Genomic DNA, 57000 nt, shown 5'->3' on the forward strand with positions numbered 1-57000 from the left:
CGCCAGAATGCCCCCGAAGGGGCTGCCCGCTCAAGGCGCTGCAAGCGCTATCGGATCAAGAGCAACCGCAGTAGCCTCTTCAGCAGGTCAAGACTCAACCTCCATCAACCCCGGCGTAGGCTTGCTGAACCCCGCCGTCAGCCACATCAGGTACAACCCGCCACACACCAGCCAAGCCACCCCGGCCAGTATCACCACCGTGCTCAACAGCGACAGCAGGTACAGGTTCACCCCAATCGCCAGCAGCGGAAACACCACGAACCCCACCCCACTCAACCGCTGCCTGCGCCGCTCGCGCCGGTAGTACGCAATCACGCAGACATTCACCGCCGCAAACGCCAGGAACGCGCCGAAGTTGATCAGTGAAGCGGCCGAGCTCACATCCGCGCCGATCCCGATCAACCCCAGCCCGGCAATCAGCAGCAGGTTGAACACCGGCGTGCGAGCCCTGCCTTGCAGCTTGGCGAAATAACGCGGCGGCAGCACGCCTTCGCGGCCCATGAAGTACAGCAAGCGGCTGGCGCTGACCTGCACCGCCAGGCACGAGGCGAAGCCGGCGACGATACCGCCGAGGTTGACGAAGTCGGCGAAGAACTGCCCGCCCACCTCGATCGACAGCGCGTAGGTCGCGGTCTCTGGGTCGGCGAACTGGCCGCCGGGGTGGCTCAGTTGCATCAGGTAGGCCACCGCCGTGAACAGCAGCCCGCCCAGGCTGATCACCAGCAGCACCGCCCGGGGGATGTCGCGCTTGGGCTGCTCGGCCTCCTCGGCCAGGGTGGTCACAGCGTCGAAACCGAGGAACGAATAAGCGGCGATGGCCGCAGCGGCGGTGAGGCCCGTGAGGGTGCTGTGCTCGTTCCACACGGCGTGGGTGAAGCCGACCTGGGGCTGGCCGGCCAGGTAGCGCAGGCAGTAGCCGAGGAACAGCAGCACCAGGGCCACGCTCAGGACCGTGAGCACTTTGTTCAGGCGGTCGGTCAGGGCCATGCCGCTGACGGTCACCGCCGTGGTCAGGCCGATGTTGATCAGCAACCAGCCCCAGGTGGGCACTTGCGGGAACTGGGCGTTGAGGAACACCGACTGCAATAGCCAGGCAACCATCGGCATGAACAGGTAGGCCAGCAGCACCCCCCAGCCGACCACGAAGCCACAACCGGGGCCGAGCAGGCGCTTGGCGTAGTAGTAGGCCGAGCCGGACACCGGGAACAGACGCGACAGTTTGGCGTAGCTCAAGGCCGACAGCAGCATGGCGCCAGTGGCCAGCAGGAAGGCGCTGGGGGCGATGCCGTCGCTGCGTTCGGAGATCACGCCGAAGATCACCATGGCCAGGCTCGGGCACATGTAGGCCAGGCCGAAGACGGTCAGCGAGGTCAGGGAGAGTTTTGCGGGAGTGGCATCAGGCATGGCTGGCCTCCTGGCGCGCAGGGGCGATGCCACGGGCCGGGCCGTGGGCGAAATGAGCCATGGGTCATCCTCTTGTGATTGTTCTAGGAAATTGCCCAGCCGGTCTGACTGCATGGGGGCGCAGGGACGGCGTGCACAGCAAGTAACTCGGGGGATGGCACCGGCTTTGCCGGTGATCGCGGGGCAAGCCCGCTCCTACAGGGTGCAGGGCCAGTATGCGGATCCCCGTGCGGATTCCTATAACGTCGAATGATTAACCCGGGGGTAATGGCGTAGGGGAATCACGGCGCCGGTTGCAGGCTGGCAAGGTCTTCGCCGGCCAAAAACAGCAGCGAGAACAGCTCGGTCTGGGAGTTCACATCCAGCTTGCGGTACACGTTGCGGCGATGGACCTTCACCGTCTCGGCCGACAGCTTGAGCTTGATGGCCGTCTCCTTGTTGGAGTGCCCCGACAGGATCAGCCGTACCACGTCCAGCTCCCGCGCCGTCAGCACCGACTCCAGCTGCCGACGTGCCTCGTCACGCCCCTGGGCCAGGCCCAGCGCGGGCTTGGCCGGTGCGCATGCAGGCAGTTGCTCGAAGTGCAGGCGCTGGCGCATCAGGCCGATCAGCCAGGGGCGCGCCAGCTCCAGCTGGGCGATGGCCTGGGTATCGAAGCGTGAGCGCCCGCCCAGCGACAGGCACAGCGTGCGCCCGTCCCCCAGAGCCAGGTTGAACTGCACCTCGTCGGCGACCACATTGTGGGTGAAGTACAGGCGGTAGTAATCGGTCTGCTGGAACTGCTCCGGGGCCACGTCGGCCAGGCGCACCAGGCCCGTATGCGATTGCTCGCGGCTGCTGATGTAGAACGGGTCGAGCAGGTACAGGCCGTTGGCGTACTCGCTCACCAGCGGATCGGTGCCCTCGCGCAGGTAAGGGCTCTGGTCGAAGATCAGCGGCTTGTCGTGGCTGAACAGCAGCGCCACCCAGGTGTCGACCTCGACGAAATCGCCCAGCAAGGTGGCCAGGGTGCGCCAGAAGCTCGGCCGGTCGAGGTGCTCGATGCAGTGGGCCACGCCCTGGTGCCACGAAAGATCCTGCAGGCTCATGCCCATGCCCTACCCCCGGGTTAACCCGTCGAAGTGATTGTTTTACCGGTGATTATTTTCATACTTGCAGCACCCTTCGCAAATGTCACCCGCCCGCGGAAGGGTCGGGCCCAGTGAGATGGATTGCCCATGAAGATCGAAGTGGTACAGACGACAACCCGCGACGGCGACACCGCCCACAACCTGCGCGGCATTCTGGAAGCCCTGGCCCAATGCGCGCCGGACACCGACATCCTGCTGTTTCCCGAGTCGCACCTGACCGGTTTTCTCACGGCGGACGACGTCGGCATGCTGGCCGAAGCCATCGATGGCGAAGCGGTCCAGGCGGTGGTCGCGGCGGTGCGCCAGCGCAATGTCGCGGTGGTGCTGGGGTTATACGAGAACGCTGATGGCACCTTCTACAACACCACCCTGTTCATCGCCCCCGAGGGCATCCTGCTCACCTACCGCAAGACCCACTTGTGGGTGCCGGAGCACGGTATCGTGGTGCCGGGCGACCGCTTCGCCACCGTCGAATGGCGCGGCGTGCGCCTGGGCTTGCTGATCTGCTACGACAGTGAGTTCCCCGAGACGGCACGGGCGCTCAAAGCGCTGGGCGCGCAGCTGATGCTGATCACCGATGGCCTGGCCGAGCCGGAGGACCATGTACACCGGGTATCGGTGATGGCCCGGGCGATGGAGAACCAGGTGTTCGCCGTGGTCGCCAACCGCGTGGGCGACGGGCCGGATGGCTGTGTGTTCGTCGGCGCCAGCCTGGCGGTGGACCCGTACGGCCGCACGCTGTTCGAGGCCGGCCGCGGCGAGTCGCGCCATGGCGTGACCCTCGACCTGTCACTGATCGACCAGGCCCGGGCCTTCCACGACTACAGCGCCAACCAGCGCATCACCCTGCCCGGTGAGCCTGTCGAGCATGCCAATGGAGTGCGCGAGCTGATCATCGGCAACACAGACAACCGCTGACCTGCGGTTGATCAGGATCGTTCTGCAAAAAACTCACCAGCACTTGCATACCCGGGCGCAAGTGCCTGGCTTCCCGCGCCCAATCGGCTGCCACCGGCAGCCAGCACCGGCTCTTGTCGTCGAACTGCTCATCAGGGTCCCAGGGGAACTGCACCTTGACCCTGGCCAACTGCCTGGGCTGCTCTTCCACGGCGATGACCACGGCCGTCTGGTTGCCGGGCACCCGGGGTTTGCTGTGTACCACAGGCGGCCGGTAGAGCACGCCCCACGGCAATACTGCCTGGCCATCGGCAAACACCAGCACGTGTCCCTGGGCGCTGTGCTGGAAACAGAAGCGAATGCCTTCTTCCTCGCACAGGCGCTGGATGAAGTGCAGGTCGGTTTCATCGTACTGGGTGCAGTAGTCGCGCGTGGGGTAGCTGGCGCTCAACTCGAAGCGATAGGCATCCCCCACGATTCCGTGCTCTTCCAGGATCAGGGCGACGATCTCGGGCACTGAAAACTGTTGGTAGATCCGTTGGTTGATGCGGTGGCGCAGATAGGACAGATGCGGCACCAGGGTCAGTCGATAACGTGTCGAGCATCGCCCTTGCCGCGCAATGTGATAGATCCGCCCGTGAATGCCCTTGCCTCGGCTGTCGAAGCTGAAATACGCCTCGCGGTCGAGGAAGCGCTCAAGCGCCAAACCGGGCTGATCGCAGGCCAGGTCCAGGTTATAGAAGTAGGGCCTGTTGGCCACCTCTTCACCGGAGTAGCCGAGCACCTGGAAATCATGCTCCATGCCTTCGATGGTCAAACTCAAGTGGGTCTTATGGGCTGGGCTGAACATCCGCTGTTCTCCTCCGGCATAAGAGTGGGATAAGGCGCGCGAACCCACCGCCCCGCCTGGCCGAGCAATCAGCCGTGGGACGATGGTTCAATCGGCGCTTGAATCGGCAGGCCGCAGCCTGCCTGGGTCAACGTGCTGCCCGATACACTCCGGCAGCGGGCAGTTGGCGACACGTCAACTCAGGTCACACACCACTTTTCACCTTGGTCCAGACCCGCGTGCGGATCCGCTCCAGCTTCAACGGCAACGGCTCGAGCGGGATCAGCGTGGCAATGGTCTTTTTGTCGGGGTAGATCCACGGGTTGTCCCGCAGCGCCTGTTCGACGAACTGGGTGGCGTCCTTGTTGGCGTTGGGGTACAGAGTATGGTTGGAGGTCTTGGCGATCACTTCCGGGCGCATCATGTAGTTGATGAACGCCATGCCTGCCTTGGGATGCGGCGCGTCCTTGAGCAGCACCAGATTCTCCGACCACACCAGCGCGCCTTCGCGCGGCAGGCTGTAGGTGATGCGCCGTCCGGTGTTGTTCTTCTCGTTGAGCGCCTGCGCGGCCAGGGCGCCATTGGCCCAGCCCACTACCGCGCAGATGTTGCCATCGGCCATGTCGGCGTCGATGCGCGAAGAATCGAAGTACAGCACGTACGGACGAATTTTCAGCAACAGCTCCTGCGCCTTCTGGTAATCCGCCGGGTTGCTGCTGTTGCTGGGTAGGCCCAGGTAGTTCAAGGCAATCGAGATGATCTCGCTGGGCGAGTCGAGCATGGCCACGCCACAGGACTTCAGCTTGCTGATGTTCTCTTCCTTGAAGATCAGGTCCCAGCTGTCCACCGGCGCCTGGTCGCCCAGTGCCGCCTTGACCTTGTCGACGTCATAGCCGATGCCGGTGGTGCCCCACAGGTAAGGCACGGCGTAGCGATTGCCGGGGTCGTTGACCGCCAGCTGGGCGAGGATATCGGGATCGATGTGCGACAGGTTGCCCAGTTGTTCTCGATCCAGCGGTTGCAGCACGCCGGCCTGGATCAGGCTGGGCAGCACATTGGAGGTGGCCACCACCACGTCATAGCCCGTGCGCCCGGCCATCACCTTGCTCTGCATGATGTCGGCGCTGTCGAAGGCGTCCATGTGCACGCGGGTGCCGGTTTCCTGCTCGAAGGCCTTGGGGGTCTCTGGCGCCAGCAGCCCGAACCAGTTGTACAGGTGCACCCCGGGCTGGGCGGCGAAGGCCGAGGTGCTGATGGCCGCGCCGAGCAGCGAAGCCGCGAAGAGGGTTCGCAAACGTGATTTTCTCATGCAACATCCTTATCGAAACGGTGTATCTTCCGGCCCGTCCTGAGCCCAGACAGCGACTATACCGGGCATGCCCGGATAGTAAATACCCAAGAATACTTAGCCCTGACCCGCGAATCCCTAACCCAAAAGGGGTAGAAAATGCCGTTCGACCTACATGGACTGGCCTGGCACCGATCGATCGGCAAGCTGATCCTGCAGCTGGATCGCCCCGCGTTCTGGAGCTCGCTGGTGCGGGTCTTGAACGCCTACGTGCCGATCGACAACTGGGTGGTGTTGATTTTCAGCAACCAGCAAGTGGAAGTGGTGAGTTTTCCCGAAGTGGCCGATGCCCAGGAAGTCGACGCGCTGCTGCATCGCTACGTGACCGGGCTGTACCTGCTGGATCCGTTCTATATTGCCAACCGCGAACAACCACAGAGCGGCTTCTTCCACCTGCTGGACATTGCCCCGGAATATTTCCTCGAAACCGAGTACTACCACCAGTATTTCGCCCAGTACATTTCCACGGACGAGGCGCAGTACAACGTGCAACTCGATGCCGACAGGACGCTGTGCATCTCCATTGGCAGCAAGACGCGCTTCAGCCAGGAGCAGATCACCATGCTCGACCTGATCAAGCCCTGGGTGACCGCGCTCATGCAGCAGCGCATGAACTTTGAAATCGACGTCGAGAAAAACCACGGTGAACCACCGCCCTGGCAGGAGACACTGGCTCAGCTGGGCGCACAGCTCACCACCCGCGAAAGCGATGTACTGCGCTTGTTGCTCAGTGGTTTTTCCAACAAGGAAATCGCCGGCAAGCTGTCGCTGTCCACGGAAACCATCAAGGTCCACCGGCGCAACCTCTACGCCAAGCTGAACATCAAGTCGCAATCCGAGCTGTTCGCCCGCTTCTTCATGGCGAAGCAGGAAGCGCACACCGCCAGTTGATGTCAGCGTTTGCCCAGCAAGGCCTGGCGCTCGCGCCAGATTTCCTGCACGAACGGGTCGGTGACTCCGTATAGCCCATGCCCGCGGCGGATGATCAGGTTGGCGGCCAGCAGGTCATTGGCCACGGGCTGTACCTCCTCCACGCGCACCTCGCGCCCGACGAATTTCGAATATTCCGCCGCCGCTTCGCTGGAAAACACCCCGCGCGTCTCACCATCGACCGAGGCAATACGAGCAAAGATCGCCTGGGCCAGCACGCCCAGTTCCTCGACCTTCATCAATTCCAGGTCTGCCGCCGCCGAACGCAGGGTGGCCGCGATCACCGGCAGCACCACGTCCGCGCCGGAGCTCAGGCTTGGCGAATGGACCAACTGGCGCAGGGCACGGATGAATTCCTCGGGCCGACTGCCCAAGGTGCTGAACGCCTTGCTGGCCACCGCCAGCGACGGCAGGTTATCCAGGCCGTCGGCCGCAAGCCGTTGCAGCCAGAACGCGACATAGTCCTCGCCCAACACCGGGTAGGCCACGTTGGTCGCACCGGCAAACGCCTGGTTACGCCGGGCCGTCAGCTCGTTGACCATCGCCCGGTGCGAGCCGGTGCCAATGAACAGGAAATGCCCAGCCGTGGCTGGCCGGGGGTTGATGGCATCACGCGCTGCCTTGAGCGCCAGCATCATCTGTTGGCCGTCTTCGGTGGTGATGGCGTGCTGCACTTCGTCGACGATCAGCACCACGTTGGCCTTGGCCTGGTCCACCACCTCGCCCAGCGCCTGGGCCAGCGTCACGCCGCCCGCCTCGCCCAGGGTGTCGAGGTTGAAGCCGAACTTGAAGCCAGCCATCTCCACCTCGGCGCCACGCAGGGCCCGCAGCCGCTGCATGAACGACGAGGCCGGTGTCTGCAGCTCGTGCAGGGCCTTGCGCACGGCGGCGAGCACCAGCCTCACCGGGCTGGTCTGGGTGTCGCTCCACAGATCGACGTAGATCACCAGCGCGCCCTTGGCTTCCAACGCAGGGATCAGGTCGTTCTTGAGGAAGGTGGTCTTGCCCGTACGCCGCAGGCCAGACAGGAACAACCCAGAGCGCAGGCCGATATCCAGCGCCGACGGCTCAAGCAGCTGCCGGGCCATGTCAGCGGCCAGTTCAGGGCGCAGGAAGATATCGGCCATTGGATTATCCTGAATTATTGAATGGCCATAATTATTGGCCTGGAATAATTCCCTGTAAAGCTGCGACTGGCACATCACCGCGCTGAGCGCTCAGACTCCTGTACACACTTGCACGATGATCCACCCCGCCAACCCGAGCAGACACAGAACACCCACGCCATAACTCAGGGTGCGCCACGGTTGCAGTTGCGCCAGGTAGGTCACTGTATGCAACACCCTGGCCAGGGTGAACATCCCGCCTACCCCTGCCATCAACGCGGCGGGCGCCTCGAGCGCAACCGCGAGCCCACCCAATGTCATGAACAAGGGAATGTTCTCCAGGTCGTTACGCCACGCCTGCATGACCCGCAGCACTTCTGGCCGCTCTTGTTGCTGCGCAGGGCGCTTGAACACCGCCGCATCCTCCGGGTTCATGAACGCCAGGTGGCGCAGCCGGTAATAACCTTGGTAGCAGGAGATCGCCAGCATCTTCAGGCACAGCACCACCACCAGGCTGGCATAGACCGCCAGGACCGCGCTCATGCTGCAGGCCTCGACATGCTGCCCTTGATCACGATGTACAACAGTGGCCCTATCGACACGAACACCAGCGTCAGCAGCAGATAGGGCAGCACGCCACGCAAGCTCTCCCCGCGCGAAAGGTGGTCATTCAGCATCCAGAGGCATGCCAGCGCCGCCATGATGTACAGGTCGATAACGACCTGCGCCGTGTCGGGTCGTGCCAACAGCTCCACCCCGAAGGCGATGAGCGACTGTTCTGCGCTTGCCAGGGTCCAGCCGGTGTACAGCGCGAAAACGACCAGCACCAACAACGCCGGCCATCTGCCAGACAAGGGGCGTGGCGGCAGTTGCTGCGTCGGGCAGGGTGCAGGACGCGTGTTGCTGCTTGCAGGGTCGTGCGGGCCATTGCTCATCGTGCGCTCCTTGGCTGATTCGTCCCACACGGTAGTGATAGAGTCTTCCCCGCCTCAATGACCTCACAGGTCATGAAAACCGCACGCAGCGCTGGAGCGCCCAGGGAAACTACGCCTCCCGCGCTGAATGGACAGCCCAAGCCCATCGGCGCTATGGTTGCCGCGCCACTATCCCCTCTATGCCAATCGCAACGTACAGGGAGCAGCACGCATGTGGGTACTCGGCAAAGGACAAAAACCGTTCCTTGAGCTTCTGCGCAACTTGTCCATTCAGTTCATCATCGCCGGTTTCATTGCCCTGCTGTCACACAAGGCCGGACAGGCCTTCGACACGCACAGAGGTGGCGATGGATGGGCGCTGGTATTTGTCCTGTTGGTGTTGAGCGTAATCCTCGTATTGGCCGTCATTGCCAACCTGAAGCCGTTCTTCACCGCGTTCATTCACGATGAAGCCGCCGGCTTTCACGCATACAAGAAAAACTTGCCGGACCTGCCGCGCAGCGCACGGTACAGGCGTTGCGCCCTGTTCCTCGTCAGGCATTGCAAGCTTGCCCTTTTCGAATCCGTGTTACTCGTGCTGGGGATCTATCTTGCGTCACTCGTCGGGCTTTTCGTGGCCATCAACAGTGCCGCCAACGCCTTGGGCAAGTGAACATCAGCCGGTGTCGAAACATGAACCCTCTACCCTGCCCGTCCACCGCCAGCGCCGGTGATCATCTGCGCCGTTTGCGGCGCCAGGCCGGGCTCAGCCAGCTCGATCTGGGGCTGCTGGCCGGGGTGTCGCAACGCCATTTGAGCTGCGTGGAAACCGGCCGCGCCAAGGCCAGCCCGAGCACCCTGCACGCGCTGCTCAGCGCCCTGGATGTGCCGCTTGAGCACTGCAACAGCGTGTTCCTCGCCGCCGGCTATGCGCCGCGCTACGGCGCCAGCGCAGCGGATGCCCCAGCGCTGAAGATGGTGCATGACGCGCTCGGCCACCTGCTGCAAGCGAACAACCCGGCGCCGGCCATCGTGATCGACAGCCATTGGGACATCACCGCCGCCAATACCAGCGCCGGATTGCTGTTCGCCATGGCCGGCGTGCCGCTGGACAACGCGCAGGGCCTCAACCTGTTGGACACCCTGCTGCGGCCCGACGGGCTGGGCAGCCACCTGATCAACGCCGCCGAGATACGCGCCATCGCCTGGCAACGGGCGGCCCGAGAAGCGCTGGACAACCCCGCCCTGGCGCAACGTCTGGAAAAACTGCCAGCCCCGCCCGCCCTGGAGCCAGGCGCGCCGCACTCACCGCTGGTGCTGACCCAGGTACGCACAGCCGCAGGCGAGTTGCGCTTCCTGTCCACCTTCACCACCTTCGGCATGCCGCAAGACATCACCGTGGCCTCGCTGCGCATCGAGCATCTGATCCCGGCGGACAGTGCAACCTGGCAGGCCATGACCAGCGCATACGAAGCCTGGATGACCAGCGATTCCACGCAAGTGAACCCGCGCCTTTCGCGGTAGAATCCGCCCTTCGCAACGCACCAGGGATGCCACCGTTGACGCTCAAGCTTTCGACCCCGCTGTTCTTCTGCCTCACCCTCTGCGGCACGCTGCAGGCAGCCCCCAATGCAGAGGCCGAAGCGGCCTTCCAACGCGCGGTGCTGGCGGCCGAGGCCAACGCCCAATGGGCAGAGCGCCTGATCGACCAGGAGCAGAAAGGCCAGCTCGACAAGCAGATCACCACCGAGGCGCTTCGCGACATCGGGCAAAAGCACGATGCCGTCGAACATGATTTGCGCCAGGCCAGCGACGGTGGGCATGCCGTGGCCAGCTACTTGCTGGCGAACCTGCAGGAACGCAGCAAGCTCTGGGTGTCCGGGCAGTACACGGCCCGCCACGAGCAAGCCTGCGCCCTGTACCAACGCGCCGCCGAGCAAGGGCTGGTGGCCGCCGCCGTGGCCGTACTGCGAGACTGCGATAGCGCGTCACAGCGCTTCCTGTTCGATGACCCGACCCTGCAGCGCCAGCGCGAGCAACTGCGGACCACCCTCGAACACACCGACCCCTATGCCGAGCACTATCCGTTGCCTGCGCTGAAGTCCTTGTGCTTCAAGGAGATGAAAATGGTCGCGCCCGACCCTGGGCGGCCCCTGACCACCCTCGCCCAGGCCTTCGAGCCGGTACAGCTGGATCTGCGACAGTACCGCGCCGACGGCTATTACCTGCTCGCCGCCAAGGGCGACCCTGAGCAACCGGAGGTTGGCCGCGGGCATTTCACGCAACTGCGCGCACTGGCCCCGGATTGCCTGGACCCCATTGGGTTGGCGTACATGTATGACGCCCAGAGGCAAAAGACCCAATGAAGCCAGAGCGTGCCGGCCCCAAATTGTAGGAGCCAGGCTTGTAGTACATTGCTGCTCGCACCGGTTTGGCCCTGCCAACCCGGGCCGCGCGATCAAAACGTGACGCCCCGCCAATCAGCCATGAGGCCAAGCATGAAGGAACATGACTACAGCGTTACCGTGAACTGGGTCGGCAATACCGGCCAAGGAACCGCCAGCTATACCGCCTACACCCGCGATTTCACCGTGCAGATGCCAGGCAAGCACGATCTGCTTGGCTCCGCCGACCCGGCGTTTCGCGGCGATCCCAAGCGCTGGAACCCCGAGGACATGCTGCTGGCCTCGCTCTCGGCCTGTCACAAGTTGTGGTACCTGCACCTGTGCGCGGTGAACAAAGTGAAGGTGCTGGAGTACGTCGACCAGGCGCAAGGACGAATGGTCGAAGGTGATGACCTGCGCAAGGGGCATTTCACCCAGGTGGTACTGCGACCGCAGATCGTGATCAGCCGCGATTCGGATAGCGCCCTGGCCATGCGCCTGCATGACGAGGCGCACCATGAGTGCTTCATCGCCAACTCAGTGAATTTCCCGGTGACCTGCGAGGCCGTCATCACTCACCAGGGGTGACTTCAGCTTGCCGTCGCCAAGGCCTTCTCCATCACCCGCGCCTGCTCGCGCAATACCTGGCAAAACGGCTCCACCACCACCGAGGCTGGGCGGTGCTCGGGCCGGATCAGCATCACCCGGTACGGCACCGACAGGCTCAGGCGGCGCATGGCCAAGCCACCCTGCTCCGCCTCGAGCCCACTGAGCGGGTTGATGATCGCCACCCCCAGCCCCTGGCGAACCATGGCGCATACCGATGCCGCGCTGGTGGTCTCGATCACCGTGCGGCGGTTCACCCCGGCCGCGCGAAAGTGCTGGTCGAGCTGTTGCCGATAGGTGTCCAGGCTGGCCAGGTTGATGAAGTCGACCTCGTGGAAATCACCTAGCGTCAGCACCGGCCTGGCTCGCAGCGGATGCCCTTGGGGCAGCACGCAGACCATGTCGGCGCTGAACAGCAGCTCGCCTACCGCGCCCCGCGGCACCTGCTCGACTTCGGTCAAGCCCAGGTCGTGCTGCTGGGCCACCAGCGATTCCTCCAACAACGGCGACTCCTGCGCGGTGATGCTCACGCTGACGCCACGGTGTTGCTGGTGGAAGCGCTGGCAAGCCTTGGGCAGCAGGGTTTGCGAGAACAGCGGCAGGCAAGTGATGGCCAGCCGGCCCTGCTCGAAGTTGCGGATGGCCTGGGCGAACCGGTCGATGCGCTCGAGGCCGACAAAGGCGCGCTCGACTTCCTCGATCAGCAACAGGGCCTGGGCGGTCGGCGCCAGGCGCCCCCCCTCGCGCTCGAACAGGGTCAGGCCGGTGACCTGCTCCATGCGCGCCAGCTCGCGACTGACCGTGGGTTGTGAGGTGAACAGCAGGCGCGCGGCACCGGTGACGCTGCCGGCGGCCATGATGGCGCGGAACACTTCGATGTGACGGACGGAAAGCTTCATGGGTGTACACAGCCAGAGGTATCGATGCTAATGCATATCAAATATGAATAGACTGAATAAAAATAGCTATTTTTGTGAATCAATCAACTCATTCAAGATCGGTGTATCCATTACAAGGAACACCACCATGAGCACCCCTTCCACCCTGCTGGCCCACGCAGTCCGCCAACATGGCTCGCCACTCTGGGCCTACGACGCACAGACCATCGGCCAACGCATCGATCAGCTCAAGCAGCACTTCGACACCGTACGCTTCGCGCAAAAGGCCAACCCCAACCTGCATGTGCTGCGCCTGATCCGCGAGCGCGGCCTGGTGCTCGACGCGGTATCCCTGGGGGAAATGGAGCGTGCCTTCGCCGCCGGGGCTTCGGTGGGGGGTGAACCGGCTGGCGTGGTGCTGACCTGCGATGTGCTGGACCAGCCAACCCTGGCGCGGGTGGTCGAGACCGGCATCGAAGTCAACGCCGGTTCCATCGACATGCTCCGTCAGTTGGGCGAGCGCTCCCCTGGCCATCGCGTGTGGCTGCGCATCAACCCCGGTTTCGGCCACGGCCACAGCCGCAAGACCAACACCGGTGGCGAAAACAGCAAGCATGGTATCTGGCACGCGCAACTGCCCGAAGCACTGGCCTGCGTGAAACAGTACGGCCTGCACCTGGTGGGCGTGCACATGCATATCGGCTCCGGGGTGGACTACCAGCACCTGGAGCAAGTGGCCAGCGCCATGGTCGAACTGATCGGCCAACTGGGCATGGACATCGAGGCGTTCTCCATCGGTGGCGGGCTGTCCACGCCATACCGCGACGGCGACCAGCCGGTGGACCTGCAACGCTATGCCCGCACCTGGGCGGTGGCGCGCAGCGAAATCGAGGCGATGCTCGGCCACCCCGTGCGCATGGAAATCGAGCCGGGGCGCTACCTGGTGGCGGAGTCCGGTTACCTGGTAGCCGAGGTGCGGGCGGTCAAGCAGATGGGCGACAAGCACTACATGCTGGTCGACGCCGGCTTCAACGACCTGATGCGCCCGGCGATGTATGGCGCCTATCACCACATGAGCCTGTTCGATGCCGTGGGCCGGCCGGTGAGCCGCCCGCTGCAAGCCACCGTGGTGGCCGGGCCGCTGTGCGAATCCGGGGATGTGTTTACCCAGAACGACCAGGAGCTGACCCCGCAGCAACTGCCCCAGGCCAAGGTCGGCGACCTGCTGGTGATCCACGACGCCGGGGCCTATGGCGCCTCGATGTCGTCGAACTACAACAGCCGACCGCTGCTGCCTGAGTTCCTGATCGAGCAGGACAACCTGCGGATGATCCGCCGCCGCCAGAGCGTGCAGGAGCTGCTGGCCCTGGAGCTGGACCTGTAAACATCCGCTTGCGGGCTAATCCTGTGGGAGCAACTGTCTTGCTCAATGTCTAGAATCTGGCGCGATCCGTATGGGAGCGGGCTTGCCCGCGACACTGCGGCGCCTGCTTCGCGGGCAAGCCCGCTCCCACAGGGGGGACAGTTCTCGGCGTGATCTCCCTCATGGAGTTGCGCCGTGATTTCAGGCCGGGGTCACCAGACGGTACCCCACGCCCGCCTCGGTAATGATGAACCGAGGCGCGGTCGGGTCATCCCCCAGCTTCTGCCGCAAATGCCCCACCACGATCCGCAGGTAATGGGTGTCGTCGACATGGGTCGGCCCCCAGATGTCCTTGAGCAGTTGCTGCTGGGTGATCACCCGCCCCGGGTGCCCGGCCAGTTGCGCCAGCAGCGCATACTCCTTGCGGGTCAGCGCCACCTCGACGCCGTCCAGGGTCACCTTGCGAAAGGCAAAATCCACCACCAGCGCCCCGAAGCTCGCGGTCGCGGCCACCCCGCCCGCCTGCGGCGCCTGGCGCAACAAGGCCCGCACCCGGGCTAGAAACTCCTGGATACCGAACGGTTTGGTCACGTAGTCGTTGGCCCCGCCATCGAGCGCATCGACCTTCTGCACCTCGCTGGCACGCACCGACAGCACCATCACCGGCACCGTGCTCCATTCGCGCAACTCACGCAACACCTGCTGGCCGTCCATGTCCGGCAGGCCGAGGTCGAGCACCACCAGGTCGGGCTTGCCCAGCGCCGCCTGGGCCAGGCCCTCGCCGCCGGTGGCGGCCTCGAGCACCTTGTAGCCCTGGGATGCCAGGCTGATGCGCAGGAACTTGCGGATCTGCGGCTCGTCGTCGATGACCAGCAGGGTGGCGGCTTGGCTCATGGGGCTTCACTTTCGGTCGCGGGTTGGGTGGGCAGCGGCAAGCATAGAGTGATGCAGGTGCCCTGGCCATCGATGCCGTCGCCCACCAGGATGCGCCCGCCATGGGCGCCGATCATGCCCTGGCAGATGGCCAGGCCCAGGCCGGTACCCTGCCCGCCGCGGTCACCCCGGGCAGCGGTGTAGAACATGTCGAAGATCTTCTCGCGCTCCTCCAGCGGAATGCCAGGGCCCTGGTCGCTGACGGCAAAGCACAATTGCTGGTCGCGCACCTGCACCTGCAACACCAGGCGCCCTTGCGCGGGCGAGAAGCGCGCGGCGTTTTCCAGCACATTGACCAGCGCCTGCTCGATCAACGCGGCATGGACGAACAGCAGCGGCAGTTCGCCGGGGACCTCGGTATGCACCCGCAGCGGCGCCAGCACCACACGCAGACGGTTCAACGCGCTACCGACGATATCGCCGGGCGCCACCCAGTCACGGGCGAGCTTGAGGCTGCCGTGGCCAAGGCGGGTCATGTCCAGCAGGTTCTGGATGTAGCGGTCCAGGCGCTCGGCTTCGTCACGGGTGCCTTCGAGCAACTCGCGCCGGTCATCCAGGGGGATCGCCTCGCCCAACGCCAGCAGGCTGTCGATACTGCCGCGCATCGCCGTCAACGGCGTGCGCAGGTCGTGGGACACCGAGGCCAGCAAAGCACTGCGCAGTTGCTCGGTTTCACCGTGCAGGCGCGCAGCCTCCAACTGCTCGCCAAGGCGGGCACGGGCCAGGGCCTGGGCCAGGGGTTGCGCCAGGGCCATCAGCAGACGCCGGCGCTGGGCGGTCAGCGGCTCGCCGCTACGCGGGCGCACGCCGAGCAACGCCAGGGGCTGGTCGTCCACCGCCAGCGGCCACCACCACCAGCGGCCATGGGGCAAGGTATCGCTGCCAAAACCGGCGGCCTGGCCGTGCTGCCAGGCCCATTCGGCGGCGGCGCGCTCGTTGTCGGTAAAGGCCGGGGCGCCGCCGCTGGCCACTTGCAGCAGGCCATCGGCGCTGCGTTCGAGCAGGCATGCCTGTACGTCCTGCCAGCCATCCAGGTGCTGGCCGGCGGCGCTGAACACCGCCTGGCGATCGGTGGCCACGGTCAACCGGCGCGACAAATCGAGCAACTGGTTGGTCTGCGCCTGGGTTTCACGCAGCGCCTGCAACTGACGGCGCTGGCGCGCGGCGAGGTTGCCGGTAAGCGCGGCCATCAGCAGGAAAAACACCAAGGTCAGCACGTCTTCTTCGCGCTGGATGCTGAACGAGAAGTTCGGCGGGATGAACAGGAAGTCGTAGGTCAGGAACGACAGCGCCGCGCAGGCCAGCGCCGGGCCCAGGCTGCTACGCACCGCCACCAGCAGCACGGCGGCGAGGAACACCAGCGAAATATTGGGCAACGCCAGCACGCTGGACACCGCCCACGCCAAGCCGGCGGCCAACAGCGTGGCCAGCAGCGCCAGCAAGTAGTGGCGCCACACCCACACACGCTTGACCGCCGCCCGCGGCGTGGGTGGCTGGGCGTCGCGATCCAGCACGTTGATTTCCAGGCCATGGCTTTCGCGCAGCAGGCGGGCTGCCACGCCGGCCCCGAAGAAGCGCCGACGCAGCAGGTCGCGGGACTGGCCCACCAGCACCAGGCTGGCGCGGCGCTCGCTGGCGTGCTGGATCAAGGTCCGCGCCACCTCGCCGGCACGCAGCAACACCACTTCGCCCCCCAGGCGCTCAGCCAATTGCTGGGCAGCTTGCAGGCGATGGCGGGCAGCCTCGTCACGCAGACGGCCATTGTCGACATGCACCACGCTCCAGGGCAGATGACGGCGCTGGGCGACGCGACAGGCATGCCGCACCAGCCGCTCAGCCTGCTCGTCGCCATCGATGCCCACCAGCAGCCGGCCACGCAGGGCCGGGGCTTCCTGACCGCGTTGGCGGTAGCCGCTGGCAAGGTCGGCGTCCACCTGGGCGGCGGCGGTGTGCATGGCCAGTTCGCGCAGGGCGGTGAGGTTGGTCTGGGAGAAGAACGCGTCGATAGCGGCGCGGGCCTGCTCGGGTACGTAGACCTTGCCTTCGCGCAGGCGTTCGAGCAGCTCGCGTGGCGGCAGGTCGATCAGCACCAGCTCGAAGGCCTCCTGCAACACCCAGTCCGGCAGGGTTTCGCGCACCTGCACGCCGGTGATGTCGCGCACCTTGTCGTTGAGGCTTTCCAGGTGCTGGACGTTGACCGTGGTGTACACGTCGATGCCGGCGGCGAGCAGTTCCTGCACATCCTGCCAGCGCTTGGCGTGGCGGCTGCCGGGGGCGTTGCTGTGCGCCAGTTCGTCCACCAGCACCAACGGCGGCGCAGCCTTGAGCAGGCCGTCGAGGTCCATTTCCTCGAGCAGCACGCCGCGGTACTCACTGCGCAGCAAGGGTTGCTGGAGCAGGCCGCCGAGCAGGGCCTCGGTTTCGGCGCGGCCGTGGGTCTCGACCACCCCGGCCACCACCTGCACGCCCTGGCGCTGCTGGGCGTGGGCGGCCTGGAGCATGGCGAAGGTCTTGCCGACCCCGGGCGCGGCGCCGAGGAACACCTTGAGCCGGCCCCGGCCTTCGCGGGGCAAACCGGCCAACAGGGCGTCGGCGCGGGTGGAATCACTCATGTTTCATCCTTTTTTTGCCTCATTACGCGGTCGATGTAGGAGCGGCCTCGTGCCGCGAAAGGGCCGCGCAGCGGCCCCAGCGATTGTTGCATCGCCGCACTGCGCGGCCCTTTCGCGGCACGAGGCCGCTCCTACAGGGGTCAATGCACGGCCACAGGCGCCAGACGCTCCAGCGCCTGGTTCAGCGCCAGCACGTTGACCACCGGCGGCCCGACCAATGGGCGCAGGGTGGCGTCATTCACCAGCACTTGCAAGCGCTCCTCTGGCACCTGCCGTGCCGCCGCCACACGCGGCAGCTGGTAGGCGACTGCCTCGGGCGACAGGTGCGGGTCCAGCCCGCTGCCCGAAGTGGTCAGCAGCGCCAACGGCACCGGTCCCTGCTGTGCCTGGTACTGCGTTGCGGCATCGGCCTTGACCCGCTCGGCCAACGCCGGATTGCTTGGCGCCAGGTTGCTCGCGCTGCTGGCCACGGTGGCGTAGTCACCGGCCGAAGGCCGCGACTGGAACCAGGCATCGCCCTTGAACACCTGGGCGATTAGCGCCGAACCACGCACCTGGCCGCGCTCGTCGCGCACCAGGCTGCCATTGGCCTGCTCGGGGAAGGCGACCTGGGCGATGCCGGTCACCGCCAGGGGGTACAACGCGCCGGTGACCAGGGTCATCAGCAGGACCAGGCTCAGGGCCGGGCGTAGGTATGCGGTCATGTTCGTCTCTCCTTCAGACCAGGTGCAGGGCATTGAGCACAACGTCGATCAGCTTGATCCCGGCGAACGGCACGATGATCCCGCCCAGGCCGTAGATCAGCAGGTTGCGCCGCAGCAGGTGGGCGGCACTGGCGGCCTGCACCCGTACCCCGCGCAGTGCCAGCGGAATCAGCACGATGATGATCAGCGCGTTGAACACGATGGCCGAGAGGATCGCGCTCTGCGGGCTGGCCAGGTGCATCAGGTTGAGCACGCCCAATTGCGGGTAGATGGCGGCGAACAGCGCCGGCAGGATGGCAAAGTACTTGGCCACGTCGTTGGCGATGGAGAAAGTGGTCAGTGCACCCCGGGTCACCAGCAGTTCCTTGCCCACCTGCACCACATCCAGCAGCTTGGTCGGGTCGCTGTCCAAGTCGACCATGTTGGCCGCTTCACGGGCGGCCTGGGTACCGTCGTTCATGGCCATGCCGACGTCGGCCTGGGCCAGCGCCGGGGCGTCGTTGGCGCCATCGCCGCACATGGCCACCAGGCGGCCGTCGTTCTGCTCCTGGCGGATACGCGCCAGCTTCTTCTCCGGGGTGGCTTCGGCAAGCACGTCGTCGACGCCAGCCTCGGCGGCGATGGCGGCGGCGGTCAACGGGTTATCGCCGGTGACCATCACGGTGCGGATGCCCAACTTGCGCAGTTCGGCAAAACGCTCGCGGATACCGGGCTTGACCACGTCCTTGAGGTGGATCACGCCCAGCAGGCGCTTGTCCACGCACACCAGCAAAGGGGTCCCGCCACTCTGGGCGATGCGCTCCACCTCACGGGCCAGCGCGGTGGGCAGCTCCAGGCGTTGCAGGCCGCAGAACGCCAGCACCGCATCAACGGCGCCCTTGCGGTAGCGGCGCTGCTGGAAGTCGATGCCCGACAGCCGTGTCTCGGCGCTGAAGGCAATGGCCTGGTACTGGTTGGCCGAAGGTTCGTCGAAGTCGTGCAACTGGCGCAGATACTCGACAATCGACTTGCCCTCGGCGGTATCGTCGGCCAGCGAGGCGAGCAAGGCGCCCGCCCCCAGCTCCTTGGCGGTCACCCCCGAAGCGGCGTGCAGGGCGCTGCAACGGCGGTTGCCGAAGGTGATGGTGCCGGTCTTGTCGAGCATCAGCGTGTGCACATCCCCCGCCGCCTCCACCGCACGGCCGGAACGGGCGATCACGTTGAGCCGCACCAGGCGATCCATGCCGGCGATGCCGATGGCCGACAGCAGCCCGCCGATGGTGGTCGGGATCAGGGTAACCAGCAGCGCGGCAAGAAAGATCAGCGGTAGCTCGCCACCGGCGAAGCGGGCGAACGGCTGCAAGGTGACCACCACGATCAGGAAGATCAGGGTCAGGCCGATCAGCAGGATGTCCAGGGCGATCTCGTTGGGCGTCTTCTGCCGCTTGGCGCCCTCGACCAGGGCGATCATGCGGTCCAGGGTCGATTCGCCGGGGTTGCTGGTGATGCGGATCAGCAGCCAGTCGGAGACCAGCCGGGTGTTGCCGGTGACGGCCGAGCGATCGCCGCCGGACTCACGGATCACCGGCGCGGACTCACCGGTGATGGCCGCCTCGTTGACCGCGGCGATGCCTTCGAGCACCTCGCCGTCGCCGGGGATCATTTCACCGGCCACCACCCGCACCACATCGTCCTTGCGCAACTGCGTGGCGGTCACGGTCTCGAAACTACCATCGGCCTTGCGCCTTTGGGCCGTCAGGCCCTGGCTGCCGGCCTTGAGGCTGTCGGCGCGGGCCTTGCCGCGACCTTCGGCCAGGGCTTCGGCGAAGTTGGCGAACAACACGGTGAACCACAGCCATACGGCGATCTGCACCGCCACGGCCGTGCTCACGCCGCTGCCGGGGGCGAAGCACAGCACGGTGGTCAGCGCGGCGGTCAAGGCCACCACCAGCATCACCGGCGTGCGCTTGAGCTGGCGCGGGTCGAGCTTGACGAAAGCCTGCACCAGCGCCGGCCGCCACAAGGCGGCGAAGCGGGTCTGGTCCTTGGCGCTGTGCGGCGCCTTCACTTCTGGAATGGGCATGTTCATGGTGTGCTCCTCAGAAACCCAGGCTCAGGTGTTCGGCAATCGGCCCCAAGGCCAGGGTCGGCAGGAAAGTCAGGCCACCGACCAACAGAATCGTCACCAGCAACAGCGTGGTGAACAGCGGGCCATGGGTGGGGAAGCTGTTCAGGCCCTGCGGCGCGCTTTTCTTCGCCGCCAGGCTGCCGGCCAGGGCCAGCACCGGCAGGATGTAGCCGAAGCGGCCGATGAGCATGGCCAGGGCGATCATCACGTTGTGGTAAGGGGTGTTGGCGCCGAAGCCGGCGAAGGCCGAGCCGTTGTTGGCGGTGCCGGAGGTGTAGGCGTACAGCAGTTGGCTGAAACCATGGGCGCCAGGGTTGCTCACGGCGCCGGCAGGCCCCGGCAGGCTGGCGGCGATGGCACCGAGCACCAGCACGCCGACCGGCATCACCAGCAGGGTCGCCACCAGCAGTTGCACCTCACGGGCCTGCAGCTTCTTGCCCAGATACTCTGGCGTGCGGCCAATCATCAGCCCGGCGAGGAACACCGCGATCAGCACGAACAGCAACATGCCGTAGAGGCCAGCGCCGACGCCGCCGAAGATCACCTCGCCGACCATCATGTTGACCATCGCCACCATGCCCGTGAGCGGATTGAGGCTGTCGTGCATCGCGTTGACCGAACCGTTGGAGGCGGCGGTGGTGGTCACCGTCCACAGCACCGAACCCGTGGTGCCGAAGCGGCTCTCCTTGCCTTCCAGTGGCGCGGCCTGCTGCACCTGGGCGCTTTCCAGCGCCGGGTTGGGCTGCTGCTCCGACCACAGTGCGGTGCCGCCGCCGATCAGGAACAGTGCCAGCATGCAGGCGATGATCGCGCGGCTCTGGCGCAGGTCCTTGACGTAGTGGCCAAAGGTGAACACCAGCGCCACCGGGATCAGGATGATCGAGGCCACCTCGAACAGGTTGCTCCAGGCGCTGGGGTTCTCGAACGGGTGCGCCGAGTTGACGCCGAAGAAACCACCACCGTTGGTGCCCAATTGCTTGATGGCGATCTGGCTCGCGGCCGGGCCCAGCGGAATGGTCTGCTCGGCGCCTTGCAGGGTGATGGCGTGGGCATAGTCGGCGAAGGTCTGTGGCACGCCCTGCCACACCAGCAACAACGCCAGCAGCAGGCACAGCGGCAGCAGGCCATAGAGGGTGGCGCGGGTCAGGTCGACCCAGAAGTTGCCGAGCACGTGGGTCGAACGCCGGGCGATGCCACGGCAAAGCGCCACCAGCACCGCCAGGCCGGTGGCGGCGCTGACGAAGTTCTGCACGGTCAGGCCAAGCATCTGGCTCAGGTAGCTGACCGACGCTTCGCCGCTATAGGACTGCCAGTTGGTATTGGTCATGAAACTGACCGCGGTATTGAAGGCCAGCGACCATTCCTGGCCCGGCAGGTGCTGCGGGTTCAGCGGCAGGCTGCCTTGCAACTGCAGCACGCCGAACAGCAGCAGGAAGCCAGCGAGGTTGAAGGCCAGCAAGGCCAGGGTGTACTGCTTCCAGTTGTGTTCCTGGTCAGCGTCCACCCCGGCCAGGCGATAGCAACCTCGCTCCAGCGGGCCGAGGACTGGCGACAGCCAGGTACGCTGGCCCTCCATGACCTTGAAGTAGAAGCGCCCAAGCCAAGGCGCCGGCAACAGCACGATGGCGAAGAACGCCAACAGCAACAGGTAGTCGTAACTGTGCATGGCCGCCCCTTAGCCGCGATCGGCGCGCAGCAGCGCCACCAACAGGTAAACCGCCAACGCCACCGCCAAGAGCAGTGACAGCCCGTCGAGCATGTACATGTGCAATCTCCCCTAGTTGCGGCGTGAGGGCCGCTTTGGGGAAATTGTCCGAGGGAGGGGCGTAAAGGGGCGAGATCAGGGGTGGGGTCAGGGCATAAAGAAAGCGTAAAGATCTGGCATCAACGGCTGTCTGTACCGGCCTCTTCGCGGGCAAGCCCGCTCCCACAGGTAGAGCGCTGTTCCTGTGGGAGCGGGCTTGCCCGCGAAGAGGCCGGTACAGGTGACAAAGAACTACCTCAAGATTGCGGCGTTTGCTGCGCCGAATTGCGGCTCCAGTCCAGCAGCAGGCTGTATCCCACCGCCAACAGGGTCGGCCCGATGAACAGCCCGATGAAGCCGAACGCGATCAGGCCGCCGAACACCCCCAGCAGCACGATCACCAGCGGCAGGTTGCCACCCCGGCTGATCAGGTACGGCTTGAGCACGTTGTCCACGCCACTGATGACGAAAGTGCCCCAGATCCCCAGGAACACCGCCATGCCATAGTCGCCCTTCGACACCAACCAGGCCGTGGCCGGTATCCAGGCCAGCGGCGGCCCCATGGGGATCAGGCTGAGCATGAAGGTCACCAGGCCGAGCACAATGGCCCCCGGCACCCCTGCGATGAGGAAACCGATCAGCGCCAGTAGCGCTTGCGCGGCGGCGGTACCGATCACGCCGTTGACCACCCGCTGCACAGTACCGGCGACCAGATCGACGTAGTACTCGGCGCGCTCACCCACCAGCCGGTGCAGCAGCCGGTGCACGAATGCCGCCAGGCGTGGACCATCGCGGTAGAAGAAGAACACGAACACCAGGCTGAGCGTGAGCTCCAGCACGCCACTGCCGATCTGCGCGCTGCGCGCCAGCAACCAGTTGCCCACCTGGCCGAGATACGGCTTGGCCGAGGCCAGCAGGGCCGCACCTTGCTGGTCGAGGGACTGCCACCAGCTGACCAGGCGCTCACCGACGAATGGAATGCTGCCCACCCAGGCTGGCGCATCGGGCAAGCCATCGACCTGCACGTCACGCACGAAGGCGGTGGCATCGCGGATATGGTCGGCCAGATTGAAGCCCAGCCACACCAACGGCAAGGCCACTAGCAGAATCCACACCGTGGTCAGCAGGCTCGCCGCCAGGGTCTCACGGCCACCGAGCAGGCGGGTCAGCAGGCGCATCAGCGGCCAGCTGGCGAACGCCAGGATGGCGCCCCACAGCAAGGCCGAGATGAACGGTGCCATCACCCACAGCGCGGCGCCCAGCAGCGTCAACAGCAGGATCTGGATCAACAGGCGGTCATTGTTGGCCATGGTGGCGCTCACTCAACGGATCAGTTCCAGGTGCAGGCCATCGGTCGGGGCGCTGCCCACTTCAAGCCGGTTGTTGCGCACGCCGGCCTTGACCAACTGCTCGCGCCAGGCCTCGGCGCCCTTGCCGCTGAGGCTCGCGCGCAGGGTGCTGTCGAGGTTGAGGCTGCGCGCCAGCAAGGTTGCCCAGGTGGCCTGGGGTTCGGCCAGGTCAGGGTAGTCGAGCTTGCCGGTGTCGCGCAGTTCGCGCAGTACCGTGGCGGCGGTCGGCAGCAATTCCCCCAATGGGCTGGCGGCGACGAACTCCTCGACATGCAGGTAAGCGCGGCGGTTGCCGCGGGTCACGCTGTACAGTGCCACCAAGGTGTCGGCCTCTTCGGCCGAGCGGCGCAGCAGGATGAACGCCTGCTGCTCGTCACCGCCATTGAGCCGGGCATTAGCGAACACATCGTTGGCCCACAGGCTGGCTTCGCCGCAATCGCGGCCCTGGCACCAGAACAGTGGATAGCCGCCTTCTTCTTGCAGTGCCTCGCGGGCGCTGGTGAAGGCTTCGCGAGCGCTGCGCTCGACCGGCAGTTCATAGGTAACCGAGCTGACCTGGCCGCGGCTCTCGACCTTGTCCTCGACCCGCAGGCGGCCGCTGATCTTGCGCAGCGGGCCCATGGGGTAGACCCGCTCCTGCTCCACGGCAGGACGCTGGTCGACCACCTTGGCGTCGAGCGGTACCGGCAGGCTGCCGGCCCAGAGCAAGGGGCTGGCGATGGCGAGGCAGGCGGCGATGGCGCCGCGAACGAACACAGGTGCGCTCATCGGCCGCCCTCGCATAGGGCGGGGCGTGGCGCATGGATGTCTGGCATGTACATGGTTGTCTCCCTTTCAACCCGCCAAGCCTCGACACTTGTCCGGTGCAAGTCAAGGAATGCCAAAGAAGCGATTGAAACAGTCTGCGACAAGGGCCGCGCCCTCGGCGTCGTTCAGGTGCAGGTGATGCCCCCCCGGCAGGGTCACCTGCTCGAAGGGTAGCTGCTCCAGCAGCGCCGTGTGGCGCGCGAGCATGCCGTCGGCGGCCACCACCAGGCAAGTCGGGCAGGCGATGCGCTTGACGAAGGCCATGGCCTGGTCCGGGTGCAGGCGGCTTGGCGAGGGCAAGGTCAGGCGGCTGTCGCTGCGCCAGCTGTAGCCGCCGGGCACCGGCATCAGGCCACGCTGGGCCAGCAATTCGGCGGCTTCGCGGCTGACCGCGACCATGCCTTTCATGCGCGCCTCGACGCCCGCTTCCAGGGTCGCGTACACCGACTTGCGCTTGCCGTCCAGGCGCAGCTGCGCCTGCAGCGCCAGGCCCAGGCGCTCGGCGGCGTCCTGCTCGCTGAGCGTGGGCGGTACCACTCCGTCGATCAGCGCGAGGTGGCTGATCCGATCGGGCAAGGCACCGGCCAGTTGCACCGAGATGATCGCCCCCAGCGAATGGCCGAGCAGGCCGAAACGCTGCCAGCCCAGTTGCTCGGCCACCCGCAGCACGTCGTGGGCATAGTCGGCCAGGGCGTAGCCGGCCCCCACCGGGCGATGCGCGGAATAACCGTGCCCTGCCAGGTCCAGGGCGACGATGCGCAAGCCTTTTAGGCGCGGCGCCAGGCGAGCGAAGCTGTTGGCGTTGTCCAGCCAGCCATGCAGGGCGATCACCGGCAGGCCGTCGGCCGGCCCGAACAGGTGCGCGGCCAGCTCGATATGGCCAAGCGCCAGGCGGACTTCCTCGACCTGCGCGCTCATGCCTGGCTCCAGCGTGTAAACAGCTCACGGATCAGGCTGGCAGTCTCGCCTGGCCGCTCCAGCGGGAACATGTGCCCGCCCGGCAGGCTGTGGTATTCACCCTTGGGCATGCCGCGCACGGCCAGGGCATGGTGCTTGCGAATCACCCGGCTCTGGGCGCCGCGAACCATGGCCAGCGGCACCTGCAACTGGCTTGGCCGTGCCGGGCTGACATGGGGGATGCTGCGGAAGATGCTGATCTCGGTGGCCGGATCGAAGCGCAGGCGCAAGCCGTCCTCACCCGACTCAAGGCCATGCTCGAGGTAGGCCTCCAGGCAGTCCGGGTCGAAGTGGCGGAACAAGGTCTTGCCAGCGAAGTAACTGCGTGCGCTGTCGCGATCGGGAAACGCCTCGCGTCGACCCAGGGTGCGCCCGGCCGGGGTGATGCGGTCGATGAACCCCAGGCGCTTGGCGGCCTGGATCAGCCATTCGTCGGCGCGGGTCAGTACCGGTGAGTCGAGCATCACCACGCCCCGGTAGAACTCCGGGCGGCGCAATGCCGCGTGCAGGTGCAGCACCCCGCCCAGGGAATGGCCGACACCCCACACTGGCTCGTCCTGCTGTTCGAGGTGATGCAACAGCTCGTCCACCAGGCTCTGCCAGTTCTCGTTGACCGGAAAGCGCGGGTCATGGGCGTGCTGGGCCAGATGCTGTACCTGATAGTCCGGCGCCAGGGCAGAGAACAGCTTGCCATAGGTACCCGACGGGAAGCCGTTGGCATGGGCGAAGAAGATCGGCTGCGACATGGCGGCGGGTCCGGAGCGGGGATGTTGGCCCATTGTCGGCACTCGCCCGCTGCTCGGCAACGTCCGGAAAGGTCATCGACGAGGGCGTTCAGGTCATGCCAGTTCGTCGAAACTGACCAGCGAACGCCGCAGACACGCTTGCATGTAGGCCAGCTGGGCCTCCAGTGCTGCTCGGGCCAGGCGCTGATCCTTGCGGTCAAGTTGCAGTCGGCGCAGCGCCAGGCAACTGGTCTGCATCAGATGAGCGACACGCAGACAGGCATCCTGCAACCTGCGCAGGTCTTCAGGGGCCTGTTGCCGGGGGTTACCCTGCATCCTGGCCATCAATTGATACAGCTTGGCGTCCGCCGCTTCGCGTAGCAGGCTGTACTGGGCAAAGTCCAGCACGATGCCGTCCTGCACCTTGTCTAGCGTAGGCTTCAGATCCAGAGACCCCACCAACTCCAAGCGCCGACCATCCATGCCTTGCTCCCCGGCTCGCTGATGCACCTGTGCTGCTGGTGCAACACTAGCAATGGATCCAAACGGCCGACAACTGACAAAAATGCCAGTTGTCATTTTTGACAGGGCAGTAAAAACACCTCGCCTGAGCCGACCGGGTGGAGGTCGTGTCAGACGTGATGACTTCTCAGCACTACCTGCCCACCTAGTACTTCTTCCAGTTTTTCCATGTCAACTATTCGCACACACTCGGCTGACTCCTCCCACACCAAGGACTCAGCCATGGAACACCCTGCGCACACCCTTGCTACTCTCAAAGTAGCCAGTACGTCGAAACCTTTGACATTCCAGGTCAAGCGTCAGGCACAGGAACACTTCGTTGCGCCCACGGTTCTTGAGGCGGCCAATAACGGCAACGGGCCGCTGGACCCGAGCAAGGCAACGAGCGGCGCGACCGTGCGCGTCAAGTATGACCCCATGCAGACCAGCGACACCCTGGTGGTGACCTGGAGCGGGGTAAACCAGGCTGATAGCTGGAAAAGCAAATCGGAAAACGGCAGCACCTCGGGCCATGTTGATTTTACCGTGCCGGTGAGCGTGGTGGCGGCCAGCCAAGGCAAGACCATCGAAGTGGCCTATGCCGTGGTGCGCAATGGCCAGCCCAGCCAGTCACTGCCGCTGGCGCTGAAGGTCGGCGAACTGCCGCTGACAGAACTGCCCAAACCCATGGTGCCGGAGGCTGATCAACAGACCTACGTATTGGATTTGAACAGTTTTGAGGGTGATGCCAAAGTCACGGTCATACCCTGGAAGTTGATGGCTGAGAAGCAACGTTACTGGATCAAGGTGAAAGGTACGCTGGAAAATGACCTCACACATGAATTCGAGGTAGCCAGCGCAAAGTCCGTTACCTCAACAATGGTCAGCCGAGGCCTTGATGAACTGCTCACACGTCTTCAATTGGAAAAACTCAAGCATGACAGCCCGCTGGACATTTCAGTAAAGGTTACGTTTGACGGTAGCGTCAACGAATCAGACGCAGTGAGTTTCCCGGTTAACACCTATACATTGTTCAAGGGAATGAGTCTGTGTGAAGATTTTTCCGGCGCACCTAGCGGCATGAGGATCCCCCCTGCTACCAATATTCTTATCCCCCCAGCCTCTTTCATGGAAATTTATGTCATGGAAAGTCCTCCTTCGAACGTTCCAGCCAACGCCCGGATCGTTGCCGAGGGATCGGAACATCGACTGATGTGGACTCAGCACAGTGACGGCGCCTTTGGCTATACGATCTTGCGTATGCGACTCATACAACCAAAAAGTTTCACCCGCGCAAGCGAAATCACAATTGAATTCGGAACCATTACAGGAAGCGCCGATTTCCGAATCAAGTTAAGCGCCCACAATCATAATTCCCAAACGCCAATACCCAGCAACGCAAAAAATGTCACCCTTAACCTTTCGAAGGAGTCATCAGCTATGAATGTAATGCTCACATTTGAAGAAACGTACACCTCCAATTCAACTCACACCATACAAGTCAGGTCAGTATGTTGGCGCGAAATTTAAACACCCTCACGTTTGGCTCGAACTACTGCGCCCGGGCCTGGCTTACCAGGGCAAATCCGAAAAATGTCGAGAATACAACAGGCGAACGTTGGGATTCTGGATCCTGAATATCTTCACCGACGTTGATAGCCACTTTGGATTCTCCGATCTAATCAGCTCAGGCCGCCTAACCTGTGCTGATTTGATCGAAACGGCTTCATCGCTGAAAAATCAACTAGTTGTATAAACACCGTTCAAAGCCATCAGGCCAGCCACTAGTCCATCCCCTTCCAGCTCCGCCAAGCTGGCGGTACCCAGTGGCGCGGGGGGCTGAACATGACCCTGTTCGAGCAGCCCCACCAGCGGCCGATCTGCGCCAGGTATTGGCTGAGACTGTCGCCGAAACGGGGCAGTAAAAACACCTCGCCTGAGCCGACCGGGTGGAGGTCGTGTCAGACGTGATGACTTCTCAGCACTACCTGCCCACCTAGTACTTCTTCCAGTTTTTCCATGTCAACTATTCGCACACACTCGGCTGACTCCTCCCACACCAAGGACTCAGCCATGGAACACCCTGCGCACACCCTTGCTACTCTCAAAGTAGCCAGTACGTCGAAACCTTTGACATTCCAGGTCAAGCGTCAGGCACAGGAACACTTCGTTGCGCCCACGGTTCTTGAGGCGGCCAATAACGGCAACGGGCCGCTGGACCCGAGCAAGGCAACGAGCGGCGCGACCGTGCGCGTCAAGTATGACCCCATGCAGACCAGCGACACCCTGGTGGTGACCTGGAGCGGGGTAAACCAGGCTGATAGCTGGAAAAGCAAATCGGAAAACGGCAGCACCTCGGGCCATGTTGATTTTACCGTGCCGGTGAGCGTGGTGGCGGCCAGCCAAGGCAAGACCATCGAAGTGGCCTATGCCGTGGTGCGCAATGGCCAGCCCAGCCAGTCACTGCCGCTGGCGCTGAAGGTCGGCGAACTGCCGCTGACAGAACTGCCCAAACCCATGGTGCCGGAGGCTGATCAACAGACCTACGTATTGGATTTGAACAGTTTTGAGGGTGATGCCAAAGTCACGGTCATACCCTGGAAGTTGATGGCTGAGAAGCAACGTTACTGGATCAAGGTGAAAGGTACGCTGGAAAATGACCTCACACATGAATTCGAGGTAGCCAGCGCAAAGTCCGTTACCTCAACAATGGTCAGCCGAGGCCTTGATGAACTGCTCACACGTCTTCAATTGGAAAAACTCAAGCATGACAGCCCGCTGGACATTTCAGTAAAGGTTACGTTTGACGGTAGCGTCAACGAATCAGACGCAGTGAGTTTCCCGGTTAACACCTATACATTGTTCAAGGGAATGAGTCTGTGTGAAGATTTTTCCGGCGCACCTAGCGGCATGAGGATCCCCCCTGCTACCAATATTCTTATCCCCCCAGCCTCTTTCATGGAAATTTATGTCATGGAAAGTCCTCCTTCGAACGTTCCAGCCAACGCCCGGATCGTTGCCGAGGGATCGGAACATCGACTGATGTGGACTCAGCACAGTGACGGCGCCTTTGGCTATACGATCTTGCGTATGCGACTCATACAACCAAAAAGTTTCACCCGCGCAAGCGAAATCACAATTGAATTCGGAACCATTACAGGAAGCGCCGATTTCCGAATCAAGTTAAGCGCCCACAATCATAATTCCCAAACGCCAATACCCAGCAACGCAAAAAATGTCACCCTTAACCTTTCGAAGGAGTCATCAGCTATGAATGTAATGCTCACATTTGAAGAAACGTACACCTCCAATTCAACTCACACCATACAAGTCAGGTCAGTATGTTGGCGCGAAATTTAAACACCCTCACGTTTGGCTCGAACTACTGCGCCCGGGCCTGGCTTACCAGGGCAAATCCGAAAAATGTCGAGAATACAACAGGCGAACGTTGGGATTCTGGATCCTGAATATCTTCACCGACGTTGATAGCCACTTTGGATTCTCCGATCTAATCAGCTCAGGCCGCCTAACCTGTGCTGATTTGATCGAAACGGCTTCATCGCTGAAAAATCAACTAGTTGTATAAACACCGTTCAAAGCCATCAGGCCAGCCACTAGTCCATCCCCTTCCAGCTCCGCCAAGCTGGCGGTACCCAGTGGCGCGGGGGGCTGAACATGACCCTGTTCGAGCAGCCCCACCAGCGGCCGATCTGCGCCAGGTATTGGCTGAGACTGTCGCCGAAACGGGGCAGTAAAAACACCTCGCCTGAGCCGACCGGGTGGAGGTCGTGTCAGACGTGATGACTTCTCAGCACTACCTGCCCACCTAGTACTTCTTCCAGTTTTTCCATGTCAACTATTCGCACACACTCGGCTGACTCCTCCCACACCAAGGACTCAGCCATGGAACACCCTGCGCACACCCTTGCTACTCTCAAAGTAGCCAGTACGTCGAAACCTTTGACATTCCAGGTCAAGCGTCAGGCACAGGAACACTTCGTTGCGCCCACGGTTCTTGAGGCGGCCAATAACGGCAACGGGCCGCTGGACCCGAGCAAGGCAACGAGCGGCGCGACCGTGCGCGTCAAGTATGACCCCATGCAGACCAGCGACACCCTGGTGGTGACCTGGAGCGGGGTAAACCAGGCTGATAGCTGGAAAAGCAAATCGGAAAACGGCAGCACCTCGGGCCATGTTGATTTTACCGTGCCGGTGAGCGTGGTGGCGGCCAGCCAAGGCAAGACCATCGAAGTGGCCTATGCCGTGGTGCGCAATGGCCAGCCCAATCCTTCTGTTCCCTTGAAGCTGCTAGTGAGCACACTGGCGCAGCAAGAGCTGCCGACACCTGAAGTTCCGCAAGCCAAAGACGGGGTGCTGGACCTGACGGCATTCTCGGGGGCTGCCACGGTCAAGGTATTGAAAAGCACGGGGTCGGTATGGCCACTGTGGGCTGAGAAGCAAACCTATTGGATCGTGCTAGAAGGCACCCAGACGGATGGCAAGGAATATACATATTACTTAGCCAATAAGGAGGTGCTGAGCGAAGCGCAAGGAAGAGCCGGTTTGAACATCGAGCTGCCACGCACGCAACTTGAAAGGCTGAAACACAACAGCACGCTCACGGTGACGCTAAAAGTAGGCTATGACCCGAGCGGCATCGAAAACGATGCACGCGTATTTCCTGTAGCGGACTATACAGTCAGCAGCGTGGTCAAACTGTGTGAGGACTTCACAAGTGCCCCCATCGGTTCTAAATTCCCTGACGATGTCTGGACGAAAATTCCTTCAGGAACGAGCATCATGCCCTCCCCAGGGAGCGCCCCTCCTTATCCGGACGCTCAAATCGTTGACTATGGCGGCTCAAGCGCCTTGCGATACGTCCAAAGTTATTTTGCAAAGGGAGTTCTAAAAAGTAGCGCACACATGCAAATCACCATGGTTAAATCTCCACTAAAGCGCGCTTTAAAGGTAACCACAGTACTTAATTTCGTTACAGATAGTGGCCCAGACAGAAAAAAAACACTCAACATAGGTTACTCTCTAGATGGCAATCGCGAGGCCGCCTCTGCCTCCCTCGTTGAAGGACATAATGAAATTGCTTTAATTTTACCTATCGGCGCAAGCTATTGGGGTATAGGATTTCTTATAGAGACTACCGATCGCCCGGAAGGTTGGATTGATACCTCCTCAACCATCCACATCCTATCAATATGCTGTGAAGAGCAGTGAAAACGACCGACTGAACGTCCTCTGCCCCTCTTCTACAACGAAGACCTTCGAAACAATGCCGTCGGTCCGCCGACGGCATTACCTTCAGCAACTGCCTCAGCAAAAGGCATACCTGGCATTGCCAACAATCTCAGCAATGGCTCAGGCAGTCCCTCGGCACCACTGCCACCTCAGCAATGATCAAGGTGCGTGATACAGGCTGCACAGGCTCATCAACCCCGCCAACGGCCAGTCCCCTTCCAGTTCCGCCAGGCTGGCGGTACCCAATGGCGTAGGGTGCTGAACATGGCCCTGTTCGAGCAAGCCCACCAGCGAACCCACCAGCGGCTGATGGCTGACCAGCAGGACATGCTCCAACCCCAGTCGCTCAAGCTGCCCGATCACCTGCTGCACATTGCTCTCCGGCGTCAGCCAGGGCGCGGTGCGCACCGGCTCGGCAAAGCCAAGGGTGCCATGCACCAGGGCCGCCGTCTGCTGGGCGCGCACGTAGGGGCTGGCATAGATCGCCTGCAGCGGCTGGCCAAGCAGGTGCGCCGCACTGTGCAGCACCTGCTCGCGACCATGGGCGGTGAGGCGCCGTTCGGCGTCGGTATTGGCCCGCGGCTCGGCCTCGCCATGGCGCAGCACCCACACCTTCACAGCTTGGGCTCCTCGTCACGCACCGGGTGTGGCGCCGCGGCCACCACGTGCGGGGTTTCGCCTTCCGGGGCGCGAGGCGCCGGCCAGTCGGCGAACGGCCAGGGTTTCTGGTCGCTGTGGAAAGTGCCGAAGCGACCGATCTGCGCCAGGTATTGGCTGAGGCTGTCGCCGAAGTTCATCAGGCTGGCGCTTGGCGCGCCGTACACCAGGCGGTAGATCAGTTGCACCAGCACCAGGCCGCCCAGCAACAGCTGGGCCACATGCCAGACCAACAGGAACACCAGCATCCACACGACGCGCAGGATGATCGACTCACGCTGGGCGTGCTCGGGGGTATCGTTCATGGTGGCACTCCTTCAGTTGAAACCGCTGGTGGAAATAAAATCGACGTCGGTCTTGGGCTCGGCGCGCATCAGGTGCTCGATCACCTGGTTCAGCGTGCGGCCCTCGAACAGGATCGCGTGCAACCCGGCCACCAACGGCATGTACACCCCCACCTCCTGGGCCTTGGCCTTGAGCACCTTGAGCGTGTTGACGCCCTCGGCCACCTCGCCCAGGCGGCTGACCGCCTCATCCAGACTCAGGCCCTGGCCCAGGGCGTGGCCGACCTGGTAGTTACGGCTCTTGGGCGAGGAGCAGGTAACGATCAGGTCGCCGACCCCGGCCAGGCCAAGGAAGGTCATGGGGTTGGCGCCCTGGCTCACGGCGAAGCGGGTCATCTCGGCCAGGGCGCGGGTGATCAGCATGCTCTTGGTGTTCTCGCCCATGCCTAAGGCCACCGCCATGCCGGCGATGATGGCGTAGACGTTCTTCAGCGCGCCGCCCAGCTCGACGCCGAAACGGTCATTGCTGGCATAGACGCGGAAGGTGCGGCCATGCAGCACGGCCTGCACCTGCTGGCACAACACTTCGTCCTCGCTGGCAACCACGGTGGCGGTCAGCGCGTGCTCGGCGATCTCACGGGCCAGATTGGGGCCGGAGAGCACGCCGATCCGCGCCTGCGGGGCGATTTCTTCGAGAATCTGGCTCATCAGCTTGAAGGTGTGCGCTTCGATGCCCTTGGTCAGGCTGACCAGGCCTTTGCCGCGCAGCAGCTCGGCGTGGGGTGCCAGCACGCTGCGCAAGGCGCTGGACGGCAGGGCGACGAAGATCAGGGCGCTGCCCTGCAGGGTGGCGAGCAGGTCGTTGACCGGCTCGACGCCGTCGTGCAGGCGAATGCCCTTGAGATAGCGCGGGTTCTCGCGGTTGACGCGCATCGCCTCGGCTTGCGCCGGATCGCGCATCCACTGGCGCACGGGGTGGCCGTTTGCCGCCAGCAGGTTCGCCACGGCGGTGCCGAAGCTGCCGCCTCCCAGAACTGCAACAGGTTGCTGTTCAGTCATATCCAATCCGTTAACCAATAAAAGTAAGTGGCGACCGAGGCATTATACGGGGCGCATGCGACAGAACCAGTGCCTGCCCGGCGATGCGGCAATCTGCCGGGCGCGGATCACTGGCAAATACCGCACGGTCGGTTAACATGCCTGATTCATCTATGAAACAAGGCCTCCCGTGTTCCCCGGCACGCCCCCCTACCCGCGCCTGTTGCTGCTGACTGCCCTGCTGGGCGGCCCGGCCGTGGCCGACGATCTGTTCATCGACAACCAGGACCTACCCCAGGTTCTGACCGCCACGCGCCTGAAACAATCCCCGGCGGCGGTGCCCGGCAGCATGACCGTGCTCGACAGCGAGCTGATCCGCGCCAGCGGCGCCCGCGACATCCCCGAGCTGCTGCGCCTGGTGCCCGGCATGATGATCGGCTACGGCGCCGGCAACCAGCCGACGGTCAACTACCACGGCAGCAACGTCAACGACGCCCGGCGCATGCAGGTGCTGATCGATGGCCGCTCGGTGTACCGCGCGGGGCTGGCCACGGTGGACTGGAGCGATATCCCCGTGGCCCTGGAGGATATCGAGCGCATCGAGGTGTTCCGCGGCCCCAATACCGTCAGCTATGGCGCCAACGCGCTGATGGCGGTGGTCAATATCCTCACCCGCAACCCAGCCGACAGCCATGGCACCCGGCTCAAGCTGACCCGTGGCCAGGACGGCATCAACGACTACTACGCCAGCCAAGGCTTCGGCTGGGAGGGCGGCGACCTGCGCCTGTCGTTGTCGGGGCAGCAGGACGACGGCTTCGATGAGGACCAGTTCGGCCACGACTACCGCGACAGCCGCCGGGCCAACCGCATCAACATCAATGCCGTGCACAGCCTGGCCGCCAACCAGACCCTGGAATGGCAACTGGCGGCCAAGGAAGGCAGCAACCAGCGTCCGTATACCTACAAGCCGGTGTTCGGCAGCTATCGGGCCGGCGACAATGCCGACGTCAATGCCAAGGACTATGCAGGCTCGCTGCGCTGGAACATCGACCTCAATCCCGAACACAGCCTGTACATCCAGGGTTCGGCCCAGCACTTCGAGCGCCAGCAGGTGTGGCGCGCCTGCGACGCCGCCATTGCCTTCAGCCCGGAACTGACCCGGATGTGGCGCCTGGATCCGAACTTCACCGAGAAGGTCGCGCGCAACCTGTACACCGGCAAGCTGCCATCCACCAGCGATCCACAGCTCAGCGCGCTGCTGGGCCAGGTTCGAGATCAGTGGGCCAATGGCGGCAGCAACACCATCTGCGGCGACGTCGACCAGAGTACCCGCGAGACGCGCTACGACCTGGAAATCCAGGACACCTTGAGCCTGACCGACAGTCTGCGCCTGGTCAGCGGCGTGAACTATCGCTACGACAAGGCCGACTCGCAGACCTATTTCAACGGCAGCGTCGACGACCAGACCTGGCGCCTGTTCGGCCAGCTCGAATGGCGCGCCGACGAGCACTGGATCCTCCAGGGCGGCGCGATGTTCGAGCACACCCAGCTGGCCGGCAGCTCGTTGACACCGCGGGTGGCGGTGAACTACCTGATCACCCCACGCCACGGCCTGCGCGCGGTGTACTCCGAGGCGATCCGCTCACCGGACATGTTCGAGAACAACGTCAACTGGAGCTACACGGTCAGGAACCTGAGCGCCAACCGCTATGGCCTGCAGAACGGCGAATACTTCGTCAAGACCCGCGGCCCCGGCAACCTCGACCAGGAACGCATGCGCTCGCGCGAACTGGGCTACAACGGCTACTTCAGCGACCTCGACCTGAGCATGGATGTGAAGCTGTTCTACGACGAGATCACCGGGATGATCAGCGAGCCGCTGCAGAACAACCAGTTCATCGCCAGCAACGCCAACAAGGCGCGCTTCAGCGGCAGCGAGGCCCAGTTCGACTGGCGGGTCAGCGCGCGTGACCGCCTGCGCCTGACCTACGCCTACGTCGACGCCTGGGCCAGCAACCCTGCCGACCGCCGCCTGAGCGCGCACAACAGCGGCTCCGCGGGCTGGCTGCGCGAATGGGGCCAGGGCTGGTCCAGCGCCCTGTTCTATTACGGCGACGACGCGCTCAACCAGTACCGCTACGAACGGGTCGACCTGCGCCTGGCCAAGCGCTTCAAGGTCCAAGGCAGCCAGTTGGAGCTGGCCGCACTCTGGCAACAGCGCCTGGACGACGAACCGGTCACCGTGCCGCAGAACCGCTACGACAGCCGCCACCGCCTGAGCGTCAGCGCGGAGCTGGAGTTCTGATGCTGCGCCTGCTGCGGCTGGTGCTGCTGTGCCTGTGGCCTTGGGGATCGCTGGCCGCCAGCGAGATCCTGCTGGTCGGCGGCGAGGATCAGCCAGGCATCCGCAGCTTCGCCACGGCCCTGGAGCAACGACGGCCCCAGGACCAGGTGCGCTTCCAGACCGTGGCGCAACTGCCGAGCCCAGGCCGGCTCAAGCCCGATGTCCGGGTCATCCTGCTCGACGCCCAGGCCCTGGAGTGGCGCCTGGCCGAAACTGCCGGGCCGCAGGCACTGGCACTGCGGGTCAGCCGGGTACAGGCCGAGCAACGCCTGGGAAAGTCTCGCCCCGGCTTCCTCAGCCTGCTGTGGAGCGACCCGCCGCTGGAGCGCCAGCTGCGCCTGGCCCGCTACTTGCTGCCGGAGGCGCGGCGGATCGGCGTTCTGTATGGCGAACATAGCCGCTTCTTGCTCGACGAGCTGCGCCAGGCCGCCCAGTCACTGGGCCTGGAAGTGATCGCCCAGGACTGGCCCGACCTGCGCGACAGCCGCCCGTTGCAGCACCTGCTCAACAATAGCGATGTGTTGCTGGGCCTGGATGACCCCGAACTGTACAACTCCAAGTCAGCCAAGAACCTGTTGCTGAGCAGCTATGGCCGGCAGATGGCGCTGATCGGGCCGAACGCAGGCTTCGTCCGCGCCGGCGCCCTGGCCAGCAGCTACAGCGACCAGGACGACTGGCTGACGGTGCTGGATCAGTTGCTCGAGCAACCACCGGCGCGCTGGCCGCGCAGCCTCTACCCCATGCATTTTGGTGTCAGCGGCAACCAACAGGTGGCCCGCGCCCTGGGCCTGGACACCATAGACCCGCACGCCGCCGCCCTGGCCCTTGGTGAAGGAGCCAACCCATGAGCAAACGCCTGAGCTGGGATATCCATGCCCGCACCCAGATCATCAGCCTGGGCCCGGCACTGCTGTTGACCCTGCTGCTGATCAGCTTCTTTACCTTCGTACGCATCCAGGACTTGCGCCAGGAGCTCAACCACACCGGGCAATTGATCGCCAACCAGCTGGCGCCGGCGTCCGAATACGGGGTGATTTCTGGCAACAACGAGGTGCTCGACAGCCTCATGCGGGCGACACTGAGCATTCCCCATGTGCGCTTCCTCGAAGTACAGGACAGCCGCAACCATATCCTGGTGTATGTCGAGCAGCCCGACGAAAGCCTCAACCGCGCCCAGCGTGTCGAAGTGTTCCAGGCGCCGATCCGCCTGCAGCAGATCCGCCTGGACAGCGACTTCCTGCAAGGCAAGGCGTCACGCCCGGCCATCGGTGACGACTACCTGGGCCGGGTGATCGTCGGCATGTCCGACGACGCCTTCAGCCAGCGCCAGCAGGAAATCGTCATCAAGGCGGCGATCCTGGCCCTGTTCGCCCTGCTGTTCACCTTCCTGCTCGCGCGGCGCCTGGCCATGAGCCTGGCCAAGCCGATCAGCGACATGGGCCACGCGGTGCGGGCCATCCAGCAGGGCGACTTCAACGCGCCGCTGCCGGTGGTCGACGACAGCGAGCTGGGCCACCTGGCGCGGCACATCAACAACCTGGCCAGTGCCCTGGACCAGGCGGCCCATGAGCAACAGCAGGCCATGGGCCAGCTGATCCAGGCTCGCGAGGAAGCCGAACAGGCCAACCGTGCCAAGTCCGACTTCCTGGCGATGATGAGCCATGAACTGCGTACGCCGATGAACGGTGTGCTGGGCATGCTGCAACTGCTGGAGACCACCGAGCTGACCAGCGAACAGGCCGAATACACCGCCCTGGCCAGCGAATCCACCGGCCATCTGCTCAAGGTGATCAACGATATCCTCGATTTCTCGCGGATCGAGCGCACCACCCTGGAGCTGGAGCACATCGACTTCAACCTCGGCGAACTGCTCACCAGCAGCGTCCTGTCGTTCCAGCACAGCGCCCAGCAGCGCGGCCTGGCCCTGCGCCTGGACCTGGCGGCAGGCCTCGACGCGACGCAGGTGAGCGGCGACCCGACACGGATCCGGCAGATCCTGCTGAACCTGGTAGGCAACGCCGTGAAGTTCACCGAACGCGGCGAAGTTGCGGTGGAGGCCCGCTGCCAGGCCATCGACCGGCAGTTGCTGTGGCTCACCTGTACGGTGCGCGATACCGGCATCGGCATCGACAGCAATCGGCTGGAAATGATGTTCGTCGCCTTCCAGCAGGCCGACAGTTCGATCTCCCGGCGCTATGGCGGCACCGGCCTGGGCCTGTCGATCGCGCGCACCCTGGCCGAACGCATGGGCGGCCAGCTGCGCGGTGAAAGCCACGCCGGGCTGGGCTCGACCTTCACCCTCGAGATGCCGCTGGCCGTGGCCAGCGCACCAGTGCCGGCACCCGCGGCTGAACCCCTGACCCAGAACAATGACGGGTGGGTCCTGCTGGTGGAGGATAACCCAGTCAACCAGAGCGTCATCGAGGCCATGCTACGCAGCCTGGGCTTCGAGGTGAAGCTGGCCATCGACGGTGCCCAGGCCATCGAGCTGGTGGGCCAGCAACACTTTGCCGCCGTGTTGATGGACTGCCGCTTGCCGCAGGTCGATGGTTTCGAGGCAACCCGGCGCATCCGCCTGCTGCCCCAGGCCGCCGACCTGCCGATCATCGCCCTGACCGCCAGTGCTCTGCAGGGCGACCGCGAGCGCTGCTTGGCCGCCGGCATGAACGATTACCTGAGCAAACCCTTCAAACGCACCGACCTGCAGCGGGTTCTCGGGCGCTGGCTGCCCGGACGGACAGCCGCGACTGGCGATAAATGCTAAAGTGCGGCAGTCTTAAAGACTGGACAGGACCGCCGCAGGACCTGAAAATAACATTTCAGTGCACACCTGTACTTCTTTTGCCAGGTGCGCTGTGACTTTCACTACAACGCAATAGTCTACCTGTAGGCTGCCGCCCCGAACGCAGAGCGATTCGGATCGGCCGGGAAGATTCATCCCCTGCCACAGGGGGTTATTGAGGAGCTCGCATGACCAAACAAAACGCCTTTACCCGGGAAGACCTGCTGCGCTGCAGTCGCGGTGAGCTGTTCGGCCCCGGTAATGCGCAACTGCCCGCCCCGAACATGCTGATGGTTGATCGCATCACCCACATCAGCGAGGAAGGCGGCAAGTTCGGCAAAGGTGAGTTGGTCGCCGAGCTGGATATCAATCCGGACCTGTGGTTCTTCGCCTGCCACTTCGAAGGCGATCCGGTGATGCCGGGCTGCCTGGGCCTGGATGCCATGTGGCAGTTGGTCGGTTTCTTCCTCGGCTGGCAGGGCCTGCCAGGCCGCGGTCGCGCCCTGGGTTCGGGCGAAGTGAAGTTCTTCGGCCAGGTACTGCCCAGCGCCAAGAAAGTCACCTACAACATCCACATCAAGCGTGTCCTCAAGGGCAAGCTGAACATGGCCATCGCCGACGGCTCGGTCAGCGTCGACGGTCGCGAGATCTACACCGCCGAAGGCCTGCGGGTCGGCGTGTTCACCTCCACTGACAATTTCTAAGGGTTATTCGCATGCGCCGCGTCGTTATCACTGGTCTGGGCATCGTATCGTGCCTGGGCAATGACAAAGCTACCGTCACCGAAAACCTGCGCAACAGCCGTCCGGGTATCCGTTACAACCCGGAATACAAGGAACAGGGGCTGCGTAGCCAGGTTTCCGGTTCCATCGACCTCAACCTCGAAGAGCTGATCGACCGCAAGGTCTACCGCTTCGTCGGCCACGCCGCCGCCTACGCCTACCTGGCGATGCAGGATGCGATCAAGGACGCCGGCCTGACCGAAGAGCAGGTTTCCAACCCGCGTACCGGCCTGGTTGCCGGCTCCGGCGGCGCCTCGACCCTGAACCAGATGGAAGCGCTGGATACCCTGCGCGAAAAAGGCGTCAAGCGTGTCGGCCCGTATCGCGTCACCCGCACCATGGGCAGCACCGTGTCGGCGTGCCTGGCCACCCCGTTCAAGATCAAGGGCATCAACTACTCGATCTCGTCGGCCTGCGCCACCTCGGCACACTGCATCGGTACCGCCCTGGAGCAGATCCAGTGGGGCAAGCAGGACATCGTCTTCGCCGGCGGCGGTGAAGAAGAGCACTGGAGCCAGTCGTTCCTGTTCGATGCCATGGGCGCCCTGTCGACCAAGCGCAACGACACCCCGGAACAAGCCTCGCGCGCTTACGACGCCGACCGCGATGGCTTCGTCATCGCCGGCGGCGGCGGCATGGTCGTGGTCGAGGAGCTTGAGCACGCCCTGGCCCGTGGCGCCAAGATCTACGCCGAAATCGTCGGCTACGGCGCCACCTCGGACGGCTACGACATGGTCGCCCCAAGCGGCGAAGGCGCGATCCGCTGCATGCAGCAGGCGCTGTCCACCGTCGACACCCCGATCGACTACCTGAACACCCACGGCACCTCCACCCCGGTCGGCGACGTCGCCGAGATGAAAGGCGTGCGTGAAGTGTTCGGCGCCAACGCACCGAAGATCAGCTCGACCAAGAGCCTGTCGGGCCACTCGCTGGGCGCCGCGGGCGTGCACGAGGCGATCTACTGCCTGCTGATGATGGAGAACAACTTCATCGCCGGCTCCGCCAACATCGACGAGCTGGACCCGGAGGTCGCCGACCTGCCGGTACTGCGCAAGACCGAAGAGAACGCCAAGATCGACACGGTCATGAGCAACAGCTTCGGCTTCGGCGGCACCAACGCCACCCTGGTGCTCAAGCGCTGGACTGGCAAGTGATCGCTTGATCTGCTGAACGAGAACGCCCGGGCCTCAGGTCCGGGCGTTTTTGTTTGTACTGCCAGACAATACACGCCCCCCTGTAGATACCGTCTTGACCCTCACCCCGCAAGAGAGATTTTGGGGTCAAACGGTATCCCCGACTTCACCACCCCGTAAACCAGGTGCAGCAGCTTGCGCATCGCCGCGCAGACGATCTGTTTGTAAGCTTTGTGCCGGCTGCTCAACCGCTCTGCCAGTTCCTTCACAACAGGGTTATGTCTGATTGAGACAGTGCCTGACATCCACAAGCCTGCACGCAGCCTTGAGGCGCCTGTACGCGAAATAGTGCTCTTACCTATGAACTCTCCCGATTGCTGCACCACTGGGTTTAAGCCTGAAAACGCGACAATCGCAGAAGGGCTTTGGTATTTCAGTGGATCGCCCAGTTCGGCGAGCAGCAACGTAGCAGTGGTGTCACCCAAACCATCAATCGAGGTAATCAGCTCACGTCGCTTGCGCAGGTCTGGATCATCATCGATCGTCTGCTCGATGGCCTTCCTGGTCTTTTCCAGCTCTTCGTTGATGTGCCCGATTACGTCTTGAATCGACTGCTGTACCGCATCTAGTGCGACATCCAAACGATTCTGCTCCATCTGGCGCATTTCCTTGAGGTCGTCCAGTCGCCGCACCAGAGCACGCAAGCGGCGCTGCGCAGGGGGCTCAGGCTCCCACTGGCGAAGCGAGACAGCCTTTTGTTGGCCATAGGCAGCAATGACTTTGGCGTCAGCCTTATCTGTTTTGACGCGCCGAAGCTCCACGTCAGCGAATTTCGCAATCACCGCCGGGTTCAGAATGCACACCCGATAACCTTGGTTGTGACAGTGCTCGGCCAGCGCTTCGTGATAGATGCCTGTAGCCTCCATAACAATCCAGGCGCCTGGTTCAGCATGGCGCTCAAGCCAGTCGCTAAACTGCCTGAACCCTCCAGGATCATTGGACAGCTTGGCTTTGGTGCGCATCTTGCCATTGGGGAGCGGGATGGCAATGTCGAAAGATTTTTTGGCGACATCAACGCCAACAAAGACGGACATGATCTCCTCCTTCAAACTACGAAAGTCGATCACCCTACACTCAGTTCAACCTTGTTAATGCGTGCTCACGCCGGGGGCGGGCACTAGATACCGTTCGAACTCGTCGAGTGGGGTTGGAAGACCAGAGCGTTATCTACAGTGCGGGCTTGATGCCCTTGGAGCGGCTCTGCTTCAAGGCCTTCCCTCGATGATCAGTCGAGAACTTTCGCCTCTAGGGAGGCGAAAGTCGAGATACAAGGAGCGGCCTTGCCGAGGCGTCGGACCGGTCGGAAAGGGCTGCGTAGCGGCCCCAGGATCTCAGCGTCACCGCGAGATTGCCGGGGCCGCTGTGCGGCCCTTTCCGACCGGTCCGGCGCCCCGGCAAGGCCGCTCCTACAGGGGGGGATGAACGTCAAACAGAGAACCGCTGCACCAGGGTGTTGAGGTCCACCGCCAACCGCGACAGCGCCTGGCTGGCAGCGGAGGTTTCCTCGGCCCCGGCCGAGGACTGGTGGGCCAGATCGCGAATGGTGGTCAAATTGCGATCCACTTCCCGCGCCACCTGGGCCTGCTGCTCCGAGGCACTGGCAATAACCAGGTTGCGTTCGTTGATCTGGCCGATGGCCGCCGCGATCGCCTCCAGCGCCTCTCCCGCGGCATGGGCGCCGTCCAAGGTCGAGCGCGCCTGCGCATCGCTGTGCTGCATGCCCTGCACCGCCCGCTCGGCGCCGCTGCGGATGGCCACGATCATCTGCTCGATTTCCTGGGTCGAACTCTGCGTGCGATGGGCCAGGGCCCGCACTTCGTCGGCGACCACGGCAAACCCGCGCCCGGCCTCCCCGGCCCGCGCCGCCTCGATGGCGGCGTTGAGCGCCAGCAGGTTGGTCTGCTCGGCGATCGAACCAATCACGTCCAGCACCTTGCTGATGTCATGCACCTGCTGCGCCAACTGGCCGACCTCCTCGGCATTGCCCGCCACGCCGCTGGCCAACGCCTCGATGGCGGTGACCGTGGCACGCACCTGCTCACGCCCCTGGCGGGCAATTTGATCGGAAGAACGGGACGCCTCGGAAGTCGCCACGGCATTGCTTGCCACCTCTTCCACCGCCGCGGTCATCTGGTTCACCGCCGTGGCCGCCTGCTCGATTTCCATGCTCTGCTGCTGCAGGCCGCGAGTGGCATCCTCGGTGACCGCGCTCAGCTCCTCGGAGGCGGAGGCCAGCTGGCTGGCGGAATCGGAGATCTGCCCGATGGTCTCGCGCAGGCTCTGCTGCATGCTCTTGAGCGCAGCCAGCAGGCGCGCGGGCTCGTCATCGCCCTGCACGGTGATCTGCGGTGTCAGGTCGCCCGTGGCCACCGTCTCGGCCACTGCCAACGACTGCCCAAGTGGACGCACGATACTGCGGGTCAGCGCCAGCGCAAGCACCACCGTGATGCTCAGGGCAATCACCAACAACACACCCACCCAGACCTTGGCACCGTTGTACACCGCCTCGGCCAGGTCGGTGGCCGAGTTGGCCTGGTGATTGTTCAGCTCGATCAGCTCGTTGAGGGTGGCGGTCATCTGGTCGGCCAGCTGGTTCATCTCTCCGTTGACCAATGCAGCTGCCGCGTCGATACGCTTGTCCATGGCCAGTTGCACGACCTGGCCTTGCAGTGCCATGTACTGCCCCTCGAGCCCCTGGTAACGATCGAACAGGGTCCGCTCCTCGGGCAGCACGATCAGCGAGTCATAGTGATTCTGCGCCTTGCTCAGGCCACCCTTGATCTCGTCGATGCGAGCACGGTTCTGCTGCTGGGCGGCCGGGTCGGTATTGACCAACAAGCGCAGGGTCAAGGCGCGGATACGCAGCATGTCCTGGGTCATGTGGCCCACCGAAATCACGCTGGGCAACCAGTTGTTGTCCACCTGCTCGGACTGCTGGCGCATGCTGGTCATCTGCTGCAAGGCAAAACCGCCCAGCGCCACCACCAGCAATGCCATGATGCCAAAGCCGAGGCCCGCGCGAGGGGCGATATTCAAGCGTCTGAGGCTCATTTCCAGGATCCCTCCCATAAGCGTTATTTCCATTGCTTAAAGAAGGTATCGGGCCCTTTGGAATTTGCGTAAGACGAAAAGGCGATATCAAAACGCCACGCACGACTGAACGGCGCTATTTCACGCTTTTTGGCAGCAGATCGAGAAAATTCTGCCGGCTCACCTGTTCCGCCACTGCCACCGGCAAGGCATCGAGGAAGGAATCGAAGCCGTGCATCTGCTCGCCCAGGCTGGCGAAACGCCCAACGAGATCGGACCCCAGCACGAACCGCGTCGGGAAACGCTCGACCAGTTCGACCCAAGCCTTGCGCGGCTTGCCCCGGGCATCCAGCAAGTAGGGCTCGCGCACGCTCCAGGACAGGTCCACATACAGGTTCGGATAATCCTCCAGCAGCCGGGTCAATACCGGCAGGAGGAAGTCCAGGTGCTCTTGGTGGCGGTGGATCTCCAGGCTGCTGCCGGCATGGGCCCAGATGAAACGGGTATGCGGATGGTTGCGCAGCGGCTCCTCGATCTCGGCCAGGTACAGCGGGTTGCGCTCGCGCTTGGAGGTTATGTTCGAGTGCAGCAACACGGGCAAGTCACGTTCGGCGGCCAGGTGATAGATGCGGGTCATGGCTTCGTTGTTGGCCCGTGGCGTGTCGCCACTGGTCAGGGCGGTAAGGTCGTCGTGGCGGGTGAACACCTCGCCGATGCCTTGCCAAAGGCCCGGGTAAAGCTCGAGCATGCGCTCGATATGGCTGACGGCGTTCTTGTCCACCGGATTGAAACCGGTGAGGAATGGATGAAAGCGACGGCGCTGCCGTGGCTCAAGCTTCTCCAGCGCAGCGGCCACGTAGAGGTCGGTGGCGCTGTACCAGTAGGCATCGGCATCGTCGCCAGCGTAATAGCGCGGGCGCTTGGGCTCATCCTCGTGCCACTTCTTGGCCACCGGAATGCCGGAGATCATCGACTGCTCAACTCCGGCCGCGTCCATGGCCTTGAGCAGCGCCGGCATGCCCTCGGTTTCCTGGAAAAAGTCCACGTAATGCAGGTGAGCATCGCTGTAGCGGTAGTCGCGGGCCTGAGCGGCGTCGAACAGGCCTGCGCTCAGCAGCAGGCAAGCCAGTGTGCGGGCGATCATCGTAGCCTCCTTTGCCGGTACCGCAAGAGTAGACCGGGTAGCGCCCGCGACGGTTCAGCCACGGGCGGCGAAACGCTATGCTTGCAGGCATCCCTCAAGGAGTGTCGCCATGAGCAGTCCCCTGGTCATCCGCCCACGCGCCGAGTCGGTCGAGGGCCAACCCATCCTGCGCCCACTGCCCTCGGCGCAGTGCCGCAGCGTCGGGCCCTTCGTGTTCTTCGACCATATGCTGGAAACCGACTACGCGCCGGGCCATGGCATGGACATTCGCCAGCATCCGCATATCGGCCTGTCCACCCTCACCTACCTGTTCGAGGGTGAAATCCAGCACAAGGACAGCCTGGGCTCGGACCAGCGCGTACTGGCGGGCGAGGTCAGCTGGATGACCGCCGGGGCCGGCGTGGCGCATGTCGAGCGCACGCCGGCTGAAGTATTCGCGCACGGCTCGCGGTTGCATGGGCTGCAGGTCTGGCTGGCCTCGCCGCAAAGCGCCGAACAAGGGCCGGCGAGCTACAGCCACCACCCGGCGGCCAGCCTCCCGGTCAGCGATAGCCTGGGCGTGCAGATTCGCCTGATTGCCGGCACCGGCTTCTGCCTGGAGTCCCCCGTGCCAGTGCTCTCCCCCACGCTCTATGCGCATGTGCGCATGCAGCCAGCCACTACCCTGGTCGTGCCGACGGAGCACGCGCAGCGCGCGCTGTATCTGCTTGAAGGTGAGTTGATGCTGGATAACGAGGAAGTCGAGCCATGCAGCCTGGTCGTGCTGCCCGAGGGTGAAGAGGTGGTTTTGTATGCCGAGGAGCAATGCCAACTGGTGCTGATCGGCGGCGCGCCGCTGGATGGGCCGCGGCGGATGAACTGGAATTTCGTGGCCAGTGATGCGGAGCTGATCGAGCGAGCGCGGGCCAAGTGGGCTGCTGGGGATTGGCCGACGGTGCCGGGAGAAACTTCGAGAATCGAGTTGCCTCGCTAAATTGGGGCCGCTTTGCGGCCCCCTGCGGTATCAGCGCTGGAATACTTCCTTGAGCAGGTTATGCATCGCGCGGAACGCCCGCTCGGAGGTGCGCCGGTCATACTGCATCTTGCCCGGCACATTGGCATTTGGGTCGGTGAACGAGTGCACCGCACCGCCGTAGCTGAGCAATTGCCAGTCGACCTTGGCGGCGTTCATCTCCTTCTCGAAGGCCGGTAGCTGCTCTTTGGGCACCAGCGGATCGGAGGCGCCATGAAGGACCAGCACCGAGCCTTTGATACGCTTGGCATCCTCAGGGTTCGGCGTGTCCAGGGTGCCATGGAAGGAAACGGCGGCCTTCAGGTCGGCGCCGGTTCGGGCCAGCTCGAGGGCGCAGCAACCGCCGAAGCAGAAGCCGAAGGTGGCCACCTTGCCGGGCTCCAGCAAGGCCTTCGATTGCCCCACCAGTTGCGCCAACGCCTCCTGCATGCGCTTGCGCAGCTCAGCGCGATCGTTCTTCAGCGGCATCATGGCCGCGCCCGCCTCGTCGGCATTGGACGGACGTATCGACTGGCCGTAGAGGTCGGCAATCAGCACCACATAGCCTTGCTCCGCCACTTCCTTGGCGATGCGTTCGGCGCCCTCGCCGATACCCATCCAGTTCGGCGCCATCACCAGTCCTGGGCGCCCCAAGGCGCCTGGCTCGTAGACGAGGCGGCTCTCATAGGCCTTGCCTGACAGGTGGTAGACCAGCGATTCGACGATGACCTTGCTCATTCAGCTCTCCTTGGGCTTCACGGGTCAGCACATGATAGATGCATTCGTGGGAGCGGGCTTGACCCCGCCAGAAATGAAAAAGCCCGCCGAAGCGGGCTTTGTCTGCGTCAGGTCAAGCGGACAGCTCGACCAGCAGCTTGTTGAGGCGGCGCACATAGGCCGCCGGGTCTTTCAGGCTGTCGCCCGCCGCCAACGCGGCCTGGTCGAACAGGATGTGCGAAAGCTCGGCGAAACGGTCTTCACTTTGCTCGCCATCGAGCTTCTCGATCAGCGGGTGGCTCGGGTTGAACTCGAAGATCGGCTTGGAATCCGGCACCTTCTGCCCGCTGGCCTCGAGGATCTGGCGCATCTGCAGGCCCAGGTCCTGTTCGCCGATGGCCAGGATCGCCGGCGAGTCGGTCAGGCGATGCGACACACGCACTTCAGCGACGCTGTCGCCCAGCGCGCCTTTCAGACGCTCGACCAGGCCTTCCTTGTCCTTGGCGACTTCTTCCTGGGCCTTCTTGTCCTCTTCGGAGTCCAGCTTGCCCAGGTCCAGGTCGCCACGGGCGACATCGACGAAAGCCTTGCCGTCGAACTCGTTGAGGTAGCTCATCAGCCACTCGTCAATGCGATCGGTCAGCAGCAGCACTTCGATGCCTTTCTTGCGGAAGACTTCCAGGTGCGGGCTGTTCTTGACCTGGGCGTAGGATTCGCCGGTCAGGAAGTAGATCTTGTCCTGGCCTTCCTTGGCGCGGGCCAGGTAGTCGGCCAGGGCGACGCTCTGCTCGCCGCTGTCGTCGTGGGTGGAGGCAAAGCGCAGCAGACCTGCGATCTTCTCCTTGTTGGCGAAGTCCTCGGCCGGACCTTCCTTCATCACCTGGCCGAAGTTCTTCCAGAAGCCCTTGTACTGCTCGGGCTCGTTCTTCGCCAGTTTCTCCAGCATGTCCAGCACACGCTTGGTCAGCGCGGTCTTCATCGAGTCGATGATCGGATCCTTCTGCAGGATCTCGCGGGAGACGTTCAGCGACAGGTCGTTGGAATCGACCACACCCTTGATGAAACGCAGGTACAGCGGCAGGAACGAATCGGCCTGGTCCATGATGAACACACGCTGCACGTACAGCTTCAGGCCGCGTGGCGCTTCGCGCTGGTACAGGTCGAACGGCGCGCGGGCCGGCACGTAGAGCAGCGAGTTGTATTCGAGCTTGCCTTCGACCTTGTTGTGGCTCCAGGCCAGCGGGTTCTCGAAGTCATGGCCGATGTGCTTGTAGAACTCCTGGTACTCCTCGTCCTTGACCTCGGTGCGCGGACGGGTCCACAGGGCGCTGGCGCGGTTGACGGTTTCCCACTCCTGCGCTGGCTTTTCCTCGCCTTCAGCGACTTCGGCCTGCTCCTTGGGCAGTTCGATCGGCAGGGCGATGTGGTCGGAGTACTTCTTGACGATGTTGCGCAGGCGCCAGCCATCGGCGAACTCGTCCTCGCCCTGCTTCAGGTGCAGGACAATACGGGTGCCGCGCTGTGGCTTGTCGACGGTGGCGACTTCGAATTCACCCTCGCCCTTGGATGACCAGTGCACGCCCTCGGCGGCTGGCAGGCCGGCGCGGCGGCTGAACACATCGACCTTGTCGGCGACGATGAAGGCGGAGTAGAAGCCCACGCCGAACTGGCCGATCAGGTGCGAGTCCTTCTTCTGGTCGCCCGTGAGGTTCTTCATGAAGTCGGCGGTGCCGGACTTGGCGATGGTGCCCAGGTGCGCGATGACGTCTTCGCGGCTCATGCCGATGCCGTTGTCCTCGAGGGTCACGGTGTTGGCGGCCTTGTCGAAGCTCAGGCGGATCTTCAGCTCGGCGTCGCCCTCAAGCAGCTCAGGCTTGGCCAGGGCCTCAAAACGCAGCTTGTCGGCGGCATCGGAGGCGTTGGAGATCAACTCGCGCAGGAAGATCTCCTTGTTCGAATACAGGGAATGGATCATGAGGTGCAGCAGTTGCTTTACCTCGGTCTGGAAGCCCAGGGTTTCTTTTTGAGACTCCACGCTCATGGTCTTCAAAACTCCAATCTGTTGGTTGTTGGCGCCGGGCGGCCGTCATGGCCTGCTTTTGATGGCGGATGTCCAGCAGATGGGGGCAGCCCCGACTATTTCAAGGGCTTTTCCGGTTCAATCTTGAAATGCGCGCGTGCCGTGGCGATGGGCGAGTCGCGATCGCCCTGCCAGGCGGTGATGGCGACATTGGTCACCCGCCGGCCCTGGCGCCACAGCTGGCATTGGGCGAAGGTGTCGCGGTAATGGCCGGCGCGCAGGTAATCGATGGAAAAATCGATGATCTTCGGGATGCTCGCGCTCTCGCTGTAGATCAGCAGGTACAGCGCCGCCGACAACTCCATGAAGCCAGCAATTACCCCGCCATGGATCGCCGGCAGCAGAGGGTTGCCGATATTGTCCGGATTGGCTGGCAGGCGAAACAGCAGGTCGTCGCCCTGGCGCTCGCAGGCGATGCCAATCAAGCCGGCATAGGGAATCAGCGCCAGCAACGGCTGGTAGTCACCACGCGCATGGGCCTGGTTCAGTTGCTGGCGAATATCGGCCGGGATCATGGACGCGACTCCTTGAGGCTGTTGCCGAAGCGGATGCCGCCCTTGACCTCCTGGCCCAGGCGCATGAAGGTACCCACCACCTGGCAGATCGGCTGCCGGGGGTCGTCCTGATAGGCCGTGCCGCGGGTGAAGATCACATCGCGGGTCACCCGGTAGCACAGGGCATGGCCGTAGATATCCTTGCCCGCCTCGGCCGGATGCATGTAGTCGATGCGCAGGTCCAGCGTCGGGCACACCTCGAAACGCGGCAGGGCGCAGAGCGTGGCCATGCCGCAGGTGGTGTCCATCAAGGTGGTCAGCACCCCGCCGTGCACGGCGCCGCTTTGTGGATTGCCGACAATGACCGGCGACCAGGGCAGCACCAGGGTCATGCCCTCGGCATCGGCGTGATGCACGCGCATGTTCAAGACCTGGCAATGTCTGAGCGCCGACAGGAAGCGCTCGGCCATGGCCATCAAGGCAGTGTCGTTCATTATCCGTCCCTGCATGAAACCGTTAAAAAGTCCATATAGCTCGGACAGTTATATATCTGTAACCTGGGTGGAACTTATTCGCCCCCGGCGAACTCGAAGGAACAAGTAAAGTTATTCCACCAAGGAGAGACACCCCCATGCGTAAACCTTTTGCTTTTGCTCTGATGCTGGCCGCTGCCATGGGCCTGGCTGCTTGCGATAAAGCGAGCGAAGACAAGGCCCAGGACGCACAGCAACACGCCGAGCAGGCCCAGGAAAAGATGGGCGAAGCTCAGGATAAATTGAACGACGCCGCCAAGGAAAACGCCGAAGCCGCCAAAGATCAGGCCGAAGCGCAGCAGAAGGCCGCCGAGGAAGCCGCACCGGCCACTCCGGCGCCGGAAACCGCGCCAGCCACCCCTGCCGAACCTGCCAAGCAGTAATCGCGCAGCATAAAAAAACCCGACATTGTCGGGTTTTTTTATGCCTGGCATTTATCGCTGAAAGGCTTCAGCCGAGACTATTGGAACTGTCCTTGTCCAGCGCCGTACTTTCAGTGGGCGTGAATACCATCACCTCCAATACATGAGAGTGGAACTCCCGGCGATACAGGATGAATACCACGCCGACACTCATGACCATGAACAACCAGGGGCTGATGAACCAACTCAACATGGCCATGCCGAAATAGTAAGAACGCAGCCCCAGGTTGAACTGGTTGGCCGCCAGTGAAAGCACCCGCGCCGCCCGCGATGCAAAGGCCTTGCGCTCCAGTTCATTGACCTGGCGTTCGCCGATCATCGGCGCCGACCCCACCAGCACGGCAGCAAAGTTGTATTGGCGCATGCACCAGCTGAACGTGAAGAAGGCATAGACGAACACCATCGCCAGGCACAGCAGCTTGATCTCCGACATGCCCTGGGAAGCCTGTTGCACCAGCGGCAGGTCGGCCAGCAACGACAAGGCGCGGTCCGAGGCACCGAGCACGGTGAGGATGCCGGCCAGGATGATCAGCGTGCTGGAGGCGAAGAACGAGGCGTTGCGCTCCAGGTTGCCAATCACGCTGGCATCGGCAATACGATTGTCGCGCAGCAGCATGCGGCGCATCCAGTCTTCGCGGTACAAGTGCAGCACGCTGGCCAGGCAGGCGGTGTCACGGCCCTTCCAGAGCGCATAGCGGGTGTAGCCGCCCCAGCAGAGGGCAAACCAGCAGGCTGCCACGAGGTTGCCAAGGTTGTTTTGAATGAAGCTCATGCAGGAATCCCGTTAAAGAGAAACAGACCGGTTTTCGACGCCCGGACTCGCCATAAGGCACATGCGCGCCATTATTGTTTTTCCTGCACCGGCCATTCGCGGGTAAACCCGCTCCCACAGCACCCATGTCACCCGCGAAGAGGCCAGCACAGGCAACAAAAAACCCCGCGCCTTTCGGACACGGGGTTTGATTTCCACCCTTGGCAGGCGCCCTTCGGCTTGTGGCCGGCGCCCTGCCCTTCAGGTTTCAATCCATCAGGCCAGCGCCTCGCGCGGCTTGCCCAGCAGGCGGTCGCAGGCCACGGCGGCGGCCAGGGTAACTACCGAAGGCACCAGCCAAGCCATGCCTTCGTCGCTGAACGGCAGATGAGCCATGAAGTCTGGCAGCACGTGAGCCAAGCTGCTGCCCTTGACTGCGTCGACAATACCGAACACCAGCGATACCAGCATGACCGGCGCCAGGATACGGGTTGGCGAATTCCACAGGTCCTTCACGAAGCTCAGACCCACCACCACGATGCATGGCGGGTAGATCGCCGTGAGCACGGGAATCGAGAACATGATCAGCTTGGTCAGGCCCAGGTTGGAAATCACCAGCGAGAAGCCCGCCAGGATCACCACCAGGGTACGGTACGACAGCGGCAGGATCTGGCTGAAGTACTCGGCGCAGGCGCAGGTAAGGCCAACAGCGGTCACCAGGCAGGCCAGCGCGATCAGCACCGCAAGGAAGCCACTGCCCAGCGAGCCGAAGGTGTGCTGCACATAGGCGTGCAGGACCATCGCCCCGTTGGTGGCGTCTGCGGCGATGTCATGGCTACCGGCGCCGAGGCGGAACAGGCTGACATACACCAGCACCAGGCCGACACCGGCGATCAGGCCGGCGATGATCGCATAGCGGGTGATCAGCTTCGGCGACTCGACCCCGCGCGAACGGATGGCGTTGACGATGACGATACCGAAGACCAGGGCGCCCAGGGTGTCCATGGTCAGGTAGCCATCGGAGAACCCTTTGGAGAACGCCGCTGCGGCATAGGCCGGCTGGGCCTCGCCGATGGTGCCGGCGGGCAAGGCGAAGGCCGCGATGCCCAGCACCGCCAGGGCGATGATCTTCAACGGCGCCAGGAAACGCCCCACGGTGTCGAGCAGCTTGCCTGGGTACATGGACACGGCCAGCACCACGGCGAAGTACAGGATGCTGTAGATGAGCAGCGCCGTCGGGCTCTCACCGGTCAACGGGGCAACGCCCACTTCGAACGACACGGTCGCGGTACGCGGGGTGGCGAACAGCGGGCCGACCGAGAGATAGCACACGGCCGCCAGCAGGCCGCCGAAGAACTTGCCGATCGGGCTGCTCAGGGCGTCCATGCCGCCACCGACCTTGGCCAGGGCGATGACGGTGATGACCGGCAGGCCCACGGCGGTGACCAGGAAGCCGAGTGCGGCCATCCACACGTTCGGACCGGATTGCAGGCCGACGATGGGCGGGAAGATGATGTTGCCGGCGCCGACAAACAGCGCGAACGTCATAAAGCCAAGCGCCAGGATATCCTGGCCTTTTAACACTTTCATTTAAGGAAATACCACACTGCTGAAATCGGGAGTCGGAGGGGATTTCCCACAGGATTAAGGGAAATGCTGCCCGGCTTGGTGAGCCAGACCCGTTTAGCGTGTCGTTCCCTTTTGGGGTACGGGCACAGAGTGAACGCGTAGGGTACCTGTTTTGCCTGACAAACGCACTGGCACAGTGCTGCTTGTCCGATGTGCGTATGTGTTTGTCGTCTGGTTGAACGTGTTAGGCGACAATTTATTGCTCATTTGGACAGATGTCTGGTTGAAAATCCTGATTGGGGTGATCGAATTTTCCTCATTACCTGTGCCGGCCTCTTCGCGGGTAAACCCGCTCCCACAGGGATTGTGTGATGTCCGGTGGGAGCGGGTTTACCCGCGAAGAGGCCGGCACAGCCGCAACAACGACAAAGGCCACCCGAAGGTGGCCTTTGTGCGCGTGGGGGGTACTACGTGTTGCTTACTTCTTGACTTCCCAGCCAGTCAGCTCGGCCAGGGCCTTGCCGATGTCAGCCAGGGAACGCACGGTTTTCACACCGGCGTCCTGCAGGGCGGCGAACTTCTCGTCCGCAGTGCCCTTGCCACCGGAGATGATGGCGCCAGCGTGACCCATGCGCTTGCCCGCTGGTGCGGTAACACCAGCGATGTAGGAAACGACAGGCTTGGTCACATTGGCCTTGATGTAGGCCGCGGCTTCTTCTTCAGCGGAACCGCCGATCTCACCGATCATGACGATCGCTTCGGTCTTCGGATCTTCCTGGAACAGCTTCAGGATGTCGATGAAGTTGGAGCCCGGAATCGGGTCACCGCCGATGCCGACGCAGGTCGACTGGCCGAAACCGGCGTCGGTGGTCTGCTTGACGGCTTCGTAGGTCAGGGTGCCGGAACGCGAAACGATACCGACCTTGCCTGGCAGGTGGATGTGGCCCGGCATGATGCCGATCTTGCACTCGCCCGGGGTGATGACACCTGGGCAGTTAGGGCCGATCAGGGTCACGCCCAGCTCGTCGCACTTGACCTTGGCGTCCAGCATGTCGAGGGTAGGAATACCCTCGGTGATGCAGACGATCAGCTTGATGCCACCGAAGGCGGCTTCCAGGATGGAGTCCTTGCAGAAAGGAGCCGGTACGTAGATCACCGACGCGTCAGCGCCGGTGGCTTCTACAGCTTCTTTCACGGTGTTGAACACCGGCAGGCCCAGGTGGGTGGTGCCACCCTTGCCTGGGGTGACGCCGCCGACCATCTTGGTGCCGTAGGCGATAGCCTGTTCGGAGTGGAAGGTACCCTGCGAGCCGGTGAAGCCCTGGCAGATGACTTTGGTGTCTTTATTGATCAGGACGCTCATTACTTGCCCTCCGCAGCTTTGACAACTTGTTGAGCAGCGTCGGTCAGGCTGGTTGCCGCAATGATGTTCAAACCGCTTTCTGCCAGTACTTTAGCGCCCAGTTCGGCGTTGTTGCCTTCAAGGCGAACGACGACCGGAACCTTGACGCCGACTTCTTTCACCGCGCCGATGATGCCTTCGGCAATCATGTCGCAGCGAACGATGCCGCCGAAGATGTTGACCAGTACGGCCGCGACATTGCTGTCGGACAGAATGATCTTGAACGCTTCGGTAACGCGCTCTTTGGTAGCGCCGCCGCCCACGTCGAGGAAGTTGGCTGGCTTGCCGCCGTGCAGGTTGACGATGTCCATGGTACCCATGGCCAGGCCGGCACCGTTGACCATGCAGCCGATGTTGCCTTCGAGGGCAACGTAGTTCAGTTCGAACTTGGCGGCGTGGGCTTCACGGGCGTCGTCCTGCGACGGGTCGTGGAAGGTTTTCAGCTTCGGCTGGCGGTACATGGCGTTGGCGTCGATGTTGATCTTGGCATCGAGGCAGTGCAGATCGCCATCGGCCTTGATCACCAGCGGGTTCACTTCCAGCAGGGCCAGATCGTGATCCTTGAACAGCTTGGCCAGGCCTACGAAGATCTTGGCGAACTGTTGAACTTGCTTGCCTTCCAGACCCAGCTGGAACGCCAGTTCACGACCTTGGAACGGCTGAGCGCCGACCAGTGGGTCGATGGTGGCCTTGAGGATCTTCTCAGGGGTTTCGTGAGCGACTTTCTCGATGTCCACGCCACCTTCGGTGGAAGCCATGAACACGATGCGACGGCTCGAGCGATCGACGACAGCGCCCAGGTACAGCTCTTTGGCGATGTCAGTGCAGGATTCGACCAGGATCTTGGAAACTGGCTGACCATTGGCGTCGGTCTGGTAGGTTACCAGGTTCTTGCCCAGCCACTGTGCAGCGAACGCCTTGGCGTCTTCTTTGCTGCGAACCAGCTTGACGCCGCCCGCCTTGCCGCGACCACCGGCGTGGACCTGGGCTTTGACGACCCACTCCGAACCGCCGATCTTGTCGCAGGCTTCTGCCGCTTGCTCAGGGGTATCGACTGCGAAACCCTTGGAAACTGGCAGGCCGTATTCAGCGAACAGCTGCTTACCCTGATACTCGTGAAGATTCATGCTTTTTACCGTCTTCGTTAGGTACTGCGCTTCGGCGCTGCGCCATCACTGGCGCCGCACCACCTGTGACCGTTGACCCCGGGTTTCCCGTGTGATCCGGTCCGGCGGACGTTCCGCGGTGAGTCTTGCACGCAAGACCCACGACGGGCAGCCCGCCGTGGTTTCTTATAATTAACGCTTCTTACGGTTGGCGACGTGAATGGCACCGCCATTCACCGCCAGCGCTGCTTCATGCAGCGCTTCGGACAGGGTCGGATGGCTGAAGACCATCATGCCCAGGTCCTCGGCACTGGTGCCGAATTCCATTGCGATCGCGCCCTGCTGCACCAGTTCGGCAGCCGATGGGCCAATCACGTGCACACCCAGTACGCGGTCGGTCTTGGCATCGGCGATGACCTTGACGAAACCACCGGTGTCGTTGGCCGCCATCGCACGGCCGCTGGCCGCGAACGGGAAGGTGCCCACGTTAACCTCAACGCCTTCGGCTTTCAACGCCTGTTCGGTCTTGCCGACCCACGCGATTTCCGGGTGGGTGTAGATGACCGACGGGATCAGGTCGTAGTTCATCTGGGCCTTGTGGCCCTTGATGCGCTCGACGACCATGATGCCCTCTTCCGAGGCCTTGTGCGCCAGCATCATGCCACGCACCACGTCACCGATGGCGTAGACGCCCGGCACGCTGGTGGCGCAGTGATCGTCGACGAAGATGTAGCCACGCTCGTCGATGGTCACGCCGCTGTCGGCGGCCAGCAGGTCGGTGGTCACCGGACGACGGCCGACCGCGACGATCAGCTTGTCGAAGGTGATCTTCTGCTCGCCTTCGGCGTTGGTGTAGGTGACTTCGACTTCGTTGCCGGTGACTTTCGAGCCGGTGACGCGCGCGCCCAGCTTGATGTCCAGGCCTTGCTTGGTCAGGGTCTTCTGGGCTTCTTTCGACACGGCGGTGTCGGCAGCCATCAGGAAGGTGTCCAGGGCTTCCAGGACAGTGACTTCAGCGCCCAGACGGGCCCATACCGAGCCCAGTTCCAGGCCGATCACACCAGCACCGATCACGCCCAGGCGCTTCGGCACGGTCTGGAATTCCAGAGCGCCGGTGGAGTCGACGATGACGTTCTGGTCGACCGGAGCCGGTGGAATGTCGATCGGACGCGAGCCGGAGGCCAGGATCACGTTTTCGGCTTCGATGACTTCGGTGGTGCCGTCAGCCTTGGTGACTTCGACTTTCTTGCCAGCCAGCAGCTTGCCGTGGCCCTGGATCGAAGTGACGCCGTTGGCTTTGAACAGGGTGGCGACGCCACCGGTCAGGTTCTTGACGATGCCGGCCTTGCGGCCAACCATCGCGGCGACGTCCATCTTCACTTCGCCCGTGGAGATACCGTGGACGTTGAAGCTCTCTTTGGCTTCCTTGTACTTCCAGGAGCTGTCCAGCAGCGCCTTGGACGGAATGCAGCCTACGTTCAGGCAGGTGCCGCCCAGGGCCAGTTTGCCCTCGGCGTCGGTGTATTTCTCGATACAGGCAGTCTTCAGACCAAGCTGGGCAGCCTTGATGGCAGCCACATAGCCGCCAGGACCTGCACCAATCACCACTACGTCGAATTTCTGGGTCATAAAAGATTCCTTTTTAGCTTCAAGCGGCAAGCTGCAAGCCACAAGACGAGCAGGCTTCTACTTGAAGCTTGCCGCTTGCAGTTTGCAGCTGCGCGATTAGATGTCCAGCAGCAGGCGAGACGGATCTTCCAGCAGGTTCTTGATAGTCACCAGGAAGGTTACCGCTTCCTTGCCGTCGATCAGGCGGTGGTCGTAGGACAGCGCCAGGTACATCATCGGGCGGATCACCACTTGGCCATTGATGGCCATCGGGCGCTGGATGATGTTGTGCATGCCCAGGATCGCGGCCTGCGGCGGGTTGACGATCGGGGTCGACATCATCGAGCCGAAGGTACCACCGTTGGTGATGGTGAAGGTACCGCCGGTCATCTCTTCGATGGCCAGCTTGCCGTCACGGGCCTTCTTGCCGAAGGTGGCGATGCCGTTCTCGATCTCGGCCAGCGACATCGATTCGGCGTTGCGCAGTACCGGTACCACCAGGCCACGGTCGCTGGAAACCGCCACGCCGACGTCGGCATAGCCGTGGTAGACGATGTCGTTGCCGTCGATCGAGGCGTTGACCGCCGGGAAGCGC

General features: G+C 63.3%; 52 protein-coding genes and 3 pseudogenes (1 of these 55 running past the window's edge). 17 read left to right on the top strand and 38 right to left on the bottom strand.

Annotation, left to right across the window (positions count from 1 at the left end; translation table 11 throughout):
• Window positions 1-87 precede the first annotated feature (87 nt).
• Window positions 88-1404, bottom strand: coding sequence for an APC family permease (locus tag HU772_RS16110; RefSeq protein WP_186660507.1), 1317 nt, complete (start codon window positions 1402-1404; stop codon window positions 88-90).
• A 281-nt stretch (window positions 1405-1685) separates the two neighbouring features.
• Entirely contained in the window at window positions 1686-2498 is an 813-nt protein-coding gene (locus HU772_RS16115; RefSeq protein WP_186660509.1) for a LuxR C-terminal-related transcriptional regulator, read from the bottom strand.
• 123 nt (window positions 2499-2621) lie between these two features.
• On the opposite strand from HU772_RS16115, the gene HU772_RS16120 reads away from it, so the two are divergent.
• Entirely contained in the window at window positions 2622-3452 is an 831-nt protein-coding gene (locus HU772_RS16120; protein ID WP_186660511.1) for a carbon-nitrogen hydrolase family protein, read from the top strand.
• Here HU772_RS16120 and HU772_RS16125 read toward each other — a convergent pair.
• Together HU772_RS16125 and HU772_RS16130 are read right to left on the bottom strand one after the other, a co-directional pair.
• Entirely contained in the window at window positions 3427-4281 is an 855-nt protein-coding gene (locus HU772_RS16125) for a contractile injection system protein, VgrG/Pvc8 family (protein ID WP_186660513.1), read from the bottom strand. The genes HU772_RS16120 and HU772_RS16125 overlap by 26 nt on opposite strands.
• Before the next feature lie 184 nt (window positions 4282-4465).
• A complete protein-coding gene (locus HU772_RS16130; RefSeq protein ID WP_186660515.1) occupies window positions 4466-5569 on the bottom strand; it encodes a polyamine ABC transporter substrate-binding protein in 1104 nt (367 codons plus the stop codon).
• 138 nt (window positions 5570-5707) lie between these two features.
• Here HU772_RS16130 and HU772_RS16135 point away from each other — a divergent pair, with 138 nt between their 5' ends.
• Window positions 5708-6499, top strand: a complete 792-nt coding sequence (locus HU772_RS16135) for a helix-turn-helix transcriptional regulator (RefSeq protein WP_186660516.1) — start codon at window positions 5708-5710, stop codon at window positions 6497-6499.
• 2 nt (window positions 6500-6501) lie between these two features.
• Here the strand turns inward: HU772_RS16135 and HU772_RS16140 are convergent, their stop codons facing one another.
• From HU772_RS16140 to HU772_RS16150, 3 genes are all read right to left on the bottom strand, one after another.
• Window positions 6502-7665, bottom strand: coding sequence for an AAA family ATPase (locus HU772_RS16140; RefSeq protein WP_186660517.1), 1164 nt, complete (start codon window positions 7663-7665; stop codon window positions 6502-6504).
• A gap of 90 nt (window positions 7666-7755) precedes the next feature.
• Entirely contained in the window at window positions 7756-8187 is a 432-nt protein-coding gene (locus HU772_RS16145) for an MAPEG family protein (protein WP_186660518.1), read from the bottom strand.
• Window positions 8184-8579 carry a DUF2834 domain-containing protein gene (locus HU772_RS16150; protein WP_437182403.1) on the bottom strand — a complete coding sequence of 132 codons (396 nt, stop codon included), beginning with the start codon at window positions 8577-8579 and terminating at the stop codon, window positions 8184-8186. The genes HU772_RS16145 and HU772_RS16150 overlap by 4 nt, the downstream gene beginning before the upstream one ends.
• Before the next feature lie 211 nt (window positions 8580-8790).
• Between HU772_RS16150 and HU772_RS16155 the strand changes: the two genes are divergently transcribed.
• From HU772_RS16155 to HU772_RS16170, 4 genes are all read left to right on the top strand, one after another.
• Window positions 8791-9231 carry a hypothetical protein gene (locus tag HU772_RS16155; protein WP_186660519.1) on the top strand — a complete coding sequence of 147 codons (441 nt, stop codon included), beginning with the start codon at window positions 8791-8793 and terminating at the stop codon, window positions 9229-9231.
• Window positions 9232-9251: 20 nt separating this feature from the next.
• The gene (locus HU772_RS16160) at window positions 9252-10082 is read left to right on the top strand and encodes a helix-turn-helix domain-containing protein (protein WP_186660520.1); all 831 of its coding nucleotides are present in this window, start codon (window positions 9252-9254) and stop codon (window positions 10080-10082) included.
• A 35-nt stretch (window positions 10083-10117) separates the two neighbouring features.
• The gene (locus HU772_RS16165) at window positions 10118-10924 is read left to right on the top strand and encodes a hypothetical protein (RefSeq protein WP_186660521.1); all 807 of its coding nucleotides are present in this window, start codon (window positions 10118-10120) and stop codon (window positions 10922-10924) included.
• A 132-nt stretch (window positions 10925-11056) separates the two neighbouring features.
• Window positions 11057-11530 (top strand): OsmC family protein, encoded by a 474-nt coding sequence (locus HU772_RS16170; protein ID WP_186660522.1) that lies wholly within the window; start codon window positions 11057-11059, stop codon window positions 11528-11530.
• Window positions 11531-11532: 2 nt separating this feature from the next.
• Here the strand turns inward: HU772_RS16170 and HU772_RS16175 are convergent, their stop codons facing one another.
• Window positions 11533-12447, bottom strand: a complete 915-nt coding sequence (locus HU772_RS16175) for a LysR family transcriptional regulator (RefSeq protein ID WP_186660523.1) — start codon at window positions 12445-12447, stop codon at window positions 11533-11535.
• A 127-nt stretch (window positions 12448-12574) separates the two neighbouring features.
• On the opposite strand from HU772_RS16175, the gene lysA reads away from it, so the two are divergent.
• A complete protein-coding gene (gene lysA / locus HU772_RS16180; RefSeq protein WP_186660525.1) occupies window positions 12575-13810 on the top strand; it encodes a diaminopimelate decarboxylase in 1236 nt (411 codons plus the stop codon).
• A gap of 180 nt (window positions 13811-13990) precedes the next feature.
• Here the strand turns inward: lysA and HU772_RS16185 are convergent, their stop codons facing one another.
• From HU772_RS16185 to HU772_RS16235, 11 genes are all read right to left on the bottom strand, one after another.
• A complete protein-coding gene (locus tag HU772_RS16185) occupies window positions 13991-14683 on the bottom strand; it encodes a response regulator (RefSeq protein WP_186660527.1) in 693 nt (230 codons plus the stop codon).
• Window positions 14680-17334, bottom strand: a complete 2655-nt coding sequence (locus HU772_RS16190; protein ID WP_186660529.1) for a DUF4118 domain-containing protein — start codon at window positions 17332-17334, stop codon at window positions 14680-14682. The genes HU772_RS16185 and HU772_RS16190 overlap by 4 nt, the downstream gene beginning before the upstream one ends.
• Window positions 17335-17474: 140 nt before the next feature.
• Window positions 17475-18038: a potassium-transporting ATPase subunit KdpC gene (gene kdpC / locus HU772_RS16195; RefSeq protein ID WP_186660531.1), complete on the bottom strand. Its 564-nt coding sequence runs from the start codon at window positions 18036-18038 to the stop codon at window positions 17475-17477.
• Window positions 18039-18051: 13 nt separating this feature from the next.
• On the bottom strand, window positions 18052-20106 hold the full coding sequence (gene kdpB, locus HU772_RS16200; protein ID WP_186660533.1) for a potassium-transporting ATPase subunit KdpB: 2055 nt from the start codon (window positions 20104-20106) through the stop codon (window positions 18052-18054).
• Between the two features lie 10 nt (window positions 20107-20116).
• Window positions 20117-21811 carry a potassium-transporting ATPase subunit KdpA gene (gene kdpA / locus HU772_RS16205; protein ID WP_186660535.1) on the bottom strand — a complete coding sequence of 565 codons (1695 nt, stop codon included), beginning with the start codon at window positions 21809-21811 and terminating at the stop codon, window positions 20117-20119.
• A 9-nt stretch (window positions 21812-21820) separates the two neighbouring features.
• Complete coding sequence (gene kdpF / locus HU772_RS16210) at window positions 21821-21910, bottom strand: K(+)-transporting ATPase subunit F (RefSeq protein ID WP_011534724.1); 90 nt, start codon at window positions 21908-21910, stop codon at window positions 21821-21823.
• Between the two features lie 236 nt (window positions 21911-22146).
• On the bottom strand, window positions 22147-23199 hold the full coding sequence (locus tag HU772_RS16215) for an AI-2E family transporter (protein ID WP_186660537.1): 1053 nt from the start codon (window positions 23197-23199) through the stop codon (window positions 22147-22149).
• A gap of 12 nt (window positions 23200-23211) precedes the next feature.
• A complete protein-coding gene (locus HU772_RS16220; protein WP_186660539.1) occupies window positions 23212-24006 on the bottom strand; it encodes a DUF4892 domain-containing protein in 795 nt (264 codons plus the stop codon).
• A gap of 102 nt (window positions 24007-24108) precedes the next feature.
• Entirely contained in the window at window positions 24109-24963 is an 855-nt protein-coding gene (locus tag HU772_RS16225) for an alpha/beta hydrolase (RefSeq protein ID WP_186660541.1), read from the bottom strand.
• Window positions 24960-25748 carry an alpha/beta fold hydrolase gene (locus HU772_RS16230; protein WP_186660543.1) on the bottom strand — a complete coding sequence of 263 codons (789 nt, stop codon included), beginning with the start codon at window positions 25746-25748 and terminating at the stop codon, window positions 24960-24962. The genes HU772_RS16225 and HU772_RS16230 overlap by 4 nt, the downstream gene beginning before the upstream one ends.
• Before the next feature lie 93 nt (window positions 25749-25841).
• Window positions 25842-26210, bottom strand: coding sequence for a hypothetical protein (locus HU772_RS16235; protein ID WP_186660545.1), 369 nt, complete (start codon window positions 26208-26210; stop codon window positions 25842-25844).
• 261 nt (window positions 26211-26471) lie between these two features.
• Between HU772_RS16235 and HU772_RS16240 the strand changes: the two genes are divergently transcribed.
• Complete coding sequence (locus tag HU772_RS16240) at window positions 26472-27758, top strand: hypothetical protein (RefSeq protein ID WP_186660547.1); 1287 nt, start codon at window positions 26472-26474, stop codon at window positions 27756-27758.
• A 210-nt stretch (window positions 27759-27968) separates the two neighbouring features.
• Here HU772_RS16240 and HU772_RS25000 read toward each other — a convergent pair.
• Window positions 27969-28127 (bottom strand): annotated as a pseudogene (locus HU772_RS25000) (phosphohistidine phosphatase SixA); the annotation flags it as partial.
• 174 nt (window positions 28128-28301) lie between these two features.
• Here HU772_RS25000 and HU772_RS16245 point away from each other — a divergent pair.
• Complete coding sequence (locus HU772_RS16245) at window positions 28302-29588, top strand: hypothetical protein (protein ID WP_186660547.1); 1287 nt, start codon at window positions 28302-28304, stop codon at window positions 29586-29588.
• A 210-nt stretch (window positions 29589-29798) separates the two neighbouring features.
• On the opposite strand, the pseudogene HU772_RS25005 reads toward HU772_RS16245, so the two are convergent.
• Window positions 29799-29957 (bottom strand): annotated as a pseudogene (locus HU772_RS25005) (phosphohistidine phosphatase SixA); the annotation flags it as partial.
• Window positions 29958-30131: 174 nt separating this feature from the next.
• On the opposite strand from HU772_RS25005, the gene HU772_RS16250 reads away from it, so the two are divergent.
• Window positions 30132-31457, top strand: a complete 1326-nt coding sequence (locus HU772_RS16250; RefSeq protein ID WP_186660549.1) for a hypothetical protein — start codon at window positions 30132-30134, stop codon at window positions 31455-31457.
• A gap of 180 nt (window positions 31458-31637) precedes the next feature.
• Here the strand turns inward: HU772_RS16250 and sixA are convergent, their stop codons facing one another.
• The 3 genes from sixA to HU772_RS16265 are packed head-to-tail and all read right to left on the bottom strand — an operon-like array spanning window position 31638 to window position 33478.
• Window positions 31638-32096: a phosphohistidine phosphatase SixA gene (sixA, locus tag HU772_RS16255; protein ID WP_186660551.1), complete on the bottom strand. Its 459-nt coding sequence runs from the start codon at window positions 32094-32096 to the stop codon at window positions 31638-31640.
• Window positions 32093-32440 carry a DUF4389 domain-containing protein gene (locus tag HU772_RS16260; RefSeq protein ID WP_186660553.1) on the bottom strand — a complete coding sequence of 116 codons (348 nt, stop codon included), beginning with the start codon at window positions 32438-32440 and terminating at the stop codon, window positions 32093-32095. Before HU772_RS16260 ends, sixA begins: the two co-directional genes overlap by 4 nt.
• A 12-nt stretch (window positions 32441-32452) precedes the next feature.
• Window positions 32453-33478: an NAD(P)H-dependent glycerol-3-phosphate dehydrogenase gene (locus HU772_RS16265; protein WP_186660555.1), complete on the bottom strand. Its 1026-nt coding sequence runs from the start codon at window positions 33476-33478 to the stop codon at window positions 32453-32455.
• A 169-nt stretch (window positions 33479-33647) separates the two neighbouring features.
• On the opposite strand from HU772_RS16265, the gene HU772_RS16270 reads away from it, so the two are divergent.
• The 5 genes from HU772_RS16270 to fabB all read left to right on the top strand — a co-directional run bounded on the left by HU772_RS16270 (window position 33648) and on the right by fabB (window position 40519).
• Complete coding sequence (locus HU772_RS16270; protein WP_186660556.1) at window positions 33648-35762, top strand: TonB-dependent receptor plug domain-containing protein; 2115 nt, start codon at window positions 33648-33650, stop codon at window positions 35760-35762.
• A complete protein-coding gene (locus HU772_RS16275; RefSeq protein ID WP_186660558.1) occupies window positions 35762-36649 on the top strand; it encodes an ABC transporter substrate-binding protein in 888 nt (295 codons plus the stop codon). Before HU772_RS16270 ends, HU772_RS16275 begins: the two co-directional genes overlap by 1 nt.
• Window positions 36646-38565 carry an ATP-binding protein gene (locus HU772_RS16280; protein WP_186660559.1) on the top strand — a complete coding sequence of 640 codons (1920 nt, stop codon included), beginning with the start codon at window positions 36646-36648 and terminating at the stop codon, window positions 38563-38565. Before HU772_RS16275 ends, HU772_RS16280 begins: the two co-directional genes overlap by 4 nt.
• A 206-nt stretch (window positions 38566-38771) precedes the next feature.
• On the top strand, window positions 38772-39287 hold the full coding sequence (gene fabA, locus HU772_RS16285) for a 3-hydroxyacyl-[acyl-carrier-protein] dehydratase FabA (RefSeq protein ID WP_011534736.1): 516 nt from the start codon (window positions 38772-38774) through the stop codon (window positions 39285-39287).
• 11 nt (window positions 39288-39298) lie between these two features.
• Window positions 39299-40519, top strand: a complete 1221-nt coding sequence (gene fabB / locus HU772_RS16290) for a beta-ketoacyl-ACP synthase I (RefSeq protein ID WP_186660560.1) — start codon at window positions 39299-39301, stop codon at window positions 40517-40519.
• Between the two features lie 101 nt (window positions 40520-40620).
• On the opposite strand, the gene HU772_RS16295 is transcribed toward fabB, so the two are convergent.
• From HU772_RS16295 to HU772_RS16305, 4 genes and pseudogenes are all read right to left on the bottom strand, one after another.
• Window positions 40621-41592, bottom strand: a complete 972-nt coding sequence (locus tag HU772_RS16295) for an IS110 family RNA-guided transposase (RefSeq protein ID WP_217858720.1) — start codon at window positions 41590-41592, stop codon at window positions 40621-40623.
• Between the two features lie 391 nt (window positions 41593-41983).
• Complete coding sequence (locus HU772_RS25300; RefSeq protein ID WP_437182444.1) at window positions 41984-42847, bottom strand: methyl-accepting chemotaxis protein; 864 nt, start codon at window positions 42845-42847, stop codon at window positions 41984-41986.
• A gap of 39 nt (window positions 42848-42886) precedes the next feature.
• A pseudogene (locus tag HU772_RS25305) lies at window positions 42887-43642 on the bottom strand (MCP four helix bundle domain-containing protein); the annotation flags it as partial.
• Window positions 43643-43724: 82 nt separating this feature from the next.
• On the bottom strand, window positions 43725-44732 hold the full coding sequence (locus HU772_RS16305) for an amidohydrolase family protein (protein WP_186662560.1): 1008 nt from the start codon (window positions 44730-44732) through the stop codon (window positions 43725-43727).
• Between the two features lie 109 nt (window positions 44733-44841).
• On the opposite strand from HU772_RS16305, the gene HU772_RS16310 reads away from it, so the two are divergent.
• Complete coding sequence (locus HU772_RS16310; protein ID WP_186662559.1) at window positions 44842-45705, top strand: pirin family protein; 864 nt, start codon at window positions 44842-44844, stop codon at window positions 45703-45705.
• Between the two features lie 30 nt (window positions 45706-45735).
• Here HU772_RS16310 and HU772_RS16315 read toward each other — a convergent pair whose 3' ends face one another.
• From HU772_RS16315 to HU772_RS16330, 4 genes are all read right to left on the bottom strand, one after another.
• Window positions 45736-46461, bottom strand: coding sequence for a dienelactone hydrolase family protein (locus HU772_RS16315; protein ID WP_186662558.1), 726 nt, complete (start codon window positions 46459-46461; stop codon window positions 45736-45738).
• Between the two features lie 112 nt (window positions 46462-46573).
• Entirely contained in the window at window positions 46574-48481 is a 1908-nt protein-coding gene (gene htpG / locus HU772_RS16320; RefSeq protein ID WP_186662557.1) for a molecular chaperone HtpG, read from the bottom strand.
• A gap of 95 nt (window positions 48482-48576) precedes the next feature.
• Window positions 48577-49035, bottom strand: coding sequence for a PaaI family thioesterase (locus HU772_RS16325; protein ID WP_186662556.1), 459 nt, complete (start codon window positions 49033-49035; stop codon window positions 48577-48579).
• Window positions 49032-49508 (bottom strand): PaaI family thioesterase, encoded by a 477-nt coding sequence (locus HU772_RS16330; protein ID WP_186662555.1) that lies wholly within the window; start codon window positions 49506-49508, stop codon window positions 49032-49034. The genes HU772_RS16325 and HU772_RS16330 overlap by 4 nt, the downstream gene beginning before the upstream one ends.
• Window positions 49509-49645: 137 nt before the next feature.
• On the opposite strand from HU772_RS16330, the gene HU772_RS16335 reads away from it, so the two are divergent.
• On the top strand, window positions 49646-49930 hold the full coding sequence (locus HU772_RS16335; protein WP_134693145.1) for a hypothetical protein: 285 nt from the start codon (window positions 49646-49648) through the stop codon (window positions 49928-49930).
• Between the two features lie 67 nt (window positions 49931-49997).
• Here HU772_RS16335 and HU772_RS16340 read toward each other — a convergent pair whose 3' ends face one another.
• The 6 genes from HU772_RS16340 to odhB form a co-directional block, all read right to left on the bottom strand.
• Entirely contained in the window at window positions 49998-50741 is a 744-nt protein-coding gene (locus HU772_RS16340; RefSeq protein ID WP_186662554.1) for a DUF599 domain-containing protein, read from the bottom strand.
• 255 nt (window positions 50742-50996) lie between these two features.
• Complete coding sequence (gene brnQ / locus HU772_RS16345) at window positions 50997-52310, bottom strand: branched-chain amino acid transport system II carrier protein (RefSeq protein WP_186662553.1); 1314 nt, start codon at window positions 52308-52310, stop codon at window positions 50997-50999.
• Window positions 52311-52767: 457 nt separating this feature from the next.
• Window positions 52768-53652, bottom strand: coding sequence for a succinate--CoA ligase subunit alpha (gene sucD, locus HU772_RS16350; protein WP_004376004.1), 885 nt, complete (start codon window positions 53650-53652; stop codon window positions 52768-52770).
• On the bottom strand, window positions 53652-54818 hold the full coding sequence (sucC, locus tag HU772_RS16355) for an ADP-forming succinate--CoA ligase subunit beta (protein ID WP_011534748.1): 1167 nt from the start codon (window positions 54816-54818) through the stop codon (window positions 53652-53654). Before sucC ends, sucD begins: the two co-directional genes overlap by 1 nt.
• A gap of 171 nt (window positions 54819-54989) precedes the next feature.
• Window positions 54990-56426: a dihydrolipoyl dehydrogenase gene (gene lpdA / locus HU772_RS16360; protein WP_186662552.1), complete on the bottom strand. Its 1437-nt coding sequence runs from the start codon at window positions 56424-56426 to the stop codon at window positions 54990-54992.
• Between the two features lie 96 nt (window positions 56427-56522).
• Window positions 56523-57000: the 3' end of a 2-oxoglutarate dehydrogenase complex dihydrolipoyllysine-residue succinyltransferase gene (gene odhB / locus HU772_RS16365; RefSeq protein WP_186662551.1), read on the bottom strand. It continues 743 nt past the right edge of the window; the window shows 478 of its 1221 coding nt (coding positions 744-1221); its start codon lies beyond the right edge, outside the window; its stop codon occupies window positions 56523-56525.

Source organism: Pseudomonas xantholysinigenes (assembly GCF_014268885.2).
Lineage (GTDB): Bacteria > Pseudomonadota > Gammaproteobacteria > Pseudomonadales > Pseudomonadaceae > Aquipseudomonas > Aquipseudomonas xantholysinigenes.

Coding starts and splice junctions, on each gene's coding strand:
- HU772_RS16110 (WP_186660507.1), bottom strand. CDS start 1,404: ATGCCTGATGCCACTCCCGCAAAACTCTCCCTGACCTCGCTGACCGTC.
- HU772_RS16115 (WP_186660509.1), bottom strand. CDS start 2,498: ATGGGCATGAGCCTGCAGGATCTTTCGTGGCACCAGGGCGTGGCCCAC.
- HU772_RS16120 (WP_186660511.1), top strand. CDS start 2,622: ATGAAGATCGAAGTGGTACAGACGACAACCCGCGACGGCGACACCGCC.
- HU772_RS16125 (WP_186660513.1), bottom strand. CDS start 4,281: ATGTTCAGCCCAGCCCATAAGACCCACTTGAGTTTGACCATCGAAGGC.
- HU772_RS16130 (WP_186660515.1), bottom strand. CDS start 5,569: ATGAGAAAATCACGTTTGCGAACCCTCTTCGCGGCTTCGCTGCTCGGC.
- HU772_RS16135 (WP_186660516.1), top strand. CDS start 5,708: ATGCCGTTCGACCTACATGGACTGGCCTGGCACCGATCGATCGGCAAG.
- HU772_RS16140 (WP_186660517.1), bottom strand. CDS start 7,665: ATGGCCGATATCTTCCTGCGCCCTGAACTGGCCGCTGACATGGCCCGG.
- HU772_RS16145 (WP_186660518.1), bottom strand. CDS start 8,187: ATGAGCGCGGTCCTGGCGGTCTATGCCAGCCTGGTGGTGGTGCTGTGC.
- HU772_RS16150 (WP_437182403.1), bottom strand. CDS start 8,579: ATGAGCAATGGCCCGCACGACCCTGCAAGCAGCAACACGCGTCCTGCA.
- HU772_RS16155 (WP_186660519.1), top strand. CDS start 8,791: ATGTGGGTACTCGGCAAAGGACAAAAACCGTTCCTTGAGCTTCTGCGC.
- HU772_RS16160 (WP_186660520.1), top strand. CDS start 9,252: ATGAACCCTCTACCCTGCCCGTCCACCGCCAGCGCCGGTGATCATCTG.
- HU772_RS16170 (WP_186660522.1), top strand. CDS start 11,057: ATGAAGGAACATGACTACAGCGTTACCGTGAACTGGGTCGGCAATACC.
- HU772_RS16175 (WP_186660523.1), bottom strand. CDS start 12,447: ATGAAGCTTTCCGTCCGTCACATCGAAGTGTTCCGCGCCATCATGGCC.
- lysA (WP_186660525.1), top strand. CDS start 12,575: ATGAGCACCCCTTCCACCCTGCTGGCCCACGCAGTCCGCCAACATGGC.
- HU772_RS16185 (WP_186660527.1), bottom strand. CDS start 14,683: ATGAGCCAAGCCGCCACCCTGCTGGTCATCGACGACGAGCCGCAGATC.
- HU772_RS16190 (WP_186660529.1), bottom strand. CDS start 17,334: ATGAGTGATTCCACCCGCGCCGACGCCCTGTTGGCCGGTTTGCCCCGC.
- kdpC (WP_186660531.1), bottom strand. CDS start 18,038: ATGACCGCATACCTACGCCCGGCCCTGAGCCTGGTCCTGCTGATGACC.
- kdpB (WP_186660533.1), bottom strand. CDS start 20,106: ATGAACATGCCCATTCCAGAAGTGAAGGCGCCGCACAGCGCCAAGGAC.
- kdpA (WP_186660535.1), bottom strand. CDS start 21,811: ATGCACAGTTACGACTACCTGTTGCTGTTGGCGTTCTTCGCCATCGTG.
- kdpF (WP_011534724.1), bottom strand. CDS start 21,910: ATGTACATGCTCGACGGGCTGTCACTGCTCTTGGCGGTGGCGTTGGCG.
- HU772_RS16215 (WP_186660537.1), bottom strand. CDS start 23,199: ATGGCCAACAATGACCGCCTGTTGATCCAGATCCTGCTGTTGACGCTG.
- HU772_RS16220 (WP_186660539.1), bottom strand. CDS start 24,006: ATGAGCGCACCTGTGTTCGTTCGCGGCGCCATCGCCGCCTGCCTCGCC.
- HU772_RS16225 (WP_186660541.1), bottom strand. CDS start 24,963: ATGAGCGCGCAGGTCGAGGAAGTCCGCCTGGCGCTTGGCCATATCGAG.
- HU772_RS16230 (WP_186660543.1), bottom strand. CDS start 25,748: ATGTCGCAGCCGATCTTCTTCGCCCATGCCAACGGCTTCCCGTCGGGT.
- HU772_RS16235 (WP_186660545.1), bottom strand. CDS start 26,210: ATGGATGGTCGGCGCTTGGAGTTGGTGGGGTCTCTGGATCTGAAGCCT.
- HU772_RS16240 (WP_186660547.1), top strand. CDS start 26,472: ATGGAACACCCTGCGCACACCCTTGCTACTCTCAAAGTAGCCAGTACG.
- HU772_RS16245 (WP_186660547.1), top strand. CDS start 28,302: ATGGAACACCCTGCGCACACCCTTGCTACTCTCAAAGTAGCCAGTACG.
- HU772_RS16250 (WP_186660549.1), top strand. CDS start 30,132: ATGGAACACCCTGCGCACACCCTTGCTACTCTCAAAGTAGCCAGTACG.
- HU772_RS16260 (WP_186660553.1), bottom strand. CDS start 32,440: ATGAACGATACCCCCGAGCACGCCCAGCGTGAGTCGATCATCCTGCGC.
- HU772_RS16265 (WP_186660555.1), bottom strand. CDS start 33,478: ATGACTGAACAGCAACCTGTTGCAGTTCTGGGAGGCGGCAGCTTCGGC.
- HU772_RS16275 (WP_186660558.1), top strand. CDS start 35,762: ATGCTGCGCCTGCTGCGGCTGGTGCTGCTGTGCCTGTGGCCTTGGGGA.
- HU772_RS16280 (WP_186660559.1), top strand. CDS start 36,646: ATGAGCAAACGCCTGAGCTGGGATATCCATGCCCGCACCCAGATCATC.
- fabA (WP_011534736.1), top strand. CDS start 38,772: ATGACCAAACAAAACGCCTTTACCCGGGAAGACCTGCTGCGCTGCAGT.
- fabB (WP_186660560.1), top strand. CDS start 39,299: ATGCGCCGCGTCGTTATCACTGGTCTGGGCATCGTATCGTGCCTGGGC.
- HU772_RS16295 (WP_217858720.1), bottom strand. CDS start 41,592: ATGTCCGTCTTTGTTGGCGTTGATGTCGCCAAAAAATCTTTCGACATT.
- HU772_RS25300 (WP_437182444.1), bottom strand. CDS start 42,847: ATGCAGCAGAGCCTGCGCGAGACCATCGGGCAGATCTCCGATTCCGCC.
- HU772_RS16305 (WP_186662560.1), bottom strand. CDS start 44,732: ATGATCGCCCGCACACTGGCTTGCCTGCTGCTGAGCGCAGGCCTGTTC.
- HU772_RS16310 (WP_186662559.1), top strand. CDS start 44,842: ATGAGCAGTCCCCTGGTCATCCGCCCACGCGCCGAGTCGGTCGAGGGC.
- HU772_RS16315 (WP_186662558.1), bottom strand. CDS start 46,461: ATGAGCAAGGTCATCGTCGAATCGCTGGTCTACCACCTGTCAGGCAAG.
- htpG (WP_186662557.1), bottom strand. CDS start 48,481: ATGAGCGTGGAGTCTCAAAAAGAAACCCTGGGCTTCCAGACCGAGGTA.
- HU772_RS16325 (WP_186662556.1), bottom strand. CDS start 49,035: ATGATCCCGGCCGATATTCGCCAGCAACTGAACCAGGCCCATGCGCGT.
- HU772_RS16330 (WP_186662555.1), bottom strand. CDS start 49,508: ATGAACGACACTGCCTTGATGGCCATGGCCGAGCGCTTCCTGTCGGCG.
- HU772_RS16335 (WP_134693145.1), top strand. CDS start 49,646: ATGCGTAAACCTTTTGCTTTTGCTCTGATGCTGGCCGCTGCCATGGGC.
- HU772_RS16340 (WP_186662554.1), bottom strand. CDS start 50,741: ATGAGCTTCATTCAAAACAACCTTGGCAACCTCGTGGCAGCCTGCTGG.
- brnQ (WP_186662553.1), bottom strand. CDS start 52,310: ATGAAAGTGTTAAAAGGCCAGGATATCCTGGCGCTTGGCTTTATGACG.
- sucD (WP_004376004.1), bottom strand. CDS start 53,652: ATGAGCGTCCTGATCAATAAAGACACCAAAGTCATCTGCCAGGGCTTC.
- sucC (WP_011534748.1), bottom strand. CDS start 54,818: ATGAATCTTCACGAGTATCAGGGTAAGCAGCTGTTCGCTGAATACGGC.
- lpdA (WP_186662552.1), bottom strand. CDS start 56,426: ATGACCCAGAAATTCGACGTAGTGGTGATTGGTGCAGGTCCTGGCGGC.